The sequence below is a fragment of the Trinickia sp. genome (genome assembly GCF_036503415.1).
GTDB lineage: Bacteria > Pseudomonadota > Gammaproteobacteria > Burkholderiales > Burkholderiaceae > Trinickia.
Genome location: NZ_DASXWY010000064.1, coordinates 1 through 53808, shown reverse-complemented (window position 1 = coordinate 53808; position 53808 = coordinate 1). Strand labels below are relative to the sequence as shown.

General features: G+C 64.0%; 36 protein-coding genes and 1 pseudogene. 27 read left to right on the top strand and 10 right to left on the bottom strand.

The window, feature by feature from the left end:
- The 19 genes from VGL01_RS09230 to VGL01_RS09140 form a co-directional block, all read left to right on the top strand.
- A partial coding sequence (locus tag VGL01_RS09230) for a FimV/HubP family polar landmark protein (RefSeq protein ID WP_331568573.1) occupies positions 1 to 198 on the top strand: 198 nt, incomplete at its 5' end.
- A 16-nt stretch (positions 199 to 214) separates the two neighbouring features.
- Positions 215 to 1012, top strand: a complete 798-nt coding sequence (gene truA / locus VGL01_RS09225; RefSeq protein ID WP_331568571.1) for a tRNA pseudouridine(38-40) synthase TruA — start codon at positions 215 to 217, stop codon at positions 1010 to 1012.
- 1 nt (position 1013) lies between these two features.
- Complete coding sequence (locus VGL01_RS09220; protein ID WP_331568569.1) at positions 1014 to 1712, top strand: phosphoribosylanthranilate isomerase; 699 nt, start codon at positions 1014 to 1016, stop codon at positions 1710 to 1712.
- A gap of 61 nt (positions 1713 to 1773) precedes the next feature.
- The gene (gene trpB / locus VGL01_RS09215; RefSeq protein ID WP_173256639.1) at positions 1774 to 2967 is read left to right on the top strand and encodes a tryptophan synthase subunit beta; all 1194 of its coding nucleotides are present in this window, start codon (positions 1774 to 1776) and stop codon (positions 2965 to 2967) included.
- An 11-nt stretch (positions 2968 to 2978) separates the two neighbouring features.
- Positions 2979 to 3887: a DNA-methyltransferase gene (locus VGL01_RS09210; protein ID WP_414720206.1), complete on the top strand. Its 909-nt coding sequence runs from the start codon at positions 2979 to 2981 to the stop codon at positions 3885 to 3887.
- A gap of 64 nt (positions 3888 to 3951) precedes the next feature.
- A complete protein-coding gene (gene trpA, locus VGL01_RS09205; RefSeq protein ID WP_331568567.1) occupies positions 3952 to 4752 on the top strand; it encodes a tryptophan synthase subunit alpha in 801 nt (266 codons plus the stop codon).
- A gap of 145 nt (positions 4753 to 4897) precedes the next feature.
- Positions 4898 to 5770 (top strand): acetyl-CoA carboxylase, carboxyltransferase subunit beta, encoded by an 873-nt coding sequence (gene accD, locus VGL01_RS09200; protein ID WP_331568565.1) that lies wholly within the window; start codon positions 4898 to 4900, stop codon positions 5768 to 5770.
- Positions 5767 to 7077: a bifunctional tetrahydrofolate synthase/dihydrofolate synthase gene (gene folC / locus VGL01_RS09195; protein WP_331568563.1), complete on the top strand. Its 1311-nt coding sequence runs from the start codon at positions 5767 to 5769 to the stop codon at positions 7075 to 7077. Before accD ends, folC begins: the two co-directional genes overlap by 4 nt.
- Positions 7078 to 7112: 35 nt before the next feature.
- Positions 7113 to 7985, top strand: a complete 873-nt coding sequence (locus tag VGL01_RS09190) for an SPOR domain-containing protein (protein WP_331568561.1) — start codon at positions 7113 to 7115, stop codon at positions 7983 to 7985.
- 10 nt (positions 7986 to 7995) lie between these two features.
- A complete protein-coding gene (locus tag VGL01_RS09185) occupies positions 7996 to 8490 on the top strand; it encodes a CvpA family protein (RefSeq protein ID WP_331568559.1) in 495 nt (164 codons plus the stop codon).
- Positions 8491 to 8514: 24 nt separating this feature from the next.
- Positions 8515 to 10062, top strand: coding sequence for an amidophosphoribosyltransferase (gene purF / locus VGL01_RS09180; protein WP_331568557.1), 1548 nt, complete (start codon positions 8515 to 8517; stop codon positions 10060 to 10062).
- Between the two features lie 225 nt (positions 10063 to 10287).
- The gene (locus VGL01_RS09175; RefSeq protein WP_331568555.1) at positions 10288 to 12039 is read left to right on the top strand and encodes a hypothetical protein; all 1752 of its coding nucleotides are present in this window, start codon (positions 10288 to 10290) and stop codon (positions 12037 to 12039) included.
- A gap of 72 nt (positions 12040 to 12111) precedes the next feature.
- Positions 12112 to 12870 carry a hypothetical protein gene (locus VGL01_RS09170; RefSeq protein ID WP_331568553.1) on the top strand — a complete coding sequence of 253 codons (759 nt, stop codon included), beginning with the start codon at positions 12112 to 12114 and terminating at the stop codon, positions 12868 to 12870.
- Between the two features lie 33 nt (positions 12871 to 12903).
- On the top strand, positions 12904 to 14529 hold the full coding sequence (locus VGL01_RS09165; protein WP_331568551.1) for a hypothetical protein: 1626 nt from the start codon (positions 12904 to 12906) through the stop codon (positions 14527 to 14529).
- Positions 14530 to 14559: 30 nt separating this feature from the next.
- Positions 14560 to 15243, top strand: coding sequence for a hypothetical protein (locus VGL01_RS09160; RefSeq protein WP_331568549.1), 684 nt, complete (start codon positions 14560 to 14562; stop codon positions 15241 to 15243).
- 11 nt (positions 15244 to 15254) lie between these two features.
- On the top strand, positions 15255 to 20579 hold the full coding sequence (locus VGL01_RS09155; RefSeq protein ID WP_331568547.1) for an autotransporter outer membrane beta-barrel domain-containing protein: 5325 nt from the start codon (positions 15255 to 15257) through the stop codon (positions 20577 to 20579).
- Between the two features lie 15 nt (positions 20580 to 20594).
- Positions 20595 to 21449 (top strand): hypothetical protein, encoded by an 855-nt coding sequence (locus VGL01_RS09150; protein WP_331568546.1) that lies wholly within the window; start codon positions 20595 to 20597, stop codon positions 21447 to 21449.
- A complete protein-coding gene (locus tag VGL01_RS09145; protein ID WP_331568544.1) occupies positions 21446 to 23404 on the top strand; it encodes a hypothetical protein in 1959 nt (652 codons plus the stop codon). Before VGL01_RS09150 ends, VGL01_RS09145 begins: the two co-directional genes overlap by 4 nt.
- Positions 23405 to 23507: 103 nt before the next feature.
- Complete coding sequence (locus tag VGL01_RS09140; protein WP_331568542.1) at positions 23508 to 24698, top strand: O-succinylhomoserine sulfhydrylase; 1191 nt, start codon at positions 23508 to 23510, stop codon at positions 24696 to 24698.
- Here the strand turns inward: VGL01_RS09140 and VGL01_RS09135 are convergent.
- Together VGL01_RS09135 and VGL01_RS09130 are read right to left on the bottom strand one after the other, a co-directional pair.
- Positions 24678 to 25511, bottom strand: a complete 834-nt coding sequence (locus VGL01_RS09135; RefSeq protein WP_331568540.1) for an AraC family transcriptional regulator — start codon at positions 25509 to 25511, stop codon at positions 24678 to 24680. The genes VGL01_RS09140 and VGL01_RS09135 overlap by 21 nt on opposite strands.
- A 59-nt stretch (positions 25512 to 25570) precedes the next feature.
- Positions 25571 to 25912: an FKBP-type peptidyl-prolyl cis-trans isomerase gene (locus VGL01_RS09130; protein ID WP_173256657.1), complete on the bottom strand. Its 342-nt coding sequence runs from the start codon at positions 25910 to 25912 to the stop codon at positions 25571 to 25573.
- 187 nt (positions 25913 to 26099) lie between these two features.
- Between VGL01_RS09130 and VGL01_RS09125 the strand changes: the two genes are divergently transcribed.
- The gene (locus VGL01_RS09125; protein WP_331568538.1) at positions 26100 to 26876 is read left to right on the top strand and encodes a HAMP domain-containing sensor histidine kinase; all 777 of its coding nucleotides are present in this window, start codon (positions 26100 to 26102) and stop codon (positions 26874 to 26876) included.
- A gap of 105 nt (positions 26877 to 26981) precedes the next feature.
- Here VGL01_RS09125 and treY read toward each other — a convergent pair.
- From treY to VGL01_RS09090, 7 genes and pseudogenes are all read right to left on the bottom strand, one after another.
- Positions 26982 to 29873: pseudogene (treY, locus tag VGL01_RS09120) on the bottom strand (malto-oligosyltrehalose synthase).
- Positions 29870 to 32104 (bottom strand): 4-alpha-glucanotransferase, encoded by a 2235-nt coding sequence (gene malQ, locus VGL01_RS09115; RefSeq protein WP_331568536.1) that lies wholly within the window; start codon positions 32102 to 32104, stop codon positions 29870 to 29872. Before malQ ends, treY begins: the two are co-directional and overlap by 4 nt.
- A gap of 8 nt (positions 32105 to 32112) precedes the next feature.
- Complete coding sequence (gene treZ, locus VGL01_RS09110) at positions 32113 to 34062, bottom strand: malto-oligosyltrehalose trehalohydrolase (protein ID WP_331568534.1); 1950 nt, start codon at positions 34060 to 34062, stop codon at positions 32113 to 32115.
- A 16-nt stretch (positions 34063 to 34078) separates the two neighbouring features.
- Positions 34079 to 36232: a glycogen debranching protein GlgX gene (gene glgX / locus VGL01_RS09105; protein ID WP_331568532.1), complete on the bottom strand. Its 2154-nt coding sequence runs from the start codon at positions 36230 to 36232 to the stop codon at positions 34079 to 34081.
- A gap of 53 nt (positions 36233 to 36285) precedes the next feature.
- Positions 36286 to 38529, bottom strand: coding sequence for a 1,4-alpha-glucan branching protein GlgB (glgB, locus tag VGL01_RS09100; RefSeq protein ID WP_331568530.1), 2244 nt, complete (start codon positions 38527 to 38529; stop codon positions 36286 to 36288).
- Positions 38530 to 38546: 17 nt separating this feature from the next.
- The gene (gene treS / locus VGL01_RS09095; RefSeq protein ID WP_331568529.1) at positions 38547 to 42011 is read right to left on the bottom strand and encodes a maltose alpha-D-glucosyltransferase; all 3465 of its coding nucleotides are present in this window, start codon (positions 42009 to 42011) and stop codon (positions 38547 to 38549) included.
- Complete coding sequence (locus VGL01_RS09090; RefSeq protein ID WP_331568528.1) at positions 42001 to 45468, bottom strand: maltotransferase domain-containing protein; 3468 nt, start codon at positions 45466 to 45468, stop codon at positions 42001 to 42003. The genes treS and VGL01_RS09090 overlap by 11 nt, the downstream gene beginning before the upstream one ends.
- A gap of 561 nt (positions 45469 to 46029) precedes the next feature.
- Here VGL01_RS09090 and VGL01_RS09085 point away from each other — a divergent pair.
- From VGL01_RS09085 to VGL01_RS09065, 5 genes are all read left to right on the top strand, one after another.
- On the top strand, positions 46030 to 46581 hold the full coding sequence (locus VGL01_RS09085; protein WP_331568527.1) for a sugar dehydrogenase complex small subunit: 552 nt from the start codon (positions 46030 to 46032) through the stop codon (positions 46579 to 46581).
- A gap of 18 nt (positions 46582 to 46599) precedes the next feature.
- Positions 46600 to 48201: a GMC family oxidoreductase gene (locus VGL01_RS09080; protein ID WP_331568526.1), complete on the top strand. Its 1602-nt coding sequence runs from the start codon at positions 46600 to 46602 to the stop codon at positions 48199 to 48201.
- A gap of 42 nt (positions 48202 to 48243) precedes the next feature.
- A complete protein-coding gene (locus tag VGL01_RS09075) occupies positions 48244 to 50001 on the top strand; it encodes a c-type cytochrome (protein ID WP_331568524.1) in 1758 nt (585 codons plus the stop codon).
- Positions 50002 to 50049: 48 nt separating this feature from the next.
- The gene (locus tag VGL01_RS09070) at positions 50050 to 50787 is read left to right on the top strand and encodes a metallophosphoesterase (protein ID WP_331568522.1); all 738 of its coding nucleotides are present in this window, start codon (positions 50050 to 50052) and stop codon (positions 50785 to 50787) included.
- A 150-nt stretch (positions 50788 to 50937) separates the two neighbouring features.
- Positions 50938 to 51393, top strand: coding sequence for a GNAT family N-acetyltransferase (locus VGL01_RS09065; protein ID WP_331568520.1), 456 nt, complete (start codon positions 50938 to 50940; stop codon positions 51391 to 51393).
- A 53-nt stretch (positions 51394 to 51446) separates the two neighbouring features.
- Here VGL01_RS09065 and VGL01_RS09060 read toward each other — a convergent pair whose 3' ends face one another.
- Positions 51447 to 52310 (bottom strand): LysR family transcriptional regulator, encoded by an 864-nt coding sequence (locus VGL01_RS09060; protein ID WP_331568518.1) that lies wholly within the window; start codon positions 52308 to 52310, stop codon positions 51447 to 51449.
- A 95-nt stretch (positions 52311 to 52405) separates the two neighbouring features.
- On the opposite strand from VGL01_RS09060, the gene VGL01_RS09055 reads away from it, so the two are divergent.
- Together VGL01_RS09055 and VGL01_RS09050 are read left to right on the top strand one after the other, a co-directional pair.
- Complete coding sequence (locus VGL01_RS09055) at positions 52406 to 52792, top strand: tautomerase family protein (protein ID WP_331568517.1); 387 nt, start codon at positions 52406 to 52408, stop codon at positions 52790 to 52792.
- 83 nt (positions 52793 to 52875) lie between these two features.
- Positions 52876 to 53793 (top strand): TOBE domain-containing protein, encoded by a 918-nt coding sequence (locus VGL01_RS09050; protein WP_331568516.1) that lies wholly within the window; start codon positions 52876 to 52878, stop codon positions 53791 to 53793.
- Positions 53794 to 53808: the final 15 nt, after the last annotated feature.

The following is a 53808-nucleotide window of genomic DNA, read 5'->3' as shown; positions in this document are numbered from 1 at the left end:
ACACCGCCGCAACCCGCGTTCACCCCCGAAGAGATTGCGAGGATCGCACGCAACAAGCTCGAGCTGGCGGCTGAATATATCGAGCTCGGCGATCTGGGCGGCGCCCGCACGCTGATCCATGAGGTGATCGAATCGAACGATCCGGCGACGCGAGACGACGCGCGTGCGCTGCTCGCGACGCTCGCGCCGCTTTCCTGAAGGACCGCGTCCGCCAATGCGCATCGCTCTGGGCATCCAATACGACGGCACGGCATTCAACGGCTGGCAATCGCAGCCGCACGGCAAGACCGTTCAGGACGTGCTCGAGCGCGCATTGGCCGAGTTCGCGCGTACGCCGCTGCAGACCGTCGTGGCCGGGCGAACCGATACGGGCGTGCACGGCCTCGGGCAGGTCGTTCATTTCGATACCGAACTCGACCGGACGGCATTTTCATGGGTGCGGGGCACGAACGCGTTCTTGCCGCGCACGGTAGCCGTGCAATGGGCGAAGCCCATGCCGGATACGTTTCACGCGCGGTTTTCCGCGTTCGAGCGCACCTACTACTATGTGTTGCATGTGCATCCGGTGCGCTCCCCGATGCTCGCGGGCCGCGCAGGCTGGATCCATACGCCGCTCGACATCGACGCGATGCGCGAGGCGTCGCGATGTCTGATCGGCGAGCACGATTTTTCGGCGTTTCGTTCGTCCGAGTGTCAGTCGAAAACGCCGGTCAAGCATCTGTATCAGATCGACATCCGGGCCGCGGGCGAGATCGTTCATTTGCGTTTTCGAGCCAACGCGTTCCTGCATCATATGGTGCGCAACCTGATGGGTTGCCTCGTGGCGGTCGGGCGGGGGCGCTATCCCGCCGCCTGGATGGCCGATGTGCTGGCGAGCCGGGACCGCGGCCGCGCAGCGCCCACTTTCATGCCCGAGGGGCTTTATCTGGCGCGCGTGGGATATCCCGAGCCGTTCGCGGTGCCGCCCGCGTCGCTCGGCAGCATGCCTTTCGGCGGTATTTGGAGCGAATGACATGAACTCAACGACAGCAGCCTCGCCGGAACCGGCAGGCCACATGCCGCATCGCACCCGCATCAAGCTGTGCGGGCTGTCGCGTCGCAGCGATATCGCGCTCGCGGTCGAGTTGGGTGCCGACGCGATCGGCCTCGTCTTCTACCCGCCGAGCCCGCGGGCGGTCGGCGTGGCCGAGGCGATCAACCTCGTGGCGGGATTGCCGCCTTTCGTGACGGCCGTCGGGCTGTTCGTCAACGCCACCGAGGAATGGATCGGCGAAGTGACCAGCAACGTGCCGCTTGGCATGCTGCAGTTCCACGGCGACGAGACGCCGGGGCAATGCGAACGGCTCGGCAACGTCGCCGGTTTGCCGTGGCTGCGCGCGCTACGCATCGCGGCCGAGACAACGCCGGCCGATTTGGTAGAATCGGCGCTTAACTATTCAGCAGCCGGCGGCCTGCTTTTCGATACCCATGTCGAAGGCTATGGCGGCGGCGGGAAGACTTTCGATTGGTCACTTATCCCTGCAGAGCTCGCGCGTCGGGCCGTTTTGAGTGGTGGGTTGAACGCGCAAAACGTCGGTGAGGCGATTCATCGCTTGCGCCCGTATGCGGTCGATGTCTCCAGCGGCATCGAAGTGCCGGGCGCCAAGGGCATGAAGGATCCTGCCCGAATGGCGGCATTCGTGCGCGCGGTGCGCGAGGCGGATGCTCAGTGAATCGACGCGGCGCGGCAAAGCCTTCAGTGGCCCGCGCGCCGCTTCTGCAAGAGTGACGAATATGTACAACCTTCCCGATCAGCAGGGCCATTTCGGCCCGTATGGCGGCACGTTCGTGGCCGAGACACTCGTTCACGCGCTCGATGAGCTGCGTGCTGCCTATGAACATTTTCGCCAGGACCCGGCGTTCATCGCCGAGTACGAGCGCGAGCTCAAATATTTCGTCGGCCGTCCTTCTCCGATCTATCACGCTCAGCGCTGGAGCGAGCTGCTCGGCGGTGCGCAGCTCTATTTGAAACGTGAAGATCTGAATCATACCGGCGCCCACAAGATCAACAACGTGATCGGTCAGGCGCTGCTGGCCAAGCGCATGGGCAAGGCACGTGTCATTGCCGAAACCGGCGCCGGCCAACACGGCGTGGCCACAGCGACGATCGCGGCCCGCTTCGGCATGGAGTGCGTCGTCTACATGGGCGCGGAAGACGTACGCCGGCAAGCGGCCAACGTCTATCGGATGAAGCTGCTCGGTGCGACGGTCGTCCCGGTCGAATCGGGCTCGCGCACGCTCAAGGATGCCCTCAACGAGGCGATGCGCGACTGGGTGACCCATGTCGAAAACACGTTCTACATCATCGGCACGGTGGCCGGGCCGCACCCGTACCCGATGATGGTGCGCGATTTCCAGCGCGTGATCGGCGATGAATGCCGCGTGCAGATGCCCGAGCTGACCGGTCGCCAGCCCGATGCCGTGATCGCGTGCGTCGGTGGCGGCTCGAACGCGATGGGCATCTTCTATCCTTACATCGACGATACCGCCGTGAAGCTCATCGGCGTCGAAGCAGCGGGCGATGGGCTCGAAACGGGGCGCCACGCCGCATCGCTGATCGGCGGCAGCCCGGGCGTGCTGCACGGCAACCGCACGTATTTGCTGCAGGACGACGACGGGCAGATCATCGAAACGCATTCGGTCTCGGCGGGGCTCGATTACCCGGGCGTCGGCCCTGAACATGCGTGGCTCAAGGATAGCGGCCGGGCGCAGTATGTCGCGATCACCGACGAAGAGGCGCTCAAGGCGTTTCACGACTGCTGCCGCATCGAAGGGATCATCCCGGCGCTCGAATCGAGCCATGCGCTTGCCTATGCAGCCAAGCTCGCCCCCACGCTGGCGCGTGACAAGTACCTGCTCGTGAACCTGTCCGGTCGCGGCGATAAGGACATGCACACGGTGGCCGAGCGCTCGGGCATCCGCTTTTAGAGCGCGCCGCGATGCGTGAGGTGATCGACGACTTCGAGGAGCCGCAGCCCGGCGCGGGCGGCACGCCCATGCCGGCGCCGGGCCGGGCGGCCGACCGCCCGCTTGCGGCCGCGCACGCGGCCCATGCGGGCATCGAGCTGCACAACCGCGATTTTCTGGTCGATGCGGCGAATCTGCCCGATGCATCGGTGGACCTCATCGTGGCCGATCCGCCTTACGCGCTCGGCAAGGACTACGGTAACGACTCGGACATGCTGACGGGTGAGGCATTCCTCGCCTGGACGCGCTGCTGGCTGGAGCTCGCCATCCCCAAGCTCAAAGCGACGGGTTCGCTCTACGTTTTTTGCACCTGGCAGTACGCGCCCGAGATTTTCTCGTTTCTCAAGACCAGGCTGACGATGGTCAACGAGATCATCTGGGACCGACGGGTGCCGAGCATGGGCGGCACGACGCGGCGTTTCACCTCGGTGCACGACAATATCGGGTTTTTCGCGGTATCGAAGCAGTATTACTTCGATCTCGATCCCGTGCGGATTCCGTACGACGCCGCAACGAAGAAAGCGCGTTCGCGCAAGCTGTTCGAAGGCAGCAAGTGGCTCGAGGTCGGCTATAACCCGAAGGATGTCTGGTCCGTGTCGCGCTTGCATCGCCAACATGCCGAGCGTGTCGATCACCCCACGCAAAAGCCGCTCGAGATCGTCGAGCGCATGGTGCTCGCGAGCTGTCCGCCGGGCGGACGCGTGTTGGACCCGTTCATGGGCAGCGGCACGACGGCCGTGGCCTGTGCGCGTCACGGACGCGAGTTCGTCGGCTACGAGATCAACGAAACTTATTGCGCAATCGCGCGCGAGCGCGTGGGCGCGGTCAGGCGCGAGCCTTTGGCTGCAACCGCCGCGGTGCCTGAGTCGATGCCCCGATGACCCGCGGTGCCGCTTCGTTCACGCCCACGGCACGACCGGCGCAACCCTTACAAGAGAACTCATCATGTCCCGTATTGAAAAAACATTCGCGGCGCTTGCCGAGCAAGGCCGCAAGGGGTTGATCCCGTTCATGACGGCGGGCGACCCCGATCCCGCCCGGACAGTCGAATTCATGCACGCGCTGGTGGCGGGCGGTGCCGATGTCATCGAGCTCGGCGTGCCGTTTTCGGATCCGATGGCCGATGGCCCCGTGATTCAGCGTTCGTCGGAGCGCGCATTGGCGCGAGGCGTCTCGCTGCGCAATGTGTTGGACGACGTGAAGCGCTTTCGCGAGCGCGACAGCGAGACCCCCGTGGTGCTGATGGGCTATGCGAATCCGATCGAGCACATGGGCACGGCAGCGTTCGCGGCGGCCGCGACGAAAGCCGGTGTCGACGGCGTGCTCGTCGTCGACTATCCGCCCGAGGAGTCGATCGATTTCGCGGCGGCGATGCGCTCGGCCGGCATCGATCCGATCTTCCTGCTTGCGCCGACTTCGACGGACGAACGGATTGCATCCGTCGGCAAGGTGGCGAGCGGTTACGTCTACTACGTCTCGCTCAAAGGCGTGACGGGAGCGGCAAATCTGGACGTTTCCAGCATCGCGAGTAAAATCCCGGCCATCAAGTCGCATGTTCGGCTGCCGGTCGGCGTGGGTTTCGGCATCCGCGATGCCAGTACGGCTCGTGCGGTGGCCGAGGTTTCCGATGCCGTCGTGATCGGCAGCCGTATCGTGCAATTGCTCGAAGAAACACCGCCCGAGGCCGCCGCGAGCGCGCTGACGGCGTTCGTCGCCGAGGTGCGTCGCGCCCTCGACGGACAGTAGCCGCGAAAAATCACAAATGGGGCGGGATCTTTTCCGGTCCACGCGACGCACGAGCGGTGCCCGAAGAATGCCAAGAACGTTAACCGACGCCGGCCTGCCCGAGACGGGGCAGGCCGCGGCCGGGAGACCATTGAAAGGAACGAGTATGAGCTGGCTCGACAAACTGCTGCCACCGAAGATCAAACAGACCGACCCGAAAAGCCGCAAGGGCATTCCGGAAGGGCTCTGGGTGAAATGCCCCTCGTGCGAAGCGGTGTTGTATCGCAACGACGTGGAAGCGAATCTGCATGTTTGCCCGAAGTGCAGCCATCACATGCGTATCGGCGCGCGGGCGCGACTCGATGCACTGCTCGATGCCGAAGGCCGCTATGAAATCGGTCAGGAGATCGTGCCGGTCGACGCGCTCAAATTCAAGGACAGCCGCAAGTACCCGGACCGCATCAAGGATGCGATGGACGACACGGGCGAAACCGACGCGATGGTGGTCATGGGCGGTGCCATTCATACGCTGCCGGTCGTGGTCTCCTGCTTCGAGTTCGCGTTCATGGGCGGCTCGATGGGTTCGGTCGTCGGCGAGCGCTTCGTGCGCGGGGCCCAAAATGCGCTCGAGCAGCAGGTGCCGTTCATCTGCGTGACGGCGTCGGGCGGCGCCCGCATGCAGGAAAGCCTGTTGTCGCTGATGCAAATGGCGAAGACGACGGCCATGCTGACGAAGCTGTCCGAGGCCAAGCTGCCTTTCATTTCCGTGCTGACCGATCCGACGATGGGCGGCGTGTCGGCCAGTTTCGCGTTTCTGGGGGATGTGGTCATCGCCGAGCCGAAGGCGCTGATCGGCTTTGCCGGGCCGCGCGTGATCGAGCAGACAGTGCGCGAAAAACTGCCGGAAGGGTTCCAGCGCGCCGAATTCCTGCTGCAAAAAGGTGCGATCGACATGATTGTCGACCGGCGCAAGCTGCGCGAAGAGCTGGCGCGGCTGATCGCTTTGCTCACGCGCCAGCCGGCGGATGCGGTCGCGTGACGACTTACGCCAGTCTCGACGCCTGGCTCGCGCATCTCGAGTCGGCGCACCCCGTCGGCATCGACATGGGGCTCGCCCGGATCGGCAAGGTCAAGGAGGCGCTCGGCCTGAGCTTCGCGTGCCCGGTCATCACGGTCGGCGGCACGAACGGCAAGGGCTCGACCTGCGCGATTCTCGAATCGATTCTGCTGCGCGCCGGCTATAAGGTCGGATGCCATACGTCGCCGCACCTGCTCCAATTCAACGAGCGCGCGCGCATCAACGGGGAAAACGCGGCCGATGCCGTGCTGCTGCCGCATTTCGAAGCAGTCGAGGCGGCACGCACGAGCCTGCCCGAGCCGGTTTCGCTGACCTACTTCGAATTCACGACACTCGCGATCATGCATTGCTTCGCGGCGAGCGGGCTCGATGCGGTGATTCTCGAAGTCGGGCTCGGCGGGCGGCTCGATGCGGTCAATATCGTGGATGCCGATTGCGCGGTGGTGACGAGCATCGATCTCGATCATGTCGACTATCTCGGCGATACGCGCGAGAAAATCGGCTTCGAGAAGGCCGGCATTTTTCGGGGCGGCAGACCGGCGATCTGCGCCGATCCGGCGCCTCCGCAGACGCTCGTCAACCACGCGGCCGCCATCGGCGCCGAGCTGTGGCTCTTTGGACGCGATTTCCGCTACGAAGGCCAGGCCGGCAGCGAGCGCCAGCAATGGAGCTATGTTGGACCGACGATGCGACGCTCCGCGCTCGCCTATCCGGCGTTGCGCGGCGCGAACCAGCTGATCAACACATCGGCGGCGCTGGCTGCGCTCGAGGCGCTGCGCGAGCGGCTGCCCGTTTCAGCGCAGGACGTGCGCCTCGGACTGGCCAACGTCGAATTGCCGGGACGCTTTCAGGTGCTGCCCGGACGGCCGGCGATCGTGCTCGACGTCGCCCACAACCCCCACGCGGCTGCCGCGCTTGCGCAAAACCTCGGCGGCATGGGCTTTTTCCGCTACACCTATGCCGTGTTCGGAGCCATGCGCGACAAGGATATCGCCGGTGTCGTCAAGCATCTGAAAGGTGAAGTCGACCACTGGTGCGTGACGGATCTGCCGACACCGCGCGCCGCTTCGGCCGAAGCGCTCGAAGCCGAACTGCGCGGCCTGGGCATCGCCGATGGGCCCGACAGCAGCGTCAAGCGCTTTGCAACGCCGGCGCTGGCGTTCGAAGATGCCGTAAGCCGAGCGACGGACGATGATAGAATCGTGGTTTTCGGCAGTTTCTTCACGGTCGGCGGCGTGATGGCCTACCGCAAGTCGCGGCAACATTGACCGGATTCGGGCGCGGGCCAGGATTTCAGCAATTCATGGGACTTTTTTCGTTCGGCAATAAAGACGACGCGCCGCGTCGGCGTGGCGCCAATGTCCGATCGGCGCGCACCGAAGGCAGCCGCCGTCGCACCGAGCGCGCGGCCGATGCGGACGCGATGCTGCTCGATCCCACACTTCCCGAAAAGCAGCGTGCTCGGCGCCGGCTCGTCGGCGCAATTGCGCTCGTGATCGGGGCCGTCGTGGTTCTGCCGATGGTGCTCGATTCGCACCCGAGGCCTGTAACTGACGATATCGCCATCGATATCCCCAACCGCCCCGCCACGGTGCCCTCGCATGCAAACGACGATACGGCTCGCAAACGCGACGTGACGGCGGACGTGGCACCGGATAGCGCGAGCGGCGCGGCTGCCGCAGCGGCAAGCGCGTCGGCGGCACGCTCTGTAACCCGCACCGAGGAAACCGGCGGCTCGGACAAATCCACTCCATCCGACAAATCGGACAAAGCGGCGCAGCCCGCCGTGAAATCGGCCGGTGCGGCCCGTAGCCAAGGTTCCTCGAAAGCCGCTGGGTCGGCCGCAAAGACCTCGTCCGGCAAAGAGGCCACCGCCGCGGCCGATGCCACGAACGCGACGACGAATGAGCCGAATACCGGTTCGGCAGCGGCAACGGCCGCGCCGGGTGCGCGCTTTGCGGTGCAACTCGGCGTATTTGCCGACGACGCGAACGCGAAGCGGTGGGAAAGCAAGCTCAAGGCGGCCGGCGTGCCGGCCTATATCGAACATCGCAAGCAAGCGGATGGCTCGACACGCTCGATGCTGCGCGCGGGGCCGTTCGCCGATCGGGCGGCGGCGTCCTCGGCCATCGCCAAGGTGCGTGAAGCCGGGCTGACGGCCAATTCGGCGCAGTGACGGCGTGGCGATGCTGACTGCGTTCGATTATGCCGCGCTGGCCGTGATCGGCCTGTCGGCGCTGCGTGGCGCGTGGCGCGGCCTGCTTGCGGAGGTATTTGGGCTGATTGGCTGGGTGGCGGCTTTTTTTGTGGCCAGCCGCTATGTTGGGGTCCTGGTGCCCTATATTCCAGCTAACTGGCCGGGTGGCGCGTTGACGCAGTGGTTATTGGCGTTCGCGGCGGTCATGGTGGGCGTGGTGCTCGTCGCCGGCATCGTGAGCGCGCTGATTTCGCGCCTCGTTGCGGCAAGCGGGTTGGACGGCGTGGACCGTTCGCTCGGCATGATGTTCGGGATCGTGCGCGGGATCCTGCTGGTTCTCGTGCTCGTCGTGCTGGCGGGGTTGACCGATCTGCCGAAACAGGAATTCTGGCGTAACGCTTTGCTGCGGCCCTATGCCGTGGAAGGCGTGCACAAGCTGAAACCGCTGCTTCCCGAGGCGCTTGCTCAGTACGTGCGAATCTGATTTCGTATCTTTGAAGGACCTGCCATGTGCGGCATCGTAGGCGTAGTCTCTCACTCTCCCGTCAACCAGCTGATCTACGACAGTCTGCTGCTTTTGCAGCATCGCGGCCAGGACGCAGCCGGCATCGCGACGGCGAACGGCAGTACATTCCACATGTCGAAAGCCAACGGAATGGTCCGCGACGTGTTCCGCACGCGCAACATGCGCAGCCTGCCGGGCACTTCGGGCATCGGGCAGGTGCGCTATCCGACGGCCGGCTCGGCATCGAGCGAAGAGGAGGCCCAGCCGTTTTACGTGAACGCGCCTTTCGGCATCATCCTCGCGCATAACGGCAATCTCACGAATTGGCAGCAGCTGAAAGACGAGATGTTTCGTATCGATCGGCGCCACGTGAACACGAATTCCGACACCGAAGTCTTGCTGAACGTGCTCGCGCACGAGGTGCAGCTTGCGACATCGGGCCTTCAGCTCGACCCGGCGACGGTTTTCAAGGCCGTTGCCGGCGTGCATCGCCGCGTACGCGGCTCCTACGCCATCGTTTCGTTGATCGCGGGCTACGGCCTGCTTGCCTTCCGGGATCCGTTCGGCATTCGTCCGCTTTGCATCGGCAAGCTCGAAACGGACGAGGGCGTCGAGTGGATGGTGGCCTCGGAATCGGTTGCCGTCGAGGGCATCGGCTTCGAATTCGTGCGCGATGTTGCGCCCGGCGAAGCGATCTTCATCGATCAGGAAGGCCGGCTGCACGCTCAGCAGTGCTCGGACAAACCGAGCCTCAATCCCTGCATCTTCGAATACGTCTATCTCGCGCGGCCCGATTCGGTGCTCGATGGCGTGCCGGTCTATAACGTGCGGCTGCGCATGGGCGATTATCTTGCCGAAAAGATCAAGCGCGAGTTGCCCGATGTGCCGATCGACGTAGTCATGCCAATTCCCGATTCGTCGCGGCCTGCGGCGATGCAGGTGGCCGCGAAGCTCGGCATCGAGTATCGCGAGGGTTTTTTCAAGAACCGTTATGTCGGCCGCACGTTCATCATGCCCGGTCAGGCTGTGCGCAAGAAATCGGTCCGCCAGAAGCTCAACGCCATGGCGATCGAATTCAAGGGCAAGAATGTGCTGATCGTCGACGATTCGATCGTACGCGGCACGACCTCGCATGAAATCGTCCAAATGGCGCGCGATGCGGGCGCGAACAAAGTCATCTTTGCCTCCGCGGCACCGCCGGTGAAGTTTCCGAACGTCTACGGCATCGACATGCCCACGCGCGGCGAGCTCGTCGCGCATGGCCGTACGGATGATGAAGTCGCGAAGATCATCGGCGCGGATCACCTCGTTTATCAGGATGTCGAAGCGTTGAAGCAGGCGGTGCGCGATATCAATCCGTCGCTTGCCCGTTTCGAGGCATCGTGTTTCGATGGCGATTACATCACCGGCGATATCACGACCGAATATCTCGACGTCATCGAACGCGCACGGACGGAGCCGGCATCGCAAGCCGACCGCGACTCGGCCGGGGATGTCAACGACAGCACCGTGACACGGTCCCAGCTGCATTTGCAGTTGTCGGTGGAGTGAGTCGGACCGGGATCATACCCGGGCCGTTCGCCTGAACGATTTCAACGAAGCCCGCTTCGGCCAATGCCGAAGCGGGCTTTTCTCATGTATGGCTCGGCATTTCAAGTCCGGCCGGATCGTAGGCGATTGCGCCGCGAATCTCGCGCCGGTCGCCAGACTCCGCAAATAACGATCCTATTAAAACCGTTGGGATAGATCCACTTCAACCGGATGTATCGTGGTTCCATGCCGTCGAAAATCGGCGCCGGGCCTGGAATCCGCGCAGGCTCGCTCCAGCAAAAGGATTGCTGGCAGACCTTTCCGGAGATCGAGAAAATGGAAGACCAACAAGTGGAATCTAACGGTTCGACGAGCGCAACGATCGAGCACCGGGCCGCTACGTCGAAGGCGCCAGGCGGCAACCCCCTCGGCGATCCGACACCTCGCGTTGATACGATTGTGTACGAAGGGCAGAAAGTGCCGATCAGTATCAACACGAATAACCTGGCCGGCGATAGCTATACCGACGTCCAATTCTGCGTGGCTGTGGATGACGAGAAACATCCATTGCAGAATCCAGATGGTATAAGCCCGACGGGCACTGCGGTCCATCCGGATTCGATGGGTAAGTTGATTCAGCCAGTGGTTGCCGGTCAATCTGACTACGGAATCGACATTGTTATCCAAGGCAAAGGGGGTGAAATTGCGACTTGGAACGTCTATATCACGGGGAGTGGGGCAACCCCCCCGACCCCGCTGAAATATAATCCCGACGTCCAATATGTAACCAAGGATGTGTCTCTCAACCCGCTTTGGGCGTATGAATTCTTGCTGCCGGGAAACAATACGCAGGCGACTAACGATGACGGACTGCACATCAGCGCTTACCAGGTCATGGACGAAACGGGCGCTGCGGTGCAGAAGCCGTTTTCCGCGAGAATCTTCCTGAGCCCGGGTAGCGAGCAAGCTGATCTGACGTGCCTCCACTTCTTCGACGCAAGCAAAACCGAAATTCGCCCCACTGCCGACAAGCAGTCGGTATGGATCGATAGCGACGCGCAGGGCGTACTCGACTTCTACGTTACAGCGAATACGCCGCTCACGAGTTGGAACCTCGTGACGCTGACCATGGACGTCGGAACGGAGGGCATCGTCCTTCCGGGGCTGATCATCGTCGATCTCGCACAAGTTCCGAAGGATGCGCAAGTGGATCCCCCGGCGATCGACGGGGCGAGCGGTCAGGTCAATATCGACCCGTCCGGTCCGCCGATGGGTGTCATCGTGCCAAGTACCACCATTTCGAATGGGCAAATACACGTCGACGATACATTGTTCCTCGGCGTCAATGGAACCATCCTGCCGGAAACGGGAAAGAAAGTCGTGCCCAACGACAAAAATTTGATCCTGAGCAACCAGCCATTTTTTCAAATCGCTCCAAGTTTGTTGAACTATTCGAATACGGGTGGCGATAATAAGATGCTGATTTTGATCGTTAGGCCAGAAAATGGAGCGGTCAAATCGACAGAATACACGTTCTCTGCATTTGGGGATGAAGGTGATTCTGGAACTGTCTCGCCATTCCCGGTTGGTGATCAGAAATTTCCTCCGTTGAGCATTGTCGAGTTTAACGCGAGCCATGTCATCAATGCGCAAGATATCAAAAATGGTCTTACCGCAAAAATCAGCTGGGCATCATGGTTGCCGCAATACAAGCCTAGCTTGAATGACACGTTTACGATCTATGGTCTGATCGCAGGATATGATCGCTTTAGTAATTTTACGCCTGTGATCTTTAATGTTACGAGTCTCCCTGTAACGCAGGACAATCTCAACAGTGACTCTATCGAGACGCGGATCGACTCGCCAAGCCTGCGAGGATGGAGCGTTGGTCCTAATGGAGAGAAATCCACCATCATTTTCCAATTCAAGGCGGGCAACGAATACTCGAAAGCAACGCCTCAATACACGATCTATACGCTCCGTGCCGGCGGGGTATGACAAACGTATCGCGGTGCGGCCTGCAATCGAGGTCTTTTGACGTCGGCGGCTGCACTATTGACGGGGCGGATCATGAGAGTTGCGTTCAACGGTCCGGGCGTGGGCCAGAACACCTTGTTGTCGCCGCCGGGTCTGCCGCAGGCCCAAGGCGGGATCCTCGATCTCGGGTCGCCGGACATCACGGCCGAGGGTGCGATAAAGGTGGAGATACCGGCCTACGCGCAGCTCGGATGGGGCGATCGCGTAACGGTCGTATTCAGAGATGAATACGACAGGTCGATCGTCAGACTCGCATATCTGCCGAATCCGGCGCAATTCAAGGACGAAGCGTACGTTGCCGAAGTGCGTGTCCGTCCGTTATCGGCGTTGGCGTCCGGCAGCTATCACGTTGCGTATTCGGTTGCGAGCCGGACAGGAAACATCTCGAACTCGGAGGCGATCCCGGTGACAGTCACCCATTCGTCGTATGCCGGTGGCGGGCCCGTGACCACCGTCGGTACGGCATTTTTTGGCACCTATGTCTGCGGCGTGATCGGGAGCTGGGTTGTGCCCGCGGACTATTCGCTCTCGACGAATAGCGACATAGTCGTGCGTTCGTTGAACGGATTCGCCCCGCCTGGGGCGACCACCACCGACGTTCGGTTGAAGATTCAACGAATTCCTCCCGATGGTGGGACCGAGTCGATTGCCGTCGTGCAATCGAGCGACGGCAATGAATGGACGGTGAGCGCGGTGGGCAACACGAATGTCGACCTTCATAAAGAGGACCTCATTTCCATCGAACTGGATGGGCTGAGTAACGCGCGCTTCTTCGTTGCACTGGCGCTATAGCGGAGCAGGTTTTTCATTTTCGACGAGAGATTCATGCCGCTGACGCTTACAACGGATTGCCTTTCGCAGGAGACCGGCGGGGAATACGCCTTTTACAACTATCAACGCGTGATATTGACGGCAACGCTCGATCACGCGGAAGGCGACATCGTCGACGGTACGCTCGTATATTTTTCGCACGTTGGCGAATACGAGCAGCTGCAGCCGGTCGGCAACAATTGGGTGCCCGTGGACGGTGAGTTCGCTGTCGGTGTGCCGCTACTGAGAGCGCCCGATGCCGGAGAAAAATGGTACGCAAAACTGGTTGTTCGGGTGACAGGCCGGGATCTCGGCAATGGCATGACCTACGCCTATCTCGACAACAGCCGTCGATCCGCCGATCTGCCCTATACGATCAACCCTGTTTCCTGCGTCTGCCCGAGCTACATCGACGGATTCGGGCTGGCTTATCCCGAAGAGAATCAATCGTCCGACTTCTGGCTCGATTATGCCGAGCAGGATCAGTCGCCCGATAACCCGGGCAACAACTATCTCTACTATCGCTTTCAAGTCACCGATCCCGAAAGCCAGGTGGGCCTGCCCAACGTCTTCGTGCGGGTGACCTCGAGCATGTCCACTCCGGAGTTGATCAAGGGCAGGCAGATTCTCTTGTACGACCGCTATAGCGGAGCGCGCGCGCTGAACGGCGATGCGGCTTATGACGACGACTCCGTCTACCTCTATACCGACGATAACGGCGTGGCGGAGCTCTATCTGTGTCCGAAGGGCAAGACCTCGAGTATCGGTGCGTTGACGTACCAGATCGGGACGAACGCAGGCGGATTGGGACCTTATCTGATCGTCGATCCGAATGCTCAGTGGTCGACCCTCGAGTCGCCTCAGACCGACGACCCGGTTCAACTGAGCGGGCCCTCCTACGAGTTGGCGGACATCCCTCAATACGTGGACATCGGTGCGGATCAATGGCTCTTCCTGCTTTGCAACGGCAGGTTTCAAAGCTCGAAAAGGCTCCGGCAAGCAGACATCGGGGGCGACGCCGACATTACGATGCCGTTCCAGAATTCCGTGCTGCGCTCGCAGACGGCCCCGTTCGACGACGCCACGCGAAATTCGATGATCTATGTCGTCTATAGCCTGGTCATACGCGTATCGAGCAGTTGGGACTTCAACGCAACCGGTACGCCTCCGCCCGCATCCTCCAATGAGGAAGGGAATCGAACGCTGAATGCGCCGCAGCTTCGCGAGAGCCTGGACGGTTGGCCCATCAACGCCGCGCTGCTGTCGCGCGAATTGCATATCCGTGTGCCACTCGATCAGGCACAAATCGAAATCGGCGATGAAATTCGTATTCACATCTATTTGAACGCTTACCGGCGCGGTTCGGATGAACCGCTGGGTGTATCCCTCGGCGGCCCGTTCAATTGGTATGTCACGCGGTTCGACATCGAGAACGGGTTCGTCGAGTGGCCGTTCCTGCCGCAGCCGTTCTGGGGCCTGGGCCAGGAGCAGTCTACGGGCGACGTCGGAACGATCCGTGTGAATTACGACGTGGTGCGCGGCACCCACGTGGAAATAAAACGCATCGCCTATTCGTCTCAGGACCTTTTGATCGGCATCGACACCATTTTGCCGAACGGATACACCGCCGAGCTGTTTTGACGAAGCGATCGATTCCGTCATGGGGGAACAGTGAAAATCGAAGCCAACGCTGCACTGCCATCGGTCCGGCTTTTTCAAGCCACGGACGGCGTGCTCGATCTGCAGCGCCTCAATCCGCCCAACCCCGATATCGTCAACGACCCTGGCGACCCGGTGGTGGTCAGCGTTCTCGTGCCGTACGGGCAAGGAGGAGAAGTCGTCGTTTGGTTCGGCGACAAGAGCCAGAATTTTCCGGTTAACGATTCGAAGCGCGCCGTACAGGATATCTGCTTTACCAAGGATCGATTGCCGGCACCAGGGCAGTGCTACGACGTTTACTACGAATTCGGCGGGAAGCGTTCGGAGCCCGTTCAAATCACGCTGATCGATTCGGGCGAGCGGCCTCCCGTCGTGGCGCGTCACACGTGCAGCCTCTTTGGCACCTACGCCAAAGGCGTCGTCGCGGCCTGGGTGATCCCTGCGCCGCGGACATTGACGAGTGCCGATCCGGTCATTCGCTCGCTTCCAGGCGGCAGCCCATCGGAAGGCGCCAGCCTTGCGCTGCTTTTGCAGTCGGAAGCGAGCCAACCCGCCCGGATCGGCGAAATCGTTTATGGGCACGACGAATGGTCGATCACGCTCGATCAAGAGGTCATGCAACTGAACCGTTCGGATGTTTTGGCCTTGCAGGCCAGTGCCGATCGGACCTTTTTGAATTTTTCTCTCGACATGTAGCACGACCTGCAATGCGAAACAAAACCCCACATCGTCAACGATTGAAATATAGCGCGCTCTTTGCATCGCTGATTTCAGCCGGCGTGGTCTATACACCGGCACGAGCGGCATGCACAAACGGCTACACGTGGGTCGGCAATTCGGTAACGAGCAATCTAGGCGTGTGCCAGGCGGTCTATTTCAGAGACACGCGGACGCAGAACCTTTTCTCGAACGACGACACCGGGACGACGATTACCGCGAGCGGCGACGACATGTACACGGATCAGCGTGGACCCAACGCCGGCGATGGTGCGTCGGCCGTTGCGACGTTCATCGCCGTCAACTCGAATTCGCTGAATACGGCGATCGAGTTGCAGGGCTCGCAAAAGATTGTGGGTCTCGCCACGAGCGGCACGGAGACGGGGATATCCGTTGGGGGCTCGAGTGCCGGTTCGACGGCAGCGTTATTGCTGAACGGCGCGGACTTGCAGATCAACCTGCTTACGCGCGCGGGAACCGGGATTTTCATTTCGGGGAATGGTGTTGCTCCATTGGCCGGGCCCTACTCGGCGTCTGCCACGCTGACGGGGGGCACGAAGGTGGCAATCGATGCATGGCTTCTAGGCATCTACGTGGAGAAGGGCGGGGCATGGAACGGCAACGATCCGACGGGCTCGTTGACGATCGGCGCGGCGATCCCGCCCAACGACGGGATCAAGCTGGTGAACGCGGGCAGCTTCGTGTCCACTTCGAGCATCAACGTCAATGCGAATCACAGTGGCATATCGGTGGGCAATGCCGAGCGGTTCTCGTTGGACGGCGGAGATCAGACGAGGAGTGCGGTCAATGTTCGCGGCTGGAGTGCGAGCGGGACATACGCTTACGAAACCGGGATCGACTATTCCGACGCGGGGATAGCGACGGGACTCGTCAAGAACGTGACGATCAATATGCTCGATATCGGAGCCAACGGCTTTTACGGCAACGGATACGGCGTCAATATGCAACAGGGCAGCCTCGCGCTCGATCACGTGACGATCAATTCGCAAAATATCGACGGTGCGGCAGTGACCGGTATCGGCGGTACGCTGAATGCCACAGCGCTCACGATCAACGCGCAGGGTAAGGGAACAGCGGGCATTCAGTCCGAGCGTCACTCGCCCAATTCGATGTCGTTCACGCTTGGCGGTGCGACGACGAACACGGTGCAAACAAACGGCGACGCCGATCCATCGAGCACGGCATTCGGCAACTATAAATACGCAGCGGGCATCAATCTGCTCGACGGGACCGTCAATGTTTCGAATACGAACGTCATCACGACCGGGACGCAGGCCTATGGAATCTATCTAAGTCAGGGGAGACTCAATGCTCACTTGTTCGCGGGGCCAGGAACGGGAGTCAGCATTCAAACGAGCGGGGCGGGTGCGGACGGTGTGGTTTACAACCCGCAGAATGCGAATACGGCGGGGCTTTCCGTCGCGTTCGATCCGAGCACGAAGATTTCGACAACAGGCGAGAACGCCAATGGCTTCGCGGCTGACGGCGAAAACCTGAACCGTACGACGAGCCCGTTCTCGCTCTCGTTCGATTCTCTCGGCCTCGATTTCGCGAGCTTCTCGCTTTCGGGTGCCGGCGCGGCGGCAATCGACGCACGCAACGGCGCTGAGGTCGTGCTCGGTACGGGCAATCTCGGCGCGGCGACGCTATCGCCCGGTGCGTTCGGCGCCAAGGCCGAAGCGCTCGGCAAGGTGACGTTCACCAACGCTACCCGCACCGGTGGCGCGGCGCTGTGGGCAGCGCAAGGCGGTACGCTTGCCTTCAATGGAACGTCGGATGCGTCAGGCTCGACCATCGTGCTCGATCAGGGCGCGAACTCGCAAGGTGGTGGGCTGCTGGATCTCAGCAGCCGGAGTTCCGATCTGACGGTCGGGCTGCTCGAATCGAACGGATCGGGCGCGCTCGATGGCGTCGTCAATCTGGGTAGCAACAGTCTTGTCCTCGACGGCGCCGGAGTCGCATCGCCGTTTCAGGGAGCGATTCAAGGCTCGGGTGGACTGACGATGGCCGGTACCGGCACGCAGGTCCTATCCGGTGCGCATGTGTTCGATTACACGGGTGCCACCCGCATTCAGAGCGGCACGCTTGCTGTGCAAAACGCCGCGATCGGCAAAGACGCGGCCGGCAACTGGAAAGTGTTTCAGATCGGTGCGCCGGGGCAGCCAGGCGGTACGCTCGATGTCAGCGACAACGGCGGCGTGTTCGAGTTGGGCGGCATTTCCGGCGCAGGCACGGTCAAGCTCGGCACGATGGGCAGTCCCGTTTCGACGCTCGCACTGGCGGATGCCGGTACGAGTCTGTTCTCCGGGACGATCGCGGGCGATGGCGGCGTGACGCTGCAAGGCGGAACTCAAACATTCTCCGGTTCGAATGTCTTCGACTACACGGGTGAAACCCAGATTGCCGGGGGCACGCTCAAGGTCGGCGGGGCCGGCGGCAACCACGTGGCATCGAGCCTCTTCCGTTTCACATCGACGGGCGGCACGCTCGACGTCAGCGGCGGTGGTTTCACATTGGGCGGCATCGCTACTGACGATGGCGCCACGAATGCAACGGTCACGCTCGGCAGCCCGAGCGCACCGGCGAATTTGACGATAGCGGGATCCGGCAACTACGCCTACGCCGGCACGATCTCGGGCACCGGCGATATCGTCAAGAGCGGCACGGGTGTCCAGACCCTTTCCGGCACTGCCGCCTTTGCGAACACCGGCAAAACCGTCGTGCAAGACGGCGTGCTCGAAATCCGAAACATCAGCAATCCGGCGCAGTTCAATTACACGGTCGAGTTGAACGGTGGCTGGCTCGATCTATCGGACAGCTCGTTCGATCCAACCGGTGCGACAGCGACGCAGTGGGCCCAATTGCATGTCACCGATGGCGCGAACGCGGCGCGCGGCGGCATTCTCGCCGGTAACGACAAGATCACGCTGGGCCAGAACGGTGCGGATCAAAGCGAAGCGGCACAGATCGGCGGGGACGGCTCGAACGTGAACCAGCAGGGTGTGTTCGTCGTCAAGTCGGGCTCGAATACCGTCACGCTCGCGGGCGATAACCATTACGTCGGTTATACGCGTATCGCCGGCGGGACCCTGAAGGTCTCGCAAGACAGCAATCTCGGCGAGACGAATTGCTCCGTCAGCACCGCATGCGAGCGCGAGGTGATACTCGACGGCGGCAACCTCGAGATTGCCGGCGACTTCACGTCGCAACGTCAACTCCAATTGCGGCAAGACGGCCAGGTTCGCGTCGATGCACCCGGCGTGGCAGCGACGACCGCCACATTGGGCAGTGTCGCGGGTGAGGACAGGAAGCTGACGAAAACCGGCGCAGGCACACTGGTTTTGACGGGCGAAAGCTTCCTCGGCCACGCGGATGTGCAGCAAGGGGCGCTCGACTTGGGGCCGGCCGTCGTCGATGCGACGAAGATGGCCGGCTCGAACGCGATCACGCAAGCCGAGGGTACGACGGTCAACGTCGCGAGCGGCGCCATTTCGAGCGCGACCGACGCCATCGTGGCCAATGGAACGAGCACGGTCAATCTGTCGAGCGGGACGACGGTGACGGCGGGCGTGGGCAGTGCGCTGTATCGCGTGACCAGCGGAACGGGCACGCTGAACGCGACCTCCGTCGAATTGACCGGCCTCTTGCAGGCGCAGGGGGCGGGCAGCCAGCTCGCGCTTCATCTCGCGGGAGGCAGCGTCTATACCGGCACGCCGAGCGTGGTCAACGGCGCAACGGCGAGCTTGTCGACCGATGCCACGAGTACCTGGAACGCGACCGGGGATGCGGCGCTGACCGGGCTCGACAATCAAGGCACGATCGTCTTTGCGGATGCAGCCGCTACAGGACAAGGCGTCGGCCGCGCCGCAATGAAGGCCGCGCAGACGAGTGTGCCGGCTTATCACGCCATTACGGTCGACGGCAATTACACCGGTGGCGGTACGGTGAAGATGCGGACCGATCTGAGCAACATTGCGACGGCTGGGAATCCCAATACCGACCGTTTGCTGATCTCGGGCAGCGCAAGCGGGCAAACCACGCTCAGCGTATCGGTCTCCGGAAGCGGTGCCATCGTGGCACCTGCGTCCACCGGACAGCCCACGTCGACGCAAGGCATCTCGCTCGTGCAGGTCGGCGGGTCCGCCGGTGCGAATTCGTTCAAGCTGGCGGGCGACTATGTCGCCGTGCCGGGCAGCCCGTTTCAGTATCGGCTTTTCTCCTACGGTCCAAGCGGCGAGGGTCTGCCTGATTACACGCAGAGTGCCTTGCCCGCAGGGCAGGCGCAGCAGTGGGACTATCGGCTCGAGGCCGCCTACGACGATCCGACGCCCACGTCGGGGCGGCTCGCGCTCGTGCCTCAAGGCAGCACCTATTTGACTGCGCCGCTCGCGCTCCAGCACTACGAGGCAACGATCGTCGACAACCTGTATCGCCGCCTCGGCGATATTCGTCATGGCGTGTCCGATCCCAGCGGCGCCGAGGCCGAAGTCTTTGCGCGAACGATCGATTCGCGCAGCGCTTATCACAGCGACCTACCGTATCAAAGCTACGGATTCAACTTCAACCAAACCATTACCGCACTGCAATTCGGCGGCGATTGGCTGCACCGATCGAGCCCAGACCACGACATGCGTCTCGGCGTTGCTTTCACGCTGGGCCACACGTCGGTGACGCCGCAGGCCGCAGCGGCGAGCGCGAGTACCGCCTCCATCGACACCTACGGGCTTGCGCTGACGGGCACATGGCAGCGCCACGACGGGTGGTATGTCGACGGTGTCCTGTCGGTCGGGCGGTACGTCGGTACGGTGAACTCGGAGCAGCGAGGCGAGGTGGGCCGCTTTTCGGCGAACGGATACGACGCGTCGGTGGAGACCGGGCGCACGTTCGGTTTGCCCTATGGCATCGAAATGGAGCCGCATGTGCAGTGGCTCGCTCAAGCCCTTCGATTCGACAGTGGAAAGGATAAAGACGATGTCGTCGACTCGACGAGCGACCTCTTCGCATTGACCGGGCGGCTCGGCGTGCGCTTTTCCGTGGCGGCTCCAGGAACGCTTTCGTGGAGACCGTATATGCGCATCGACCTGTTGCATACCTGGATGAACTCGCCGAAGGCCACGCTGTCGGGCCAATCGTTCGAGATCGGCAAGCCGGGCAGCGCCATGGAGCTCGGCATTGGTGCAACCGGCATGCTCACGCCGGCATTGTCGATCTATGGCGAATTTTCGGGAAGACAGCGGCTCGGGCGCGGATTCAGCGATATCGGCGCAACGCTCGGCGTGCGTTATTCGTTTTAAGCGAGGAGAACATCGATGTTGCCAATTGCCACAAAGAACGACTTGGGTGCGGTGAAGATTGGGGCAGGGCTGCAAACGGATGACGCGGGGACGTTGAGTGTGGTCGACGAGGGCAGCGCACACAGCGTGATGTCGATGATCGTGACGTACGGCAGCCCCCGAGCCGATCCTTCGATGGCCACGTGGCTTCCGGCCAACATCGTCAGCGTGTATGGACCGCCGGGCCTGCCGGTGCTCGTTACCGTGACCGACGGTGCCACGCTCGTCGACCCCGATCCCGGTTCCGCCGACATGAAATCGCTGCAGCTCTCGGCTCGGGGTACGGCGCAGGCTCAGGTCCAGCTCGCAGCCGGTTCCGGCGACCGTGCGGTATCGGTCGTTGCCGCACCTTATATTCAGCCCGCGGACGTAGTCGGCGCCGAAGTGCTTGCGGCGCTGGCCGTCGCCGGCCCCGTGCAATGCCCGGCGTTCTTTTATCCGACGATGCATGACGCGTCATGGACGTTCTTCGAGACGTTCGGCTATACGCGAGGCGCGCCGAGCGATGGCGTGACCCCGTGCGTGGTCACTGTGTTCGTGGACTTTCTCTCGGCCAAGGACAGTGACATCACGAAGCTCCAGATGCAAGTGACGAGCGGCGACGCCGTGTTCGATATGGATAAGGGATCGCAAACCGCCGCTCCCGCAATCATCCAGGCTACGCAGGATTTCGGCATGGCAACGGCGAATATTTATAGCGCGTCGCCGGGGGGTTCGACGATCGAGGTTTCCGTGCCCAACGATGTTTTTCCTGACAAGGCGCTCGTCTATGTGTCATTCGTCGCGCCGCCGGTCAATGAAGCAGTCCAGCATGTATCGGAGGACGTGTGAACGACGACCGCGATTTGCAAATCAAGCTCGATATCCGAAACGATCCTCAACCTGCCGATGACACGAGCCTCATCTGGATCAGGGCGCAAGTCTATACGGTTGTCGGGAGCGAGACGTATATTCCGCCGCCGCAGGACGTGACGTTCAAAATCGAAGATGGCGCCGAGGGACAAAGCAATGCCGAGTTCGTGGGCACTGGCACGAAACAAGCCCATGGAAAAAGCAATGAAACGACAGGCTGGACGTCGTGGCAGTACTTCAAGAGCGGGCAGGACGGCATCGGTACCGTGAAGGCGTCTCTGACCGCGAATACGAGCGTGTTCGATACCAAGCCGTTTTCGTTCGTGCCGGTCGTCGGGATCTTGCCGTCGAGCGGGATCCTGGAAGTGTTCGGGCAAGCTTATTACTGGACGAGCGAGTTCTCCTACTTACCGAATATCATCGGCGCATACGCCCCGAACCGGTACGCCGCCTCCGCGTTCTTTTTCGAGCCAGCGGGAACGAATGCGGTGAAGATTCGGGATTCGCGCAATCGCTACGTGAACGTGAGTTCCGGTCAGTCACTCCTCACCATGGACGGGCCAGGAACCGCTTTCACGGTCGGCGTCGTAAAAGGTCAGAACGCCGTTATGACGCTCGAGGCGAACGGTCGTTATGTCTGTGCTTACTCGGCGAAAGATGACGGTTGGGATGGTTACAATCTCCTGGCGATCGGCACGAACCCCGACGATCAGGCGGCGTTTTTCCAGGTTCAGCCTAAGCCCCTGCCGCCGTATGACCTGAAGATCACGAGGTGTCCCGGTGCGATGAAATTGGGCGAAAGCGCCCAGGTATCGGGCACGCTCACGGGGCCGAACGGTCCGGTGGCATCGGCCGTTTGCAACGTGAACTATCGAAACACGTTGAAGGGGCCCTCGACGACGCAATGCACCGATGGGAAGTTTTCATTTACGGTTACCGCGGATGCAATGCCCGAGCAATCGGAAGCCTTCGTCGCCGTCAGTTATCAGACACCCGAATATACGGCGGCGGACGCAAGATGGATCAAGATCATTGCGCGGCAAGTCGCGATTCACCTGAAGGGAACGCCTTACTACTGGTCCTGCTCGCAGGACCCGTTCACGCCGGGAAAGATCGTTGCCGACGCAACGAGTCCGGCGGACGCGCGAGCCAAATTCACGTTGGAGATCGTACGGCAGGTCGCGCCGGACGTTCAGGCAGTCAAGATTCGAGACGACAAGGCATGTTACGTCAAGGTGGAGGGCAACGTTCTCTACGCGACTGGCCTCGACGCGACGGTCTTCCGGATGGCGACCGTCAATGGCTCGACAGTCAGGTTTCAGCAATCCAACGATGAATATGTGTACGGAATCGCAAAGGGCGCTGACGACGGTTATGACCTCTACGCGGACGGGCGAGGCGGCGACGGGGCGCTCATCGATTTCGAGCTCGTCGATACGTCGATGCCGACTTCGATTACGCTCCAGTCGGTTCCGCTCCAACTGGGGCTGCACGGTTACGCATCGAACTTTGGGTTAGCCAATGTCATCGCCGCCGACACTGTTGCCGACCCGGCAGGCAGCGTGTTTCAGATCATTGACGCCGGTGGCGGAAACATTGCGTTGAAGGCCAGCAACGGTCTATTCATCGGTGCCTTCGATGGATCCTCGGGTGCGCTCATGCCGATTTGCTACAACGATGTCATGTGCGCGAACGTCGAGTCGAGCGACGATCCGAATGCTGCTGTGCGCGTCGATGTCGTCAGCGGGGATCTCGGGTATGGAAGTGTCGTCAGGCTCGTTCACCAACAGTCAGGCAAGTATTACAAAGTCGTCCTGTATCGAAACGACTACTGCGTCCAGGCCATAACGACCGACCCCGATGATGTTTTCACGCAGTTCCATATCGGCAACCCGAATGCCGTATCGGCTGCAAGCGAAGATTCGGACAGTTAGCATGGCAGCGGGGCGGGGCACCGTCATGGCGCCCCGCATGGCCTGCCGTGGTGCGAGGAGGTATCATCCCCTATTCGCCGACTCTCTCGTAGCCATTGCGACCATGAACGACCCTTTTAATCTGGACACGCTCGCCGTGCGCGCCGGCACGGTTCGCACCGAATACAACGAACACTCCGAAGCGCTATTCCTGACATCGAGCTTTTGCTTCAAGAGCGCGGCCGAAGCGGCCGAGCGCTTCAAGCATTCCGAGGACTACTACACGTACTCGCGGTTCACGAACCCGACCGTCACGATGTTCCAGGACCGTCTTGCCGCGCTGGAAGGCGGCGAGGCTTGCATTGCGACGGCCTCGGGCATGAGTGCGATTCTTTCGGTGGTGATGGCGGCGCTGCAAGCCGGCGACCACATCGTCAGCTCGCGTGCGTTGTTCGGCTCCACGCTCGGTCTGTTCACGCAGATCTTCGGCCGCTTCGGCATCGCAACGACCTACGTCGATCCGAACGATCTCGACGCGTGGCGCGCTGCCGTACGTCCTGAAACGAAGCTGTTCTTCGTCGAAACACCGTCGAATCCGTTGACCGAGTTGTGCGATATCGAGGCCATCGGCCAGATTTCGAAGGCGGCCGGTGCACTGTTCGTCGTCGACAATTCGTTTTGCAGCCCAGCCGTTCAGCAGCCGTTGAAACTCGGCGCCGATGTCGTCATGCACTCGGCCACGAAGCTCATCGACGGGCAAGGGCGCGTGCTCGGCGGGGCGCTCGTCGGTACGCGCCAGTTCATCATGGAGAAAGTGTTTCCGTTCGTGCGCACGGCGGGCCCGACGCTGTCCGCCTTCAACGCGTGGGTTTTGCTCAAAGGCCTCGAGACGCTTTCCCTGCGGGCTGAGCGCCATTCGGCCAGTGCCCTGACGCTCGCGCGCTGGCTCGAAGCGCATCCGCGCGTCAAGCGCGTCTACTACCCGGGACTCGAGTCGCACCCGCAGTATGCGATCGCGCAACGACAGCAGCGCTCGGGTGGATCGGTGCTTGCGTTCGAAGTCATCGGCGACACACCCGATGCTCAACGTGCGAATGCGTGGCGCGTCATCGACGGTACGCGATTGTGTTCGATCACGGCCAACCTCGGCGATACGCGCACGACGATCACCCATCCGGCCACGACGACGCATAGCCGTATCACGCCCGAAGCGCGGGCGGCCGCGGGGATCACCGAAGCGCTGCTGCGCGTGGCCGTCGGACTCGAGGATGCGGGCGATATCTGCGCGGATCTCTCACACGGTCTCGGTGAGTGAGCGGTTCCGTTCCACTGTCCGGGCTCCGGGCGTGGCTCGCCATTGCCCGGGCGCGATGCCGAAGCGGCGCGTGAAGGCATGCGTGAACGCGCTTTGATCGCCAAAGCCGACGCCAAGCGCCACCTCGGCCAGCGAGTTGCGCGGATCGCGCAATAGTGCGAGCGACGTGTCGAGCCGCAATCGCTGCAAATAGCGATGTGGCGTCGTGCCGAACGCCTCGTCGAAAAGCTGATGAAAACGACGCACACCGAAGCCGCAATACGCCGCGAGATCGGCCACGCGCAGCGGCTCAGATAAACGTGCGCGCAGCCAGCCGTCGATGCGTGCGAAGTCGAGCCCCGCAGCCGGCGCGGCGTCGGTCAGGCCACCCAGCGTGGCGAGTGCCGAGGCGAGACGTGTGGCGGCCTCCCATCCGAATCGACGCGCCGGCCACGATCGGTCGGTGTCTGCCGCGCCCGCCAGCCCCATCTGCGCACGCGCTCGCACGACATCGGCAACGAGCGCCGTCATCGCCTCGTCGAGCGTCAATACCAGCGCTCGCGCAAAGAGCCGCTCGGGAATGGCGAGCGAGGCAGGCGGTAGATCGACCACGAGTTGCCGGTTCTCGCCGATGCCGGCGTACTCGTGCAATGCGCCTGCGGGAACGAGCCAGGCGCGGCCGCGGTCGATGCGCTCGCCGATGCCATCGACCGTCATCTCCATCGCACCATCGGAGCCGATGACGACCTGATGGAACGCATGCTCGTCGCAGGCGCGGGATTGCCCGAAGCGCCGCAGCGAAACGCCCGGTGACGAAAGGACGGGTGTGCTCATATCAGCCCGCGCGATGGCGATATGCGGATCGATACGAATCGCGACGAATGGACCGTCGATCAGACGTCCAGCAATTCCACTTCGAATACGAGCGTTGCATTGGGCGGAATCACGCCGCCGGCGCCGCGTGCACCGTAACCGAGCTGCGGCGGAATCGTCAGGCGTCTGACCCCGCCGACCTTCATGCCTTGCACGCCCTCGTCCCAGCCCTTGATGACCATTCCGCCGCCGAGTACGAATGCGAATGGGTCGTTGCGGTCCTTGCTCGAATCGAATTTTTGTCCGTCGGTCAGCCAGCCGGTGTAATGGACGCTGACGGTGCGGCCGGCCGTGGCTTCGGCGCCGCTGCCTTCGGTCAGATCTTCGTATTGGAGGCCCGACGCGGTGGTCACGCTCGACATGAGATTGCTCCTCGAATCGCAATGGAAAACCGCCATTGTAGGCGCTTGCCGTCAGGCAAGGTGCCTATAATGTGGTTTCCCGACATACCCGGGTCCTTCGGGAGTCGCCGACGCCAATGTCGCGATCGTGCCGCGCAGGGGCGCGCAACTCGGGGCAACCGGACACCCATCCATCCAGAGGCCGATCGTGTCGACGTCTTTCAATGCCGTTGCCGCTGCCACATCCGATGAACGCTTCGCGCGCATGCGCGCGGAGACGGCGCTGTTCATGCGCGATCACGTACTGTCGATCGTGTCTCACGATCTGCGCAGCCCGCTGAACGCGATTCATAGTTGGGCGTATGTGCTCGAACGCAAGATCGATCCGAACGATCCGGCTGGGCTGCGCGCCCTCGCGGGGATCCGTTCCGGTGTCGAACAACAAGTCAAGCTGCTCGAAGACGCTGTCGACGGTACGCGCGCCGAGACGAAAGCGTTGCCCATCGAGCGTGCCGCTTTCCAGTTGCGCCCGGTGCTCGAGCGCGCCCTCGACGAGCTCAGGCGCTCGCTTGCCGAGGCGCGAGGCGTGTCGTTCAGTTTCGATTCGCCGCTCGACGGCGAGCAATGCGATGGCGACAAGGAGCGCCTGCTGCAAGCCGTATGGGTGATGCTCGCGTTCGGCGTCGAGGGCAGTGCGCCCGGCACGGTCGTGACGCTCCAAAGCAGTATCGACGGCGGCTTTTGGCGCACCGAGGTCAGCCATACGATCAACGCGGCCGCGCTGACGGATGCGGAACTGCCGCACGCGTTCGAGCCGTTCGCGCGCAAGCAGGTGTTGCTGCCGCGCGAAGCAGGCCGCGTTGCGTGGGTGCTCGCGCTGCCTCAGCGCGTGGCGCTCGCGCACGGCGGCACGTTCGAGCAGAGCGGCGCCGGTGAGGGCGAAATATCGCGGCTTTCGCTGCGCGTTCCGCTGATCGCGGTCTGACAGCCGGGGGGCGGATGTCAGCCGCCGTTATCGCCTGACGAAACGCGCAAACGTGCTAACGCGCAACGCGCGGACGCACGGCGCAGCGCACGTTGCGCCGGGCCGTCATCGGCCCGGCACGCCTTCCTCGACAAGCAACGCAACGGGCAATGCGCTCAGCACATCGCGCACGAAAAGGCGGCCGTCGTCGCCCACCTTCGGCGCCGCGGGGCTCAACCAATCGAATAGCGCACGGCCGGCTAGCGCGAGCGGCAACTCGATCGACGTATCGTCCCACCGCAGCGGATCGACGAGCGGCAGATCGCGTTGCGGCGAAAGCAGGGCGGCGGCGAGCCGTGTTCCGACGACGATGGCATAGGCATCGCCGTGTCGGCGCGCGAATGCGACCACGTGCCGCGCGCCGCTGCCATGCACGCGCAACGGTAGATAGGCACCCGCGAGAAAGAGCGCCGGCGAGACGGCGCGCAGCGCCAGCGCGCGGTGAACGATACCGAGCTTCACGCGCGCATCGCGCCACGTGCCAAGTCGTTCGCTCGGTGGCGTATCCGCGAGTGCGGCACGGCGTGCCTCGAAGTCGACGGGCCGGCGATTGTCGGGATCGACGAGGCTGAAATCCCAAAGCTCGGTGCCCTGGTAAAGGTCGGGGACGCCCGGCGATGCAATGCGCACGATGGTTTGCAACAGACTGTTCACCGCTCCCGCGGGCGCGATGCGCGCGACGAACGAGGCAAGCTCGTTCAAGAAGCCGTCGCGGCGCTGCGGAGCGAGGATATCGAAGAGAAATGCGCGCGAGGCTGCTTCGTAGTCCAGATCGGGCGCCTGCCAGCTCGTGCGCAGCTTGGCCTCGCGCAGGGCTTTCAGTTGCCACGTGGCCACTCGCTCGGCGAAGGCCTCGACGCCCCGAGCGTCGGACGGGTCGAGCTCGAGCGGCCAGCAGCCCACGAGCGTCTGATAGAGCATCGCCTCGGCGCACGCGCCGGGCGCCCACTCGCGCGATGCGGCCGCTCCAGGCGCGGCCGCATCGGCGGCCAACTCCCCTGTCGCGGTACGTCGATGCGGCGCGTTGAGTGCCGACCACGCACGCTGTACGGCGCACCATTCGCTCGCGATTTCACTGAGCACGGCGAGCCGCGCCCGTACATCCTCGCCGCGCTTGTGGTCATGTGTGGCAGTTGTGACAAGACCGTGCGGGAAGCGCTGGGCACGCTCGAGGTTCGCCGCATGGAATTGCTCGACCGTGAACGCGAATACGCCGGGGTCGGCGCCGACCTCGGTGCGCGACAATAGCCGTCCCTAGCGGTAAAACGCCGTGTCTTCGACGGCCTTGGCGGCCAGCGGCGCGCTCAGTTGCGCGAAATAGGCGCAGGCTGTGCGGCGTTCCCGGCCCGCTGCGCCGGCGCCCGCGCCGGCGCTTGGAGTGCCCGCCTGCTCGTCGCGTCCATCGTGTCCGCCGAGCCACAGATCGATTTGATCGAGTACGGCCGAGTAGCTTGCCGGCAGCGATGCGCGCGCACCGTCCAGCGCCGCTTGAAAATACGGTTCGTCATCCAGCGTCCGGACGCCGTTGCTCGGATAGACCCGATAGACGCGAAGATGCACGGCCAGCTCGGTCAACGCGCGCCGAATCGCGGTGAACGTGAAATCGCGCGTGGCGGGATGCTCGCGTGCCAACCGGTGCAGGGCGCGGCTTGCGCGATCGAGCTCGGCCGAGAGGTTCTCCGCAAGAATCTTTCGACGGGCCGCACGCGCTGTCTCGATGAACGACGTTTCGCTGCCGGCGAGGTCGTTCCACGCGGCAGTGAGCGGCGCTTCGCCGTTCGGGTCGTGCAACAGCGCACCGATCAGATCCATGAAGTCGTAACCGGACGTGCCGTCGGCGTCCCAGTCGACAGGTAGCGTTTCGTCTGCCGCCAGGATTTTCTCGACGATCAGATATGCGCGCGCATCGCCGAGCTGGGGCGGGCGTTGCCCCTGTCGCTCCGCGAACCGCTCGCGCAAGCGGTGGCAATACTCGCGTGGATCGACGAGGCCATCGATATGATCGATGCGCACCCCGTCGATGACGCCCTCGGTATAAAGCCGCAGGATGAGCGCGTGCGCTGCCTCGAAGACTTCGGCGCGTTCGGTGCGAACGGCGGCGAGCGAGCCGATATCGAAAAAGCGCCGCCAATTGATTTCGTCGGCGGCCGTGCGCCACCAGGCGAGGCGATAGAACTGGCGCTCGAGCAGCCGATGCAGGCGCTCGCGCGATGCACCGGCATGTGGGGCATAGGCGGCGAGCGCGTTCTCGATCGCCTGTGTGCCGTGCGTGACGACATAGGCTTGCAAGCCATCGAGGGCGCTCGATGCGCGCGTGCGGTCCTCCGGCTGCGGCGTGAGGTTGTCGAAGCGTTCGGCGATCGCAGCCAGCGCCGAGTCGGGCGCGGCTTCCGCGGTTGCCCCGCCCCGCAGGATCGCCGCGTAGTCGACGGGGCAAATTGGAAAGACATGCTCCGCATAGCGTGCGGCGAAGCGCGCGCGCTGGGCGTCGAACACGAGCGTAATGCGGCCAGCCGCGAGCTCCGCGCCATATTGCGCGCCGAGGCATGGAGCGAGGACCTTGCCGCGCAGGGCCGGATCCGGCGAGTGCCAGTCGATGTCGAAGTGGCGGGCGTAGGTGCTGTGGCGACCCCACTGGAGCACATCGAGCCACCATTTGTTGCCCGCCTGCCAGATGCCCATGTGATTGGGCACGATGTCGGCGACGATGCCCATTTGCCGTGCGTGCAGCGCATCGGCCAGGCGCTTTAGCGCGGCTTCGCCGCCGAGCTCCGGATTGACGATGCCGTAGTCCACCACGTCGTAACCATGCATCGAGCCGGGCGCGGCCGTCGTCAGCGGAGACAGATAAAGGTGGCTGACACCGAGCGCCGCGAAGTAGTCGGCGTTGGCGGCCGCATCGTCGAACGTGAATCCGCGGTGCAGCTGCAACCGAAGCGTGGAGCGCGGCAGCGTCATGATCGGCGGGGCGCCCCGTGCGGGGCTCGCGCGGGCGGCGCCGTGCCGGCGTTACCGGTGTTGGCGGTGTGGGCGGTGTTGCGTGGACGCGCATGGGCGATCGCGCGCAGCCTGACGTTGAGCCCGTCGTCGGCGAACAGCGCATCGATCGATACCGCGAGACGGCGCCGCCAGTTCGGATGTTCATCCACGGAACCGGGCAGATTGGGCTGCTCGGCGAGGCCCATGAGGTCTTCGAGCGGATAGACGACGAGCGGTGCCGGCGTGGCGCAGACATAGGCCAGCGCTTCGTCGATGGGCGGCTGCTCCGGCGGTGGTGCCTCGACGGCGCGCGGGGCGATGCCCGCCTGCTGGAGCGCGCGCCAGAGAGCATCGCGATCGGCGGCGCGTTCCGCCTTTGCAAGCGCGACAGGATCTCGGCGATCCGGTCGCGCCGCCGTTTGTCCGATGCGGTGGCGCCAGTCGATATCGTGACCTTGCCACCAACCCGCGATCGTGGGCAGATCGTGCGTTGTCGTCGTGGCGAGCGCGCCCTCATCCCATTGCCCGGGCGCGGCAAAGCCTTTGCCGTCGGCGGTTCGCTCAAACCAGAGCACGCGCATGCCCAGCACGCCGTGATGCGCGAGGCGATCGCGGAAGCCGGCCGGCACCGTGCCGAGGTCCTCGCCGATCACGACGGCATGATGCCGCCACGATTCGAGCGCGATGAGCCGCAGCAGGTCGTCGAAGGGATAGGCCAGGTAGGCGCCGTCGGCTGCCCGCGCGCCTTCCGGTACGAGCCATAGCCGTTTGAGTCCCAGCACGTGGTCGATGCGCAGGCCGCCCGAATGAGCGAAGGCGGCGCGCAGCATGTCGATGAACGCGGCGTAGCCTTGTTGGTTCATGGCGCGCGGTGAGAATGTCGTCAGCCCCCACGCTTGCCCGGCCTGATTGAACAGATCCGGAGGCGCACCGACGGAGACGCCCTGCAGCATCTCGTCCCGATACGACCACGCATGGCTGCCGGCGCCATCGCAGCCGACGGCGAGGTCGGCGATCAGGCCTATCGCCATCCCGGCATCGCGCGCGGCGTGTTGCGCGTAGTCGAGTCCTTTGGCGGCCAGCCACTGCAGGAACAGGTGAAAGTCGATCTCTTGCCGCTGCTCGCGTGCGAAGGCTTCGGTTTGCGCACTGCGCGGATGCCTCAACTCGGCTGGCCAGTCGCGCCAGTGATCGTGGCCGTGGCGGGCGCGCTCGAACGCATCGATCGCTTCGAAACGCGCGTGATCCTCCAGCGGCTGTCCGCCGCGCGCGCAAAACGCCTCGAAGTCGGCCGCATTCGGTGAGCTGCCGGCCCGATCGCGCAGACAGAACCGCTCGAACAGCGCCCGCAGCACGATGAGCCGCAGCCCCACGGCATTCGGCCAATCGACTAGCGGCTCGGCCTCCAGGGCTGCCCACGCCCGCGTCGCTCCGACGGCCTGCAGCGCGCTCTGGGCAGCATCGCGCCCGAGCACGGCCGCGGGATCGATATGCGCGACGTTCAAAAAGAGGCGCGACGACGGGGAGTACGGACTGAACTTGGTCGGTGCCGCGCTGAACATCGCATGCGTCGGGCTGATGGCCAGTGCATGCGCGCCGCGGCGCGCACTCTCGATCGCAAACGCGGCGAGCGCGGAGTAGTCGCCGATGCCGCCGTCCCCGTCGCGGCGCAGGCCATACAACTGCGCGGCGATGCCCCATAGCGCCGGGTGCGCTGCCTCGAGGCCGGCTGCGCGGCAGGCGTCGGCCACGGTATGGCAACGGCTGGGCGCAACGGCCAGCTGCACGCAATGATCATCGACGCAAAGCGTGTGGTAGCCGGGCTGCGAGACAGGGGCAAGCAGTGCCGTTTCACCCCTCGGGGTGCCGAGACGCCCTTCGATCGATTCGCCGCCTTCGAGCTCGATCCGATATCGGCTGGTCGGCTTTACCGCGCGTGCGGGCAACGCGATAGCGTGGCCGCATTCGGCGGTGATGAGCGGCGGCAACGTGTGCGCGGCTTGCTCCGCATCCAGCATGGCAAGGCTCGCTTGCGCTTCGCGGCGCGTGCGGCAGGGCAGCCCCAGTGCATCGAGGAGCGTGGCGAGCGTGTCGTGCGGCACTCGATGCTCGTGGCCGTTGGCGTCCTCCCATCGCACTTCGAAGCCGGCGCGGGTGGCAAGGCGCTCGATCGCGTCGTGTTCCGATCGGTTGGGCGGGGCCTTTGCCATGATCGCGCTCACGTGTCGCGCCGCTGTGCGTCGACGGCGCGCGCATCGTGCCGCAGCGCATAGCTGTTGACGTCGCCGGTCAGCCAGGCGATGCAGGCGTAGGGCGGCAGCTCCCCGGCATCCACGGCATCGCGCGTGCGTGGCGGTGTTTCGAAAACGACCATCCCGTCGGGCCGTTCGGGAAACGGTAGTGGATCGGGTGTGAGATTCAGGGCGATCGACAAGATCTCGCCGTCGGCGAGCCGCCAGCGCGCGACGAGCGCATTGGCGTCCAGTCCGCTTGGCATTTTCAACACCGATGCGCCGAGCGCGCGCGAATGCTCGATGCGCTGCGCGATCAGTTTGGCGCGCACCGCCAGCGCGGAGCGATAGAAGTGCAACCAGGCGTCGTGTTCGCCCACGGGGCTCCTGCGCGGTGCCGTTTGCGTCTCGCAGACATCGTCCGGTGCCGGCGGCGAAGACAGGGCGAACGTCTGCGCGGCATTCGGATCGGGAATGCGGGCGCGCCGTTCCGGATCGCTGAAGGCGGCGAACTTCGCGAACTCCTGCCGCCGCCCTTCGCGTACCGCGTCGGCGAGTTCGCCTGCGTAATCGGTGAAATAGAAGAACGGTTGCGTGGAGCCCGATTCTTCCTCCATGAAAATCAGCGGAATTTGCGGTGCGAGCAGCACGAGCGCGCTCGCGGCGAGCAGTGCCTGCGGCGCGCACAACGTGCGCAGACGCTCGCCGAACGCGCGATTGCCGACCTGATCGTGATTCTGCAAGAACATCACGAACGAGGTGGGCGACAGATGCGCGCTCGGTTCGCCGCGCGGTGCGCCGTCATGGATGGGCGAGGGCTCGCCCTGGTAGGCGAAACCTTCGGCCAGTACGCGCGCGAGCTTCTCGATCGGCTTGTCGGCGTAGGCGCGGTAGTAGCCCTCGTGCTCGCCGGTCAACAGTACGTGCAGCACGTTGTGCGCATCGTCGTTCCATTGGGCGTCGAACGGACCGTCCAGCAGGCTGGCCGTGTTGCGCTCGTTCTCGAGCACGAGATGGACATGGCGACCGGGCTCGATCGAGCGGCGCACGCGTTCGCCCAACTCGCGCAGCCATTCGTCGTTGCCGATGGCATGCACGGCGTCGAAGCGCAGGCCGTCGAACCGATATTCGTGCAGCCAGTAGAGCGCGTTCTGACAAAAGAACTCGCTGACTTCCATGCGAGCGAAGTCGATCGCGGCGCCCCATGGCGTTTTGACGTCGCTGCGAAAGAACGACGGCGCATAGTGCGGCAGATAGTTGCCTTCGGGGCCGAAGTGGTTGTACACGACATCGAGGAAGACGGCGAGGCCGTGACCATGCGCTGCGTCGATCAGCGCCTTGAGGTCTTCCGGGCGTCCGTAGGACGAATCGGGCGCGAACGGCAGTACGCCGTCGTATCCCCAGTTGCGGTGGCCGGGAAAATCGTTGAGCGGCATCAGCTCGATGGCCGTGACCCCGAGCTCGGCGAGCCGCGGCAGGCGCTTGGCGATACTCGCGTAGCCGCCCAGCGCGCCGACGTGCATCTCGTAGATGACCGTTTCTGCCCAGGGCCGGCCTTGCCATTCGGCGTGTTGCCACGCGTAGGCGCGCGGCGCGATGACCTCGCTCGGACCGTGCACGTCTTCCGGTTGAAAGCGCGAGGCCGGGTCCGGTACCGCGAGGCGGCCGACGCCGTGGTCGCTGTCGATCAGATAGCGATAACGCGCGCCCGCGCCGCACGCGGCCTGCGCCTCGAACCATCCGTTGCCGGTCGCATGCATGTCGACGAGATCCGTCGACGCGTTGTATTCGATTTCAACGCGCACCGCCTTGCATGCCGGCGCCCAGAAGCGAAAACGGGTACGCGGTTGTGCGCCCGCTGCGGTATCGAGCAAGTGCGCGCCGAAGGGCAGACAGTGCGCGTGTCGGACGGCGCGGTCGAACGGATGTTCGTGCATGAGACTGATCCTTCGTTCAGCGATGAGTGTCGACCGCTGCGGTGCTATCGTGCGCGGCGGACGCACCGGCTTGCGGCGGCTGCGCGCAAAGAACGGCAAACCCGTGTTCGCCGAGAACGAGCGTTTCGCCTTCGAGGCGATGAGCGGGAGCCTCCGGCTCTGTACTATCGATCAGCACGTTCCATTCCAGAGCGGGCTCGGGCGGCGTGAACGCGAGCGGCATCGGGCCCCCGTTGAGCATCAGCAACAGCACTTCGGTCTCACCCGTCATGCCCGCTCCCGCACGGCGCAGCGTGAGTGCCCGACCCTCGGGGTCCTGCCACGCTTCGTCCGTCAGCGGTTGGCCGCGCTCGTCGAACCAGCCGACGTCCTTGATGCCGGGCAACACATCGTCCGCGCCATGTAGAAACCGCGTGGAGCGCAGCAGCGGGTGGCGCTTGCGCAGCGCAATGAGCCGCGCGACGAACGCGACGAGCGCCGCGCCTTCGCCGCTTTCGGCCGCGCGCCAGTCGAGCCACGACATTTCGTTGTCTTGACAATAAGCATTGTTGTTGCCGCCTTGTGTGCGGCCGAATTCGTCGCCGGCCGACAGCATCGGCGTGCCGAGCGAGGTGAAGAGCGTCGCCAGCATGGAACGCGTGACGCGAGCGCGAGTGGCAACGATCTCGGGATCGTCGGTCGGGCCCTCGGCACCCCAGTTCGCGCTGCAGTTTTCGTTGTGCCCGTCGGCGTTGTTTTCGCCATTGGCTTCGTTGTGCTTTTGCTCGTATGAGACGAGGTCGGCCAGCGTGAAACCGTCGTGCGACGCGAGAAAGTTGACCGACGCCCATGGCCGCCTGAAGCGATGATCGAACAGCTCGGCCGAACCGGCGACGCGCGCGGCAAGCTCGGCGCGCACATTCGAATCGCCGCGCCAGAAGCGCCGTACGCAGTCGCGGAATTTATCGTTCCATTCGGCAAAGCCAGGTGGATGCCGGCCGACCTGGTAGCCGCCCGGGCCCACATCCCAAGGCTCGGAAATCAGCTTGCGTTGCGAGAGTACCGGGTCCTGGCGAATCACATCGAAAAATCCCGAGCCGGGATCGAAACCGGTGCCTTCGCGGCCGAGCGTCACACCGAGATCGAAACGGAAGCCATCGACGTGATAGGCATTCACCCAGTACCGTAGCGAATCCATGACCATCTGCAGCACACGCGGGTGCGAGAGATTCAGCGTATTGCCGCAGCCCGTATCGTTGATGTAATGACGCTCGTCGCCGGGGATCAGACGGTAGTAACTCGCATTGTCGAGACCGCGCCAGCAGACGGTCGGCCCGAGCTCGTTGCCTTCGCACGTGTGGTTGTAGACCACGTCGAGTATCACTTCGATGCCCGCGGCGTGAAATTGCCGCACGGCGATGCGGATTTCACTGAGCCGGCGCGTGGAGAGGTAGGCGGGGTGCGGTGCGAAAAAAGTCGCCGTGTTGTATCCCCAGTAGTTCGACAACTGACGCTCGAGCAGGAAACGTTCATCGAGAAACGCATGGATCGGCAAGAGCTCGATCGTGGTGATGCCGAGTTTATGCAGATGATCGATCAAGCGCGGCGATGCAAGCGCGGCGAAGCTGCCGCGTTCGTGGGGACGAATGTCATCGTCGGTCATCGACAGGCCTTTGACGTGCGCCTCGTAGACGATCGTTTCGGCCCACGGAACCTCGGGGCGCACGTCGTGCGACCAATCGAATGCTTCGTCGATGACGACGCACTTCGGCATGGCCGGTGCCGAATCGCGTCGATCGATCGACAGATCGTGGCGGTTCGAATGGACGCGATAGGCAAAAAGCGCATCGGACCACCGAAACGCGCCGGCGAGCTTCTTCGCATAGGGATCGAGCAACAGCTTCGATGGATTGAAGCGATGACCGTCATAGGGATGATAGGGGCCATGCGCGCGAAACCCGTACACCGTGCCGGGATGGGCGCCGGGAAGATAGCCGTGCCAGACCTCGTCCGTGCATTCGGGCAACGGGTAGCGCGCGAGCTCCTTATGGCCTGTCGGATCGAAGAGACAAAGATCGATTTGCTGCGCGTTGGCCGAAAAGACGGCGAAGTTGACGCCGAGTCCGTCCCACGAAGCCCCAAGCGGATACCCTGCACCGGCCTCGAGTTTCTCGGGTAATGCGTTCGCCATGCCCCGTCATCCTTTTCGGTTCATATGGTTCGTATCGTGGGGTGCCGCTCACGTCAGTTCGCGCGCAGCACGATCGTCGCGAGCGGCGGCAGCGTCAGCACCAGCGACTGAGGCTTGCCGTGACTCGCGACGTTTTCGGTCACGGCGACACCGCCGTTACCGACATTCGATCCTCCGTAGATGTCCGCGTCGGTATTGATGATCTCGTGCCACGGGCCCGCACGCTGCATGCCTATTCGATAGCCGTGACGGGGGACCGGCGTGAAGTTGCAGACCACGGCGACCTCCCTGCCGGCGCCGTCGCAGCGCCGGTACGCGAACACGCTGTTTGCGCTGTCGTCGCCGACGAGCCATTCGAAGCCGCCCGGCTCCGAATCGAGCGCATGCAGTGCCGGCTCCGCGGCATACAGACGGTTGAGGTCGCGTACGAGCAGTTGCACGCCGCGGTGCATCGGGTCGTCGATCAGATGCCAGCGCGGCGAGCCGTCGTGATCGAACTCGGTGTCCTGCGCAAACTCGCCGCCCATGAAGAGCAGCTTCTTGCCGGGATGGGTCCACATGAAGCCGAAATACGCACGCAGATTGGCGAAGCGCTGCCACCGGTCGCCCGGCATTTTGCCGAGGAGCGAACCCTTGCCGTGTACGACTTCGTCGTGCGAAAGCGGCAGTACGAAACGCTCGGAATACGCGTAGACCATACCGAACGTCATGTTGTGATGGTGGTAGCGTCGATAGACCGGGTCTTCCTGCACGTAGTGCAGCGTGTCGTGCATCCAACCCATGTTCCATTTGAAATTGAAGCCGAGTCCGCCATCTTCGACGCGCGCCGTGACGCCGGGCCATGCCGTCGATTCCTCCGCGATGGTGATCGCACCGGGTACCCCCGGTGCGTAGCCCACTTCGTGATTGACGCGTTTGAGGAACGCGATGGCTTCGAGATTCTCGCGGCCGCCGTAGATATTGGGCACCCATTGGCCTTCGGCGCGCGAATAATCGCGATAGAGCATCGAAGCCACGGCGTCCACGCGCAATCCGTCGACGTGATAGCGCAGCAGCCAGGCGAGGGCGGAAGCGATGAGGAACGCGCTGACCTCGTGGCGACCGAGGTTGTAGATCATCGTGTTCCAGTCCTGATGGTAGCCCTCGCGTGGATCGGCATGCTCGTAGAGCGGGGTGCCGTCGAATGCCGCGAGACCGTGCGCATCGTTCGGGAAGTGCGCGCTGACCCAGTCGAGAATGACGCCGAGGCCCGCTTCGTGCGCGCGATTGACGAATTCCGCGAAACCTTCCGGCGGCCCGAAGCGGGCCGACGGGGCGAACGGCGAAAGCGGCTGGTAACCCCAGGAACCGCCGAACGGATGCTCCGCGATCGGCAGGAATTCGACATGCGTGAAGCCCATGTCGAGCGCGTAGGGGATCAGCCGCTCGGCGAGCTCGGACCAGTTCAGCCCGCGATGCCCTGCTTCATCGATGCGCAGCCACGATTCGGGATGCACCTCGTAGATCGAAATCGGCGCGTCGGGTGTTTGCAACGATCCACGGTTCGCAATCCATGCGCCGTCGGTCCAGCGAAATTGCTCGATACGCTCCACATCGGCCACGACCGATGCGGTTGCCGGTGTGCGCTCCGTTTGCATGGCGCAAGGATCGGCCTTCAGCGGCAGCGTGTGGCCGTCTCTCGCGATGATTTCGTATTTGTAGGTCGCGCCTGCCGCGAGGCGCGGAACGAAGAGCTCCCATACCCCGGCGACGTGCCTGAGCCGCATGGGGTGACGACGGCCGTCCCATGCATTGAATTCGCCGACGACCGAGACACGCCGCGCATTGGGTGCCCACACGGCAAAACGCACCCCCGGTATGCCGTCTTGCGTGCACGGCCGCGCGCCGAGGCACTGTATGACTGCGTAGGGATCCGCCCGCGCGAGCCGTTGCAGTGCGTCTTCGTCGAGCACGGGCCCGAACGAGTAGGTGTCCTCGATCTCTTGCTCGACACCATGCCAGTCGATGCGCAGTCTGTAGGGGACGGCGCGCTCGACGAAGCCCGCGAAGAGGCCGCCCGCGGCGATCTCGGAGAGTTGGCCGAGCACAGCGCCGCTCGCGCGGTCGACGACAGCCACGTGCGCCGCGCCGGGCAGCAGGACGCGCACGACATGGCCCGCGCTCGTCGAATGCATGCCGAGCCGCGAGAACGGATCGGGATGGCGGGCGTCCACGAGCGCCTCGATGTCGACGGGATCGAGCCCGATCGACGGATTGCGGTCGGCACCGGAGTGGCGGGGGAAGGATGTATCGTTCATGAGTACACCGAAGCAAATCAAGGCGACGCGGGCGAGCCGTCGGCGTGGCCGTCGTCACCCGCTGCGCTGGTTTTGCCGCCGCCGCTGCCGGCTCCGGACACCGGTACGCCGATCAGCCGGTCTGCGAGCGCGGCAAGGCCGCGCACGGGCAGCGCCAGCCAGGTCGGCCGATTGGCGGCTTCGTAGCGGACCTCGTAGGCGGCTTTCTCGATCAGGAAAAGATCGAGCAGGGCGGCCTGCGTCTCCTCGGTGACGAGCGGTTTCACCGCTTGGTCGATCGCCTCGCGATAGCCGGCCAGGAAGGCTTCCTCGCCGCTCGTGCGGAAGCGCTCGAACAGCATGCGCTTGCGATCGGCGGTCGGCGCCGGCGCGTTTTCGAGCGTCGGCTGCGCGGCGGCGCTTGCATAGGAGAGCGAGCGCAGCAGGCCGGCCACGTCGACGAGCGGGCTTCTCTTCATACGCCGCTCCTCGAGCGACCGCGCGGGCTCGCCTTCGAAGTCGATCAGATAGACATCGTTTTGCGCGATCAGCACCTGCCCGAGGTGGAAGTCGCCATGCACGCGAATGCGCAACGCGTCGACGGTCTCGGGAACATGCTTCTCGATCGCCTCGGTGAGCCGTGCGCGAATCGAGACGAGGTGCTCGGCTGCCGCGCGCGTATCGGGCAAAAGATGCTCGCCGGGTTTGGCGAGCTCCGCGGCGAGAACATCGAGCGCGGCCGCCAGCATCGTTTTCACGCCGTCGACCCACCCGCGCACGTCTTTGCGCGTGGCGGGCTCCGGTGCGAAGGCCGGGTTGTCGCTGGGCGCCGCGAGTGCCGCGTGAAGCTCGCCGAGCCGGCGTCCGATCGTTCCAGTGAGGCCGCAATAGGCCGCGAACTTGTCCGCTTCCTGTTCCGGCTCCTCGGTTTCGGCGGCGAGCGCGAGCTCGTCGACGACCCGGCGCAGATAGTCGAGAGCCCAGTTCCACGCGTCGCCCTGGTTTTCGATGAAGCCTTGTAGGAGGACGAGCGTATGCGGTACCCCCTCGGGATCGACACGCACGACTTCGCCGTAAAGCGGTGCCGTGTTGGCGTAGCCGATGTCGGTCAGATAGCGGCTCATCTCCGCTTCGGGGTGAACGCCGCCGACGACGCGCCGCACGAGCTTGAGCACGACGCGCTCGGCCACGATCAGCGAGCTGTTGCTCTGCTCCGCGGCCAGCCAGCGGATCTCCGCGGATTCGCCGATATCCTCGAGTTCGTCGAAGCGTGCAGTCGGCGCGAAACGGATTTCGCTCTTTTGGACCGTCTGCACGATGGCGCGCTCGCGCAGTTTTTTCAGTACGCCATGCGCGAACTGCGGCAGCGCGAACGCATCGGTCAGATGTCCGATGTTGCGCCCACGTCGCACACGAGCGAGCGCGAGCTGCATGAAGAGCGGCACGGTGGTATCCGAGCCCCAGGTGATGCCGAGCGGCAGCACGTAGCGCTCGGTATGGCTGCCGACATCGGCTTCGATTTCCGTGAAGGCGAAACCGGCATCGGGAATGGTGGTGAGGGCGGCGAGCCGGACTGCCTTGAGCTTCTGGTCCTTGGAGGCGAACCAGCGCCGACGGCTCAGATACGACGGCAGCACTTCCGATTCGAGCAGCCGCACGTTTTCGGGAGTCGGTCCCGTCTGCTCGGACCGAATGACGAGCGTGACGAATTCCGGCAGTTGCTCGGAACCGGGCTGGCTCCACGACGGACGGTCCTCGCGCGAGCACAGCGAGAACCAGAGGAAGCCGTAGGGTGGGAACGTCAGCAGATAGCTGAGCTGCCCGATGGCCGGAAAGACCGAATCGGCCGTCATTTCGACGGGGACGCGTCCGGCAAACTCCGACAGATCCAGCTCGACGGCCTGCGGCGCGCGCGAAAGATTCGCGACGCAAAGGATCGGCGGCTGCCCTTCGAGCTCGCGCAGGTAAGCCAGAATCTTGCGATTCGCGGGCCGCAGGAAGCGGATGCTGCCGCGCCCGAACGTGTGGGCCGAACGGCGCGTCGCGAGCATCCGGCGCGTCCAATTGAGCAGCGAGTGCGGATCGCGCGTTTGCGCTTCGACGTTGACTGCGTCGAAGCCGTAGAGCGAACCCATCAACGGCGGCAGTACCAGTTGCTCGGGATCGGCCCGCGAAAATCCGCCGTTGCGGTCGGACGACCACTGCATCGGCGTGCGCACGCCATCGCGGTCGCCGAGATGGATGTTGTCGCCCATGCCGAGCTCGTCGCCGTAATAGATGACGGGCGTGCCCGGCATCGACAGCAGCAGCGAATTGATGAGTTCGATGCGGCGGCGGTCGCGTTCCATGAGCGGAGCGAGCCGCCTGCGGATGCCGAGATTGAGCCGCGCGCGACGATCGCTCGCATAGGTGTTCCACAGATAGTCGCGCTCGGAATCGGTCACCATCTCGAGCGTGAGCTCGTCGTGGTTGCGCAGGAAGATGGCCCACTGGCAAGTGGGCGGCAACTCAGGGGTTTGCCGCATGATGTCGGTGATCGGGAATCGGTCCTCGCTCGCGATCGCCATGTAAAGACGCGGCATCAGCGGGAAGTTGAATGCCATGTGGCATTCGTCTTCGTTGCCGAAGTACTCCTGCACGTCCTCGGGCCACTGATTCGCTTCGGCAAGCAGCATCCGGTTCGGATACTCCGCATCGATCGTCGCGCGAATGCGCTTCAGGATCGCGTGCGTCTCCGGCAAATTCTCGTTGTTGGTCCCTTCGCGCTCTACGAGGTACGGTACGGCGTCGAGCCGCAGCCCGTCGATGCCCATGTCGAGCCAGAAGCGCATGACCTGCAGCACTTCGCGCATCACGGCGGGATTGTCGAAATTCAGATCGGGCTGGTGCGAATAGAAGCGGTGCCAGTAATACGCATTCGCGACCGGGTCGTGCGTCCAGTTCGACGGCTCAGTGTCGATGAAGATGATGCGCGTGCCGGCGTACTTCTTGTCCGTATCGGACCAGACATAGTAATTGCGATAGTTCGAGCCCGGTTTGGCGCGCCGCGCCCGCTGAAACCACGGGTGCTGATCCGACGTATGGTTGATGACGAGTTCGGTCACGACACGGATGCCGCGCGCGTGGGCACCCTGGATGAAGCGGCGCACATCGGCGAGCGTGCCGTAATCGGGGTGCACGTCGCGGTAATCGGCGATGTCGTAGCCATCGTCGCGGCGCGGAGAAGGATAGAACGGCAGCAGCCAGATCGTATCGACGCCGAGACCGGCAATGTAGTCGAGCTTCGCGATGAGGCCCGGAAAGTCGCCGACTCCGTCGTTGTTCGCATCGAAAAACGACTTCACGTGCACTTGATAGATGATCGCGTCCCGGTACCAGAGCGGATCGTCCGTCAGCGGCGATTGCTTTGCGCGACGGCGGGCCCGCTCGCGCTTGCGGCTCGCGTCCGGGGCACGGTCGGCCTCGGCGGTGGCCGGGTCGACGTGATGATCTTCACGCTTCATGATGGGTCTCCGCGGCGGCGGGCCGGCCATGTTCGAGCTGCGCGCGCGTATCGCGCGGCAACCCCGCTGCAGGCGCGATGCGCAGGATCGCGAACGGCAGCGTGTCGGGCTCGATCCGGATGTGCTGATGGCGGCCACGCCATTCGAAGCGTGCGCCGCTGACGAGATCGGTCACGGCCAGTGCATCCCCGTCGAGCATGTGCCAGTGAGCGAAGGTGTGCCACGGCAGCTCGACATCCGCCTCCTGCGGCGAAAACGGATCGAGGCAGATGGCGACGAGGATCACGTTGTCGCGCGCTGGGGTCGCCTTTTCGAAAAAGAGAATGCGCTCGTTGTGCGCGCTCAGGAACGTGAGTCCGAGATGCGTTTGCAAGGCGCGGTTGGCGCGGCGGATCCGATTGAGTGTCGTGACGACATCGACGATGTTGCCGGGCCTGTCCCAATCCCAGGCACGCAGCTGATACTTCTCGGAATCGAGATACTCCTCGCTGTTGGGCAGCGCCTTCGATTCGCAGAGCTCGAACCCGCTGTATACGCCCCATAGTCCCGAGAGCGTCGCCGCGAGCGCGGCCCGGATCATGAACCCCGCTCGCCCCGACGCTTGCAGGTGACGCGGGTTGATATCGGGCGTATTGACGAAAAAGTGCGGGCGGAAGAATTCGCGCACGTTCGTCTGCGTGAGCTCGGTCAGGTAGTCGGTGAAGTCGCGCTTCGATTCGCGCCACGTGAAGTACGTGTACGACTGCGAAAAGCCGATCTTCGCCAACCGGTACATCAGACGAGGACGCGTAAATGCCTCGGACAGGAAGATGACATCGGGATGCGCCGCGCGGATATCGGCGATCATCCATTCCCAGAACGGCAACGGCTTCGTATGGGGGTTGTCGACGCGAAAAATCCGTACGCCCGCATCGATCCAGAACCGGATGATGTCGCGCAGCGCGAGCCACAATCCGGGCTTCGCATCGTGCGCGTAGAACTCCGGGTTCACGATGTCCTGGTACTTCTTCGGCGGATTCTCGGCGTAGCGCAGCGAGCCGTCGGGGCGCCAGGCGAACCACGAGGCATGCTCGGCGAGCCACGGGTGATCGGGCGAGCACTGGATCGCAAAGTCGAGCGCGATTTCGAGGCCGTGCTCGTGCGCGGCAGCCAGCATGCGCTTGAAGTCGTCGAGCGTGCCGAGCTCGGGATGAACCGCCGTATGCCCGCCTTCCTGGCCTCCTATCGCGTAGGGGCTGCCCACGTCGCCGGGCTGCGCGTTCAGCGTATTGTTGCGGCCCTTTCGATTCGTTTTACCGATGGGGTGAATCGGCGGGAAGTAGAGTACGTCGAACCCCATGTCGCGTACGCGCGGCAGCTTTGCGATGACATCGTCGAAGGTACCGTGACGCGCGGGATCGTCGCTCATCGAGCGCGGGAAGATTTCGTACCAACTGCCGAAGCGGGCCGCGGACCGTTCCGCGTCGATGCGGTAAATCACCGGGTCGCGCGAAAGAAACGGGCGGTGGCGGGCCAGCGCAACGGCGCTTTCCGTTTCCGGCGAGAGCACGATGTCGAGCCGAGCCGCCGGGTTGGCCTGCGCGAATCGCCGGGCCAACTCCTTGAGGCGCGCGATCGCATCGCGCTGCGCTTCTTGGGCGTCATGCTGATCCCGATGCGGATCGGCGTCGGCCGTATCGGCTGTCTGAGCCTCGGCCAGCACGCGGGCGAGCAGATGACGGGCTTCTTCGAGCTCGAGATCGACCGCCTGATCGGCTTTCAGTTTTTTGCGGATGTGATCGACCAGCGAGGCGAAATCGTCGCGCCATGCGATCACCGTGAATTCATACCGCCCGACGCGCCCCAGCGCGATCTGCGCGCGCCAAAGGTCGAGTCCCGCGGGTTCGGCCGGGACCATCCGCGTCTCGCGCCACTTGGGCTCATCGGCGGCACGCCAGATGACCGCTGCCGCAATCTTGTCGTGTCCTTCGCCGAAGATCGCCGCGCTGATCTCGATCGGCTCGCCCACGACGCGCTTTGCGACGAAGCGGCCGCCGTCGATGGAAGGCGACACGCTTTCGATCGCAACGCGCGGCGCCGCGATCGCTTCCGTAACGGCTGCCGTCGCCGCGCGTTTCGTAGCATGACGCGCGCTCACGCACGGGCTCGCGACGGCGCGCAACAGCCGTGTTTCCCCGGGCGCGAGCGTGAACGGGTCGAGCGGCTCGGCCGGTGCCGTGCAGGGCTGGACGAGCGGCTTGAATAACGTCAGGTTGCCGGGCACGCCGTCGAGAAGTTGCCCCGGATCGACGAATGCCGGCGCGCTGAGGTCCGGGTTGGCCAGCAGCAGTGCCCCCTCGCGCGCATCGCGCAAGTCGGCGGATTCTCCGCGCAGCAATGCGGCCACGTGCGCGCCGGCGCTCGAAAGGGCTCGCAACTCGCCCACCGTCGCCAAAAGAGGCGTTTGCTGGAGCATGCGGTTGGTTTGCGCGATGTACTCGCTCAGATCGAAGCGGCCCGCGTCGAGAGCCGCCCGGTAGGCCGAGGGGCTGCCCGAACGGTACGAGAACGGCTCGTCGATGCCGCGCTCGAAGCCCATCGGCACGAGCCAGCCGGTGCCCAGTGCGGCACATGCATCGATCGCGCGCCGGTACGCGCGCTCGATCGCCACCGCGTCGGTCGAACCCGTGTAGTCATTGGCGAGGCGTGGTCCATACGGCGCCTCCGGAAAAGCGATCGGTGCGCCGATGCGCGCGAGCGCGGCGTGTTCTTCCACGAGCCAGTCTTGACGGAAGTCCCACCATCGGACCGACGAGAAGACGCTGTCGAATCCCGCGCGCTCGAGACGCGCGAGGTCGCCGCGCGCGAGGCCCGGCGTTGCGGCCAGCAAGCGCGTTTCGGGGTGGCGGGCACGCAGCGCGGCGCCCAGTTCGCGCCAGACATCGGCGCTGACCCGGTGCGGCGAATCGAAACGAAATCCCGCCACGCCGGCCTGTGCGAGCGCGGTGAGCCGCTCGCTCCACCAGGCGCCGAGTTCCGCGGCGGCGCGTGCGTCGTCGAAGTCCGCATGGGCGGCATGATCCACGCGAGGCGCGTGCCGTGGATCGAGCTTCCACTCGTCGATCTCGGAACGACGAAACCACTCGCCGTGATCGCGCACGAGCGCGCCGTTGGCGGCGACGCGATCGAGTACGACATCGACGAGCAACGCGAGACCGTTGGCGCGGGCATCACGCGCAAGACGCCCGAGCGCCGTGTTCGCATCGTCCGCGCTCGCGAACGCGGGATGAAGCCGGTCGTGGTCGGAGACGAGATAGAGATGGCCCGCTTCGTCGGGCGCGAAAGGCGAGCCGATCAGGACGTGATCGAACCCGAGCGCGGCCGCGCGCTCGAATTGGGCCGGCCACGCGTCGAGGTGCCCAACGAGAAGGGGGTGAATGAAGTAGATCCGCGGCGCATACGTTTGACGTCGTTCCATCGGTCGATTCCAGGTCGTCCGGCGGTGTGGATGCACGCGGCTCGCGCGCGATCGCATCGCCATAGAAGGTGGCGCTCGAGGCGCGCCGGGACGGGAGGCATCGGCCCGGGACCTCGGCGGCGCTTGCGCGCGAACGAGAGCAACGCAAGCAGGTTGCATGCCGCGGTGGCGGGACGGCGCGCCCATGTCGGCGCGAATCGTCGATGGAGACCAGTATGCGCGCGTTGGCCGCGGATGTGAGGTGTTTCGCGCACCGCGAGCGGCGCTTGCGGCCGGCGCCGGCCGGAGCGCGTAAATCTGTCGTGCCGCGCTGGCGCGTTTTTACATCGGATGCCGATTTGGCGCGTATTCGCCCCATCCGGATGCGCGAAGCATTATCCGACGATTGTCGAATGCAGCCGAGACGGCTATATTTCGTCGCTGTGGGCGCCGCCCGCGCATCTCGCACGATCTCGCATAATGAAAGACCGCCAGTTCAAGGGCGGCGCCAAGACCGGATTCGGGGGCGACCTGCAACGCCGGCGCGTGCCGGCAGGGTCACGATCAGACCTTGGAGCCCACATGACAGATGCCCGAGAGAGCCGGCGCCGCAACGCGCCGGCGGCTTTCGCCCGTAGAACGTTCGTGCTCGGCACGTCCGCCTTCGCGAGTGCGCTATCGATCGCCGCGGTGCTGGGCCTGCCGTTCGGCACCCGCTCGGCGTTCGCATTCTCGCCCCCGGCGGGCGGCGGGTTCGATGCGTTCGTCGCGTTGACGAAGGAGCTGTGCGGACGAAGTCAGCTCGATCCCGCGCTCGGCAAGCGCATCTACGAAGCACTCGTCAAGACCGACAGCGCGTTCACGCAAAACGTCGCCGCGATCAATACGTGGCTCAAATCGCACGGCGGTGTGCCGCGCGATACCGTGACGGCAGCGCTGCGGGCCGCGGAGCCGCCGCTCGCGAAGACAGTCGGCCAGATCATGCGCGCGTGGTACCTCGGTCTAGTCGGCGAGTCGCCCACCGTGAAAGTGCTCGCCTACGAAAGAGCCCTGATGTTCGATCCCGTCAAAGACGTGCTGACCGTGCCGTCGTACTGCCGGGACGTGCCGTTTTACTGGACGCGCAAGCCTTAGCCGAACCTACTACAACACATGGCAAACAACCCTTCTGCCGATGTCGTCGTAGTCGGCTCCGGTGTGGCAGGCAGTCTCGTTGCGCATCAGCTCGCGTTGGCGGGCGCGTCGGTCATTCTCCTCGAAGCGGGGCCGCGCCTCGCTCGCTGGCAGATCGTCGAGAACTTCCGCAACTCGCCTGCCAAGGCGGACTTCGCGACCCCCTACCCGTCGATGCCCTATGCACCGCATCCCGAGTATTCGCCGCCGAACAACTATTTGATTCAGAAGGGAGAGTATCCGTACGAATCGCAATACCTGCGGCTCGTCGGGGGCACGACCTGGCACTGGGCCGCCGCTGCGTGGCGTCTGTTGCCCTCCGATTTCAAGTTGAAGACGCTGTTCGGCGTCGGCCGCGACTGGCCGTTTCCGTACGAAACGCTGGAGCCTTGGTACTACGCGGCTGAGGTCGAGCTCGGTGTGTCCGGCCCCGAGCCGTCGGTCGATCTCGGGTCCCCGCGCGCCAAGCCTTATCCGATGCCGGCGCTGCCGCTCTCGTTCATGGATGCGCGGTTTGCCGAAGTGCTCAACGCCAACGCCTTCAAGGTGGTGTCCGAACCGGTCGCGCGCAATAGCCAGCCCTACGACGCGCGTCCCACCTGTTGCGGCAACAACAACTGCATGCCGATCTGCCCCATCGCGGCGATGTACAACGGCATCGTGCATGCCGAGAAAGCCGAGCGCGCGGGCGCTCAGCTCGTGCCGCAGGCGGTGGTCTATCGAGTAGAAGCCGACGACAAGGGGCTCATCTCCGCCGTGCATTACAAGGACCCTTCGGGCGGGACGACGCGCGTGACGGGCAAGTTCTTCGTTCTTGCGGCGAACGGTATCGAGACACCGAAGCTGATGCTGATGTCGACGAGCGACAAGTTTCCGCACGGCGTCGGCAACCGCTCCGATCAGGTCGGCCGCAATTTGATGGATCACCCGGGCACCGGTGTGAGCTTCCTCGCGAACGAGGCGTTGTGGCCCGGGCGCGGGCCGATGGAAATGACATCGGTCGTCAACTTCAGGGATGGCGCTTTCCGCTCGGAGTACGCCGCCAAGAAGCTGCACCTGTCGAACGGCGTGTCGACGATGGCGGTGACGGCCGCATTGTTGCAGGCGGGGCTGACCGGCGCCGAACTCGACCGGCAGATCCGCGATCGCGCATCGCGCACGCTCACCATCAACAGCTTCCACGAAATCCTGCCCGAACCGGGCAATCGGATCGTGCCGTCGGCCGACCGTAAGGATGCGCTCGGCATTCCGCAGCCGGAGATTTACTACGCCATCGGCGAGTACGTGAAGAAAAGCGCGGCGCACACGCACGAGGTGTATGCGCAGATCGCGGCGCTGTTCGGCGGCACGGAAGTTACGTTCGACGATCGCTTCGCGCCCAACAACCACATCATGGGGACGACGATCATGGGCGCCGATCCGGCGGACTCGGTCGTCGACGCCGATTGCCGCACGCACGATCACCAGAACCTTTTCCTTGCGACGAGCGGCGTGATGCCGAGCGCCGCATCGGTCAACTGCACGCTGACGATTGCTGCGTTGGCGCTACGCCTTGCGGACAAGCTCAAGCATGAACTCTAGTGCGGACACAGCACTTGGCACGCCGACCCGATGGGACTCCCGATGACGAACCCGCGACCTCGCTCCGATCCAGCCGGTATGGGCCACGAAGCGGCAAGGCGTGCGCGGAGGCGGTTGCGGCGCGTTGCCACGGTCGCCACCGCGTTTTGCGGATTTGCGTTGTATCTCGCCTGGCATGCGTCGGTCGATGCCGATCTGTCGCCGGCCGATGAGTTGCCGCTTTCGGTCGCGCAGGCGCAAGGACCCGATGCGGCGCTTGCCGCCTCGTCACGTTCGGGTACGGTAGCGGCGCCGGTGCACGCGGCGTCGCCGTCTTCCGGCGCGATCGAGAGCTCCGGTGTATCCAACGCATCTGCCGCATCTGCCGCATCTGCCGCATCGACGAGCGAACCGCCGACAGCGAGCACGCCCGCGGCGGCGGTGCCGGTGTCGAACGTGGCGAACGTGGCGGGCTCGGCGTCATCGTCGGCTTCGATGACGACGTCGGCTTCGACTGCAGTGGCGAGCGCACCGACGCCGACGGAATCGCCCTCCGGCGCGCCGGGTCCCGAGGGTGCATCGGCCGATGCCGCAACGATCGCCCCCACCTTTACGCAAGCCGACGCGGAAAGTGCCGACCTGGTGAAGCGCGGCGCCTATCTGACCCGCGCGGGCGACTGCATTGCGTGCCATACGGCCGACAAGAGCCGGCCTTACGCGGGGGGATTGCCGATCGGTACGCCGTTCGGGACGATCTATACGCCCAACATCACGCCCGATCCCGATACGGGCATCGGCCGGTGGACCGACGCCGACTTCGTGCGGGCCATGCACGAAGGGGTCGGCAAGGGCGGGGAGCATCTCTATCCCGCCTTCCCCTACACGGAGTACACACGTATTGCCGAACGCGACGTGTTGGCGATTCGCGCCTATCTGAACACACTGACGCCCGTTCATTACACGCCGCCGCGCAACGACCTCAAGTTCCCGTTCAATCAGCGGTGGTTGCTGTTCTTCTGGAAGCTCTTCAATTTCCATGAGGGCCGCTTCGTCCCCGATCCGAAGCAAAGTCCGCAATGGAACCGCGGTGCGTATCTGGTCGAAGGGCTCGCGCATTGCGAGGAGTGCCACACGCCCCGCAACTTCATGCAAGGGCTGAAGACGAGCGGTCGGCTTTCGGGCGAAGTGCAGGCAGGTTGGCACGCATTCAACATCACACCCGACAAGACGTCCGGCATTGGCAACTGGGGCGACGACGACCTCGTGCACTATCTGTCCGTCGGCGTTGCGCCGGGCCGCGCCAATGCGGCAGGGCCGATGGCGGAGGTGGTCGCCGACAGCACCCAGTTTCTGACCAACGAGGACTTGCGCTCGATCGGCGTGTATTTGCGTTCGGTGCCACCTGTCGCTGGCGGCGACGCCCGCCCGCGCGATCAGTGGGGCAAACCTGCCGACGATGTAACGCAATTACGCGGTACGTCGCCTGTCGGCGTGAACGGCGCCCAGCTTTTCGTCGGCAACTGTGCGAGTTGTCACGACTGGACCGGCCGCGGCATCGGTGGTGACGCTGCGTTGGCTTACCCGTCGCTGATTCATAACTCCGTAGTGGGCGCAAATAATGCTTCCAACCTCGCGTTGGTGGTGCTGCATGGCGTGGTGCGCAAGACGAAGCACGCAAACGTGTTGATGCCCGGCTTCGGCGATCAACTGAACGACGAGCAGATCGCGGCGATCGTGAACTACGTCACGCAGCACTTCGGCGATCCGCGCGCCACGTTGACGGCCGGCGACGTGGCGCAATTGCGCGCGCAGCAGCAATAGGAAATTGCATTGCGGGGCGCGGCAACGCGCACGAGCATAAGATGCGGTATGGAAACTGAAAACATTCCCCTCGTTTGCCGGCATGAATCGAATACGGCAGGCCGCGATTTCGTGGTCGGCGATCTGCATGGCTGCGTGGACGCGCTGCGCTATCTACTGCGCGAAATCGAGTTCGACGGCACACGGGACCGGCTCTTTTCGGTCGGCGATCTCGTCGATCGAGGCAGCCAGTCGGAGGCAGCGCTGGCGCTGCTCGACAAGCCGTGGTTCTATCCCGTGCTCGGTAACCACGAGGAAGCTTTGTGTCTCGTAGCGGAAGGCGGCATGCGCCGTAGCTGGTGGCATGGCATCGGCGGCGACTGGGCCGACGATTTGTCGGACGAAACGCTCCAGGAGTATGCACGGCGTTTGCGCACGCTGCCGCTCGCGCGGGTCGTCGGTGCGGGGATGCGGCGTTTCAATATCGTGCATGCGGAATTCTTCGGCTCCGACCTCGACCTCGATTCGGGCGCCTTCACCGAGCGCGTCAGACAGCAAATGCTGTGGGGCCGTGAACTTGCGCTCGGCAACGGCGATCCGGCGCGACAGGCGGGTTTATCGCTGACTTATTGCGGCCACACGCCGATGCGCGAAATGGGGCGCATCGGCTCTCAGGTCTTCATCGATACCGGCGCATTCGCCGTGACGGGCAAGCTGACCATCACCGAGGCGCTGACGCCACGCGCATGGTCCGTATCGGTCGAAACCGCCCTGGCGGAGGGCGCGTCTCATATGGCGTTGCCCTGAATCGCCCAGGATTCGCGTCTGAAGACGCAAGGGCACCCTCGGTTTCGATATTGACGTCCTCGCTGCGCGGTGCCCATCGCTGCGGTAGATTGTGGTGTCGCAGTCCGCGGCTGAGCCGCGAGCCACCATCGAAACAATGGAGCCAACCGGATGACCGTCACGATACGGAAAGCGCAGGCGCGTGACGCCTCGCGCTGGCGCGAGCTGTGGGACGGCTACACGCGCTTTTACGAACGCACCCCGTCGGACGAAGTGACGCACCATGCCTGGGCGCGCATTCTGGATCCGAGCTCGCCGGTCCAAGCGATCGTTGCCGAGCGCGACGACGGCTTCGTCATCGGCATCGCCAACTACCTCGTGCATGAGAGCACCTCGCAGCTGAGGCCGATTTGCTATCTGCAGGATTTATTCGTCGATCCGGCGATTCGTGGCGAAGGCATCGGCGGGCAGTTGATCGACTGGCTCGTCGACGAGGCGAAGCGCAAGGGTTGGTCGCGACTCTATTGGAATACGAAGGAGAACAACTACCGCGCTCGCGCGCTGTATGACCGCTATACGCCGCATAGCGGTTTCGTGCGCTACGTGATCGACTTCCCGGCGAACTGAACCCGAACCGAGCCGCCGGCTTGATGCGTCCGGCGGCCCGTGGGGTACGCGCCTCAACTTCGCGCCAGTCCCGCCGCGAGAATGCGCAGTGCCGAATGAGCGCGCGGCTCGCGCACGCGCGAATGAAGGACGATGTGCGACCGCGGCAACGGCGGCAGTCCCGCGGCGCTGCCGATATCCACGAGGCCGACGGGCGCCACGCGCCGCGCGAGCGCCGATACCGCAAGGCCGGCGGCTACCGCGGCGCCGACGGCCGCGACCCCACCGCCGACGAACGTTTCCTGCCAGGCGATGTGCGCTCGATCCAGCGTTTGCAATGCCACCGAGCGCACGCCGCAAGGACCGGCCAGCGTGGCGATCGGCAACGGGACCCCGGCAGTACGCTTCCAGCCCGGTGCGGCGACCCATACGAGCGGTTCGACGAAAAGTGCCTCGGCATCGCTGCGCGCACGCCATGCCGGCGTTTCGTTGGCCTCGTAGCGCACGATGCAGGCATCGAGTTGCCGCTCGTCGTATTGCGCGAGGAGCGCCGCCGACAGTCCGAGATGCATTTCCACGACGAGTTGCGGATCGTGCCGGTGCAGGCCGGCAACGAGTTGCGGCAGTTGCGGCCCCGAGGCGTGTTCGCTCAGACCGATTCGTAGCCGGGCGCGTTCGGTCCCAAGCGATGTCAGCGCCTGCTCATGTGCATCGAGCAGGCGGCGCGCCGATTCGAGGAACGCATCGCCCGCAGCCGAGAGCCGCACCGAGCGCGGCGTACGCTCGAACAGCGCCTTGCCGAGCTGGGCTTCGAGGCGCTTGATCTTGAGGCTGACCGCTGACTGCGTCGTCTCGAGCATCTCGCCCGCCCGTGTGAAACTGCGCAGGTCCGCGACGTGGACGAACGCCCGAACCGCATCGAGGTCCAATACTTTCATTTTGAAATGAAATAGATGAAATATAGATACATGACTGTTCATTATGATCGAGCGTACTTATTCTGCCTACTCCATCGTTCATTGCGGAGACGGTCATGCCACTCACTCGTATTTCGCTCGGCGCCGGTAAGTCCGACGCCTATCGCGCGGCCTTGGTCGACGGCGTACAACGTGCGCTCGTCGAAACGTTCAACGTTCCGGAGGACGATCAATTCGTCCTCATCAACGAGCACGCCCCCGGGTCCCGGGTCTATAACCGGCACTACCTCGGAATCGAGCGCAGCGACGACTTCGTCGTCATTCAGTTGACCGTCAGCAATACGCGCGGTCTCGAGCAAAAGGAGGCGCTCTACCGGCGCATCGTCGATCTTCTGGCCGAACGGCCGGGCTTGCGGCCGGAAGACGTCTTCATCAATCTCGTGGAGGTGCTGCCGGAAAACTGGTCGTTCGGTCATGGCGTGGCGCAGTACGTCAAGCGTTGAGCCGGTAGGGCAGTGCCGGTGCCTATAATGGGCGGCGCCGATTCACGTTCTTCCGCCAACCTGTTCCTGTTCCCGTCGAGCCCATGAGCGAAGTGCCACCGTCCCGTGCAGCGTCCGATTCCGGCCCGCAGGCGGACGCCCGTGCCGGGGCGTTCGGCCTCGGTGGCTCGCTTTGGCTCAGCGCGGGCGGCGAAACGCTGGCCGGGGCGGCACGCATCGCGTTGCTCGCGGCGATCCGCGAAACGGGCTCCATCACCGGCGCGGCCAAAGCCGTCGGCATCAGCTACAAAGCGGCCTGGGATGCAATCGATGCGATGAACAACCTCGCAGGGGTTGCGCTCGTCGTGCGCGCGACGGGAGGCAAGGGCGGCGGCGGCACGACACTGACCCCGCGCGGCGAACGTCTTATCGAAACGTTCCGCGCCATCGAGCGGGAGCACCGCAAGTTCATCGAGCACGTGAGCGCGGGAATCGAAGACTTCGCCCGCGATTGGGCGTTGATAGGAAGAATCGGTATGAAAACGAGCGCGCGCAATCAGCTGTTCGGAACGATCGTGTCGATCGCACACGGGGCCGTCAACGACGAAGTGACGATGACGCTGCCGGGCGGACAGCAGATCGTGGCGGTGATCACCTGCGAGAGTACCGAAACGCTCGGCTTGACCGCGGGCGCAACGGCTTATGCGCTCGTCAAGGCATCGTGGGTCATGCTTGCCGTCGGCGACCCGGACACCCCGGCGAGCATCGCGCCCTTGCGTCTTTCGGCGCGCAACCAACTGCACGGCCGCATCAGCCAGATCGTTCCCGGCGCCGTGAACGCCGAAGTATCGCTCGTGCTCGATGCCGGCGCTGCCACGGACGATGCGGGAGCGGCGCCGGCTCCCACGGTCGTGACGGCCGTTGTCACGAACGAGAGCGTCCGCGAACTGGGGCTCGCCGTTGGGATGCCCGCTATCGCGGCATTCAAGGCGTCGAGCGTGATTCTCGGAACGGACGGCTGATTTGCAGCGGGTCGC

Excerpts from the sequence above, each read along its gene's own strand:
- truA (WP_331568571.1), top strand. The coding sequence starts at position 215 with ATGCGCATCGCTCTGGGCATCCAATACGACGGCACGGCATTCAACGGC.
- VGL01_RS09220 (WP_331568569.1), top strand. The coding sequence starts at position 1,014 with ATGAACTCAACGACAGCAGCCTCGCCGGAACCGGCAGGCCACATGCCG.
- trpB (WP_173256639.1), top strand. The coding sequence starts at position 1,774 with ATGTACAACCTTCCCGATCAGCAGGGCCATTTCGGCCCGTATGGCGGC.
- VGL01_RS09210 (WP_414720206.1), top strand. The coding sequence starts at position 2,979 with ATGCGTGAGGTGATCGACGACTTCGAGGAGCCGCAGCCCGGCGCGGGC.
- trpA (WP_331568567.1), top strand. The coding sequence starts at position 3,952 with ATGTCCCGTATTGAAAAAACATTCGCGGCGCTTGCCGAGCAAGGCCGC.
- accD (WP_331568565.1), top strand. The coding sequence starts at position 4,898 with ATGAGCTGGCTCGACAAACTGCTGCCACCGAAGATCAAACAGACCGAC.
- VGL01_RS09190 (WP_331568561.1), top strand. The coding sequence starts at position 7,113 with ATGGGACTTTTTTCGTTCGGCAATAAAGACGACGCGCCGCGTCGGCGT.
- VGL01_RS09185 (WP_331568559.1), top strand. The coding sequence starts at position 7,996 with ATGCTGACTGCGTTCGATTATGCCGCGCTGGCCGTGATCGGCCTGTCG.
- purF (WP_331568557.1), top strand. The coding sequence starts at position 8,515 with ATGTGCGGCATCGTAGGCGTAGTCTCTCACTCTCCCGTCAACCAGCTG.
- VGL01_RS09175 (WP_331568555.1), top strand. The coding sequence starts at position 10,288 with ATGCCGTCGAAAATCGGCGCCGGGCCTGGAATCCGCGCAGGCTCGCTC.
- VGL01_RS09170 (WP_331568553.1), top strand. The coding sequence starts at position 12,112 with ATGAGAGTTGCGTTCAACGGTCCGGGCGTGGGCCAGAACACCTTGTTG.
- VGL01_RS09165 (WP_331568551.1), top strand. The coding sequence starts at position 12,904 with ATGCCGCTGACGCTTACAACGGATTGCCTTTCGCAGGAGACCGGCGGG.
- VGL01_RS09155 (WP_331568547.1), top strand. The coding sequence starts at position 15,255 with ATGCGAAACAAAACCCCACATCGTCAACGATTGAAATATAGCGCGCTC.
- VGL01_RS09150 (WP_331568546.1), top strand. The coding sequence starts at position 20,595 with ATGTTGCCAATTGCCACAAAGAACGACTTGGGTGCGGTGAAGATTGGG.
- VGL01_RS09140 (WP_331568542.1), top strand. The coding sequence starts at position 23,508 with ATGAACGACCCTTTTAATCTGGACACGCTCGCCGTGCGCGCCGGCACG.
- VGL01_RS09135 (WP_331568540.1), bottom strand. The coding sequence starts at position 25,511 with ATGAGCACACCCGTCCTTTCGTCACCGGGCGTTTCGCTGCGGCGCTTC.
- VGL01_RS09130 (WP_173256657.1), bottom strand. The coding sequence starts at position 25,912 with ATGTCGAGCGTGACCACCGCGTCGGGCCTCCAATACGAAGATCTGACC.
- malQ (WP_331568536.1), bottom strand. The coding sequence starts at position 32,104 with ATGGCAAAGGCCCCGCCCAACCGATCGGAACACGACGCGATCGAGCGC.
- treZ (WP_331568534.1), bottom strand. The coding sequence starts at position 34,062 with ATGCACGAACATCCGTTCGACCGCGCCGTCCGACACGCGCACTGTCTG.
- glgX (WP_331568532.1), bottom strand. The coding sequence starts at position 36,232 with ATGGCGAACGCATTACCCGAGAAACTCGAGGCCGGTGCAGGGTATCCG.
- glgB (WP_331568530.1), bottom strand. The coding sequence starts at position 38,529 with ATGAACGATACATCCTTCCCCCGCCACTCCGGTGCCGACCGCAATCCG.
- treS (WP_331568529.1), bottom strand. The coding sequence starts at position 42,011 with ATGAAGCGTGAAGATCATCACGTCGACCCGGCCACCGCCGAGGCCGAC.
- VGL01_RS09090 (WP_331568528.1), bottom strand. The coding sequence starts at position 45,468 with ATGGAACGACGTCAAACGTATGCGCCGCGGATCTACTTCATTCACCCC.
- VGL01_RS09085 (WP_331568527.1), top strand. The coding sequence starts at position 46,030 with ATGACAGATGCCCGAGAGAGCCGGCGCCGCAACGCGCCGGCGGCTTTC.
- VGL01_RS09080 (WP_331568526.1), top strand. The coding sequence starts at position 46,600 with ATGGCAAACAACCCTTCTGCCGATGTCGTCGTAGTCGGCTCCGGTGTG.
- VGL01_RS09075 (WP_331568524.1), top strand. The coding sequence starts at position 48,244 with ATGACGAACCCGCGACCTCGCTCCGATCCAGCCGGTATGGGCCACGAA.
- VGL01_RS09070 (WP_331568522.1), top strand. The coding sequence starts at position 50,050 with ATGGAAACTGAAAACATTCCCCTCGTTTGCCGGCATGAATCGAATACG.
- VGL01_RS09065 (WP_331568520.1), top strand. The coding sequence starts at position 50,938 with ATGACCGTCACGATACGGAAAGCGCAGGCGCGTGACGCCTCGCGCTGG.
- VGL01_RS09060 (WP_331568518.1), bottom strand. The coding sequence starts at position 52,310 with ATGAAAGTATTGGACCTCGATGCGGTTCGGGCGTTCGTCCACGTCGCG.
- VGL01_RS09055 (WP_331568517.1), top strand. The coding sequence starts at position 52,406 with ATGCCACTCACTCGTATTTCGCTCGGCGCCGGTAAGTCCGACGCCTAT.
- VGL01_RS09050 (WP_331568516.1), top strand. The coding sequence starts at position 52,876 with ATGAGCGAAGTGCCACCGTCCCGTGCAGCGTCCGATTCCGGCCCGCAG.